The sequence below is a fragment of the Paenibacillus sp. NFR01 genome (assembly GCF_900111565.1).
Classification (GTDB): domain Bacteria; phylum Bacillota; class Bacilli; order Paenibacillales; family Paenibacillaceae; genus Paenibacillus_AQ.
On the sequence record NZ_FOIK01000004.1, the window covers coordinates 230687 to 284626 of the forward strand.

Genomic DNA, 53940 nt, shown 5'->3' on the forward strand with positions numbered 1-53940 from the left:
TCTCCTTCACTTCGGCAATATAATCGAATATTTTATTGACGGCAGTGACCCGGCGAGGATCCTTGCCCATAATATCAATTTCATCGTATCCGCCGTTCAGCACCCGCTCGTCCACATAAAAGCTGCGGATGCGCCGCTTGATGTTATCCTGCATTTCCTTGGCAACTTGCAGGTTGCACGGCGTCTTTCGTTCGTACAAATCGGTTTTGCCGTTGACGGTCTCGACCGCCAGCTTGCTGTAGTGGCCGGGAAAATTGTTCGGACAGTTCTCCAGCCCCGGGCAGTTCGCGCAATTGCGGCTCTCCCCCACGTACTGGTACAGCTCGCTAAGGTGGAGCCGCAGCCGGCTCTCATCCAGCTCGGGATGCTCTGCCTGCAGCTGCTTGACCAGCGGATCGCCGAACAGCTGCTGCTCCAGATCGCGGGACCGCCGGCGCAATGCCGGATTGTTCATCGAGCGCAGCACTTCGCCCATCGATTCCATCGCCGCACCTCGCTTTCTTTACGGCGTCCCGGGGACGCCTTTCTTCTTGCTGGCCTTGATTTCGGCCGCCTTCTTCATCATCGCCGCGAACTCTTCTTCCGATACGGCGCCGCTCGCGCCGTCGTCCAGAACAATCGGAATCTCCGGCTTCGCCGCGCGAGCCTGATTTTTCCCGTAGGCGCGCGGTCTGCCGGCCGCAGGCGCGGAGCGCGAACCCGCCGCATCCTTGCCCCTGCCTTTGACTTTGGCCTGATCGCGGATGTACTTGACGGCCTTTTCGTACGTCGTGACCTGCTTCATCAGCATGTTGGAGGCGATCGCCTCAACGAAATTCGCGTTCATCCGCTGTTCGCCATCGGATGCCATCATCGTCATCAAATAATGGATCAGCACGTTGATAACTTCCCCGTTCAGCTTATAATTCAAATCCAGGTTCACGAAAATGTCCATCGTCTGCGGAGGGACCGTTCCCGGGAAAAAGGTTTGCAGCAGCCGGGTATAAGGTTCGTTGCGCAACATCATATTATATTGGTGGATATCGCATTTGGAGATAAACTGCGGCGGCACGTCCACATAATATTCCATTTCTACCGGCTGTTCCGGCACGGTGATCGGTTCTCCGCTCTCGTCGGCGGCGGAGCGCAGCGCGACCACCTTGGCGGCAGCGATTTCCCGGCGCTCCTGGCGCTTCTGGTCCTGGCGGAAATGCTGGCTCGCTTTATGCTGCAGCGTATCGAGAATAATCTCGCCGTCCGGTGCAAACATCCCGTCCTCATCCAGCAGGCGGCATAAATCCTGCGGGCCGAGGCCGTATTTGCGGGCCACATAATTGATTACGCCCATCTGCGCATGATCGAAGCGCAGCTTCTCCACATGGGCACGGTTCACCGATTCTCGGGGAAAACGGAGAATGAGATCACTGTACCCGATGGCCGAGGCTTCGGTTTCACGGGTTCCGGATTGGCGCACCGTAGCAACCTCCGCCAGCGCCTGCTCCAGCTCGTAATCAATGACATGCGTATTTAACTCGAAAATATCATAAAAGGGCAGCGATATATTTTCTTTTTGAACCGAGCGGCGGCTCCATTCCTCCGGCTGGGGCGTCCAGAACTGCTCGCGCAGCGACAGAACGGCGAATTTGCCGATCTTGTCGCGCAGCAGCAGGGTCAAATGCTGGGTTGCGAAAAAATCCGCCGGCGAGAGCGGCGCCAGCAGCTCGTATTCGTACAGATAGTCATCGGTTTCCGGCACATAGATGCGCGAGGTCTGCAGCAGCCCCACCGCTTCCAGCCGGGAGGCCTGGTCTACAAGGTATTTGCGGCCTTTTTCATTCGGCTCGACGCCCAGCGTCAAAAAAAGCCTGCGCTGCTGCTCCACCGGGGAGAAGCCGATGCTTTCCGCAGGGATATGTTCAAACAGCAATCGGTACAGACTGATGGCGAACGCGCCGACCATGGGCTGGTAAACCAGGCCCAGCATGCGTCCGTCTACTTGGCTAAGTCCGAATTCGCGGGAAACGCAGTACCGGTGATGTTCGGTAAAATGATGTAAATGGCTCATACGCATCTGCGGAAATCTCCCCTTCTAGCACGAATTCATATAGAGTTCTATTCTATCATAAAACCAGCGGCCGGAAATGTTAAATAATAACCAAACCAAAAATAACCCCACATAGCGGGGTCTCTGGTTTTGGTGGAAGCGGACTCCTTGCGAAGTCCTTCGGGCGACAAAATCCCACTAATTGATCCGTCCGAAGACTACTGACAAATTAGTGGGATGCTTACGCTTTTTCGCTTATTCGCTTCTAGAACATCTTGTATCCGCCAAGCCGCAGCTTCTGGATCGTCCAGCCGCTTAACACCGCTCCCGCAAGCCCGGCGACGCCGGTCAAATAATCGACGAAATGGAAGGTGGTTAAATGCTCCCAGAGCGTCATCGCGCTGCGGTCCCAGATGGAATAGACCACGACAGGCAGAATAACAAGCACAAACAAGTATGCGGGAAACCAGGTTGTCTTCATCAGCATATTCAGGATAAAGCCAATACCGAACATCATCACAAAGAACAAAACGGCCAACACAAATACAGGAATAAAGCCCACTGTCCGCCATCCCCTCTCTCTATAAAGAACCGCACAAATATACTGTTATATCCGTAAGTTTACTTCAAAAAATGTAACGAAGCAATGAACTTTCCTGCGTGAATCGGTGCACAATCAGGCAAATGGGTACGGAGGAAGTTTGCTCTTGCCGGCCCGCTTGCGATACAATGCTTATAGATTGCCGAAAAGGCCGTACATAAAATGATTTTAAGGAGGATCACCATGAACGAAGCTGCATTGACGCTGGAAGGCTGGTATGCGCTGCATGATTTCCGTTCCATCAACTGGACCGCCTGGACAGAGGCCGACGACGAGGAGCGCGCAGTGGCCCTGGAGGAGCTGCATGCTTTTATGGAAGAATGGGGGCCGGTTGAGGAAGCGAAGCAGGGCAGCACCGCCGTATACGCCATCGTCGGCCAGAAAGCCGATTTTGTCATGATGTTTTTGCGGGAAAGTCTGGAAGCGCTGAATGCGCTGGAGACGGCATTCAATAAAACCGCCTTCGCCCACTTCACGACCAAATCTTACTCTTACGTCAGCATCGTTGAGCTAAGCAATTATAACGGAGGCAACGGCGACGGCGGCGACCCGATGCTGAACCCGCATATCGCGGCCCGTTTAAAACCGATCCTGCCGCAGGCGAAGCATATCTGCTTTTACCCGATGAACAAAAAACGCGAGCTGGCCGACAACTGGTACATGCTCGACATGGAGAAGCGGCGTGAACTGATGCATTCCCACGGCCTGATCGGGCGCGGCTACGCCGGCAAGGTGAAGCAGATCATTACCGGCTCCGTCGGCTTTGACGACTGGGAATGGGGCGTCACGCTGTTCGCGGAGGATGCGCTGCAATTCAAGAAACTGGTCTACGAAATGCGCTTTGACGAGGTCAGCGCGCGTTACGGGGAATTTGGACCGTTCTACGTCGGCAATCTGCTGACACCGGAAAGCTTCGAGGATATGCTGAAGCTGTAAATGTTAATGGCAAGGTATACACAGAAGGGTGAGCTTCCAGACCGGAAGCTCACCCTTTTTATATGATAATAAAATTTATTGATCCTCGTCGTCATCCTCCGCCAGGCGGAGACTCTCCAAATATTCCTCGGTCGCCCGGTCGCGTGCCCGGCTTTTCTCTTTCAGGCGCTCAATCGCCGGCAGGATCAGAATATCAATTTCTTTCTGCACATGATAAGCCAGATCGTACTTGTTCTGATCTTCGAGGTACGTTCCGGCTTCAATCAGCCCGTTATAACGGTCAAGCTCTTCCCGCGTCAACAATCCGCGGACCTGTACGCTGCAATGACGCATCTTAGAAGAATCTTCCCTTCTTCAGCACGAGCGTAATGCCGCCGATGATGAACAGGTACCGCAAATCCACCAGCTTCTTCAGCTGCGCTGCCGACCAGCCTTTGTATTTCTTGTCGCCTACTGCGGCAATGCCTTGACCCTTGCCCAACGAAGCGACGGTGCCCTTGTGGCTGAATACGAATTTCTTCGGCTGCTGGCCGCGGATCGCCGCCACCAGGTTAAACGCGCAGCATTCGCCTTGCTGCATGGCGATTTGCGCCGTCGGCGGATACGGGCGTCCCTCCGGGCTGATCATCAGCGATCCGTCGCCGATAATGAAGATGTTCTCATGTCCCGGAGCATGCAGGTATTCGTCGACCTTGACGCGGCCGCGCATCGCCTCGAAGCCAGCCGCTTCGATCAGACGGTTGCCGCGGATGCCGCCGGTCCACACGATCGTGGACGCTTTGATCTCTTCCCCGGTAGCAAGGATAACGCCGCCCGGCAGGCATTCCTTGATCGCCACGCCCATCTTGAAGGTGACGCCCTTCTTCGAGAGGACCGTCATCGCATGTTCCACAAGTTCTGGAGCGAAGCCCGGCAGCGCGGTCGGTGCTGCTTCGATGTTGTAGATGTTGACCAGATTCGGATCAACATCATATTCCTTGCAGAGCGCCGGAATCCGGTCGGCTAGCTCAGCAACGAACTCGATGCCGCTGAAGCCCGCGCCGCCCACCACGAAGTTAATGTACTCCTGCGCATTGTTTTCGTTTTTGTATTTGGCAAACTGGTATTCGATATGCTCGCGGATCAGGCGCACCGAGTTGATGCTGCGGATCGTCAGCGCATATTTGTCCAGTCCCGGAATGCCGAACGTTTCCGGCTCGCCGCCGAGCGCAATCACCAGATAATCGTAGGACAGCGTGCCGTCCTCCAGAATGACTTTTTTCTGCTGGGTCCGGATCTCCTGCACCGAAGATTTCACCAAATCAATCTTAAATTCATCGATCAGCTTGGAAATCGACACGCGCGTATGCTCGATGCTGTCCGTTCCCGCAGCAGGCATATGTAAATGGGTCGTAAAATAATGATATTCATGGCGGTTTACGAGCGTAACGTCCGCTTCATTATAATTCAGGGCTTTTTGCAGCCGCTGGGCGGTTAAAATACCTCCATATCCCGCACCCAGAATAACTATTTTGGGAATACTGCTCATGTTCCGGCTCCTTCCAACAGGTAAATCTGTCTATGTGTTATTTTTTTTGGAAAAATATCAGCAGATCATCAATTGTTTTTGTGAATTTATACACTTAAATTCAGAAGAAATTCCAATAAAACTTAAAGTAATTCTAAAATAACCATATCTATTGTAAACCTTAGTATCGTTTTAATCAAACACATTCATTCCAAAAAAAACGCGCGTTTTTCAGCATAATTGCTATCTTTGCAGGCCGCCTTCACATTGCTTATAATAAGAAAGGATGTAAAGTGGCAAATTGAATATATCAACTCGGAGGTGTAATATTCGTGACAGGAGAACAATCCGGCGCTCCCATCAGCGACCTTATCATTATAGGCGGAGGCCCCGCCGGCATGTTTGCAGCCTTTTACGGCGGAATGCGCCAGGCATCGGTTACATTGATTGAAAGTATGCCCCAATTGGGAGGGCAGCTTGCTGCTCTTTATCCCGAAAAATATATTTACGACGTAGCCGGCTTCCCGAAGATTACCGGCCAAGAGCTTGTGGACAATCTGTCCCGTCAGATGGAGCTGTTCCAATCCGACATCCGTCTTGAGGAGAAAGTTCAGTCCGTGCAAAAACGGGATGAGCGGCATTTCGTCGTAACCACCGATAAAGCGGAATACCACAGCAAAGCCGTCATCATTACGGCCGGCGTCGGCGCTTTTGAACCCCGCCGTCTGGAGCTGCCGGAGGCAGCCCGCTTCGAGAAGGCGAACCTGCATTATTTTGTAAGCGATTTGAATGCCTTTGCGGGTAAAAAAGTGCTGATCAGCGGCGGCGGCGACTCCGCGGTGGACTGGGCTCTGATGCTGGAGCCGATCGCCGAAGAAGTGACGCTGATCCACCGCCGCGACAAGTTCCGCGCGCATGAGCACAGCGTGGAAAACCTGATGAACTCCAAAGTAAAGGTCATCACGCCAACCGAAATCACCGCGCTGCACGGAGACCAGTTCATCACCAAGGTGACCTTGTCCGACGTCAAAACCAAAGCGACCCAAGATATTGAAGTCGACAGCGTCATCGTGAACTTCGGCTTTGTCTCCTCGCTGGGACCGATCGCCGAGTGGGGGATTGAAATCGACAGCAATTCCATCGTCGTGGACTCGCGCATGGAGACCAGCATTCCGGGTATTTTCGCCGCCGGCGACATTACGACCTATCCGGGCAAGCTGAAGCTGATTGCGGTCGGGTTCGGCGAAGCGCCTACGGCTGTCAATAATGCCAAGGTATATATTGACCCCGATGCCAAGCTGTCCCCGGGACACAGCAGCAGCCTGAAGCTTTAATCTTTGAACCGCAGCAGCATCTCTGAAAAATAAAAGGGTATCTGATCAGGCTGACGAGAATCGGCAATCTGACAGATACCCTATTTTTGTGCTGCGTGCGGCTTGTTTTTTGGGCGGCTAGTGCAAAGTAAAATGCTTTGCGTTTCAGTGAAGAACCGCATGTTCTGGAGAGTGTAAGTTCCGTTTGCGAATTTCAGCGAGCAATAGAGCTATGAAGTCATGCTCCAACTGCAGCTCAATCGCCCTAAAATAGGAATCAAGCAACATCTCATCTGACAATTCAACCATAACGTTCACCTACCTTTCCTTTTTTTGAATCTGAATCTATCATATCAAACTAGCATTTTTCGAACAAGCGTTCCCACTATCCACAAGCGACTGTGGAAATCCTGTGCATAAAATGTGTGTAAGGTTCATAAAGCTCGATACTTCGCGGTGGACGATGGGGATAAAAGTTATACACAGCCTAAAAGCTACACTATGCGACGTAAAAAAACTTTTTATTTGTTCATAAATTAGAAAATTTTCCCTCATAAAATGACAACAGCCAAACGCAATTCTATCGCATTCCCGGGCGGGTCGTCAATTCTTTTTGTTATTGTGGACGCGTGTTTACTTCCAGAATCCAGATGTGCCCGTTATGGTCGACGGCATAGTCGAACCCAAGCTCCCCGATCCCCGGAAAATGGCGTTCCATGCTCTCGATGCACACCAGCGTCAGCCGGCGCATTTCCGCTTTTTTGGCGGATGTCCGGACGCGCGGCAAGGATCTGCGCAGGCCCGACCGGCAGCTCATCATGGTACCGCCCTTGCATAGATTGGTGACAAATAACCCCGGGCGCGCCAGCCGTCCGACCATGGAGCGGAACTCCCAATGTGCCCCGTTCTTGACGACTTTGACCCGATAATCGATCGGCCGCCCGGCGATCCGGGCCAGCGAGATGCCCTGCTGCATCAAATATCGTCTTCTTAACTTTACGCGTTCCAACGCTCTCCGCATGGTGCCAAAATCGCTGTAAACGCGTGTGGACGACATGTAGGTGAATCCATACCCGCGCGCATCCCGAAACACTTTGATGACCCCGTGCCCGCCGCCGCCTACGACAGGTTTGATCACCACATTTCCGTATGTTCTCAGCATTTGCAGCAGCCCTGCCGGGCTGTATCCCTTCGTTTTTGGAATGTAACCGGCAATCCGCGGATCGCTGAGCAACGCCTCGGTTTTCAGCCATTTGCTGGCCAGCTGTCTTCCCGCCATTGTCCTCCCTCTCCTTTCGCCTCCTAGCCTACCCTATACTGTACTCAGAAAAGCGCCGTGCTTCCTGTATGATTGTCCGTGTAAGAAGGCGCTCACAGCAAAAAAGGGCATATGGCGTACTGCCTTATGCCCCGGGAGTTCGGCCGGGCGGTCTATGAAGCGGAAATCCATAGCCTATTTAATCATCAATCTTTCGGCTGCAGTTCAGGTCTTAACCCTCTCTGCCTCTTTTTTCAGCAGAGGATGACATGCTCTTCGGCCATCCCATCCTCATACCGGTCCATATGCGTCTCGAAGCAGCCTTCTCCCAGCAGCAAAGGAATTCTCCGCCGGAAGTTCGCCTGCATTGGAATATGCTCCAGCTCGGAGAGCGGAATCCAGCTTGGCTTGCCTTCCCGGCTCTCCGTCTTTAACTCTCCCGAATATTCATACGTTATGTAATTAAAAATCATATACCGTTCGTCGCCCGGATTCATATATTCGGCAATTCCCTTAAATTGCAAATGGGATACGTCCAGCCCCGTCTCTTCCTTCACTTCCCGGATGGCGCACTGGATCGGACTCTCCCGGAACTCGACGCGGCCGCCTGGAGCAATGAACCCCCGGAAGTCGCCATGCTGCCGGTCGAGCAACAGGAGCCCGTCTTTTCCAATAATCAAACAAACCGTATACAGCTTAATGTTCTCCGCCATGTTCATTCCCTCTCGCTGCACCGCCTTCGCCGATCTTCGGACCTGAGCTAATACTCACCTGGGTTCCCATCCTTTCTAACTTCAAGCATGCCGCTCGTCCTCGATATCGTAGCCATGCTTCACCGTTCCAAGGACAGGAAAACGCTTGATTAACGCCTCCACTACCGGCTTGACCGGCGGGCTGATCTCCGCAGGAAGTTCCGCAATATCGAAAAAGCGGTATTCCTGACTCTCCTCGTCCATCTTTAATTTGCCGGAATAGCGGGTACAAACATATACGACATCCAGGTTATGCACCTCATCGCCATTCGGGTAGATGTAATGCAGCCGTTCTCCTGAGAAAATATCAAAGATACTCAGCGCGTCCGCCGTCAACCCGGTCTCTTCCCGCAGCTCCCTGCGCGCTGTCTCTTCCGTGCTTTCCCCCAGGTCCATGCCGCCGCCGGGAAAACACCAGCAGCTGTTATCCGTCCTTCTCAGCATCAGCACCTGTCGCTGACCATTCAGCACGATGACGCTCGCACCGCATAGCAATAACGGTTTGTGCCCGATAAGTTTGCGCATTTCCTGCACGTAACCGCCCAAAGTTCACCCCTCCTTTTCGCCGTTCGTTATCCTTTTAGTACAGGCGTTTGGTGTAGCTTTCCTGCTGGCTGGCCCGGATGGCTTCCTCAGTGAACTTCTCCGACTTGACATGCGCAGCCAGAATCGCCGGCACGGACGGCAATTCTTCCGTCGCCATCCAAGACGAAGGCTCCCATAGATGGGAACGCATAAAAGCCTTCGCGCAGTGGATAAAACATTCCTCCACCTGGACGCCGATCCCGAGCAGCGGCCGCTTCTCCTTGGCTTCCATCCGCGCCAGAATGTCCTCATCGCGGATAATAAACGCCCTGCCGTTGATCCGCAGCGTCTCCTTCAAGCCGGGAATTACGAATACCATTCCAACCTGCGGATTCTCCAAAATATTGCGCAGGGAATCGATTCTGCGGTTGCCCTGCCGTTCAGGAATGACCAGATGATGATCGTCCACTACCAGCACGGATCCCGGCGCATCGCCCCGCGGCGACACATCGCAGAAGCCAGCGGCATCGGAGGTCGCCAGGAAAAACAGCGGCGACAGCCCGATAAAATTCCGGCAATGCTCATCGAGATGCCCGATGACCTTTTTCTGCACAAGTTCACTCGGATACCCCAAAAGCGCACGAATTTCTTCCTCGGACGTGATGATCTCTTGAAATGGATGATTCATAAGCTGTTCCTCGATTCTTGGTTAGTTATACCGGTCATGCCCCGGTAGGCATCCAGCGACTTCGAGACCAGCTCCTGTTCCTGAATGCCGTAATGCGTATAAAGTTTGACCGGGAAAAAAATGCCCTCCATGATGGCCGTGCGGACATCTGCCGCAAACTGGGCATCATCGTAAATCTCTCTTATGTGTTGGTTGAGAGCTTGGTAGTACTGATCGAAAATACGGAACGTCGCTTCCGGGCCATGAAACAGGTCATGCACAAACAACATCATTAAATCCTCGGTGCATAAGCCAAGCTTTACCGCTTCCAGATCAATGAGGCACAACTTGCCCTGCGTGCTTAACGGATATAATAGATTGCCGACGTTCAAATCGCCATGGATCAGCGTCGTATTGCGGAATGCCGCAACCCGCTCCATATGGGCCGGGGCTTGTTCACGCAAACCGCTTAGGCTTTCCTCATAAAGGCCAAACTGTTCATCGCCAAAAGAGTAGGGATTCCGCTTTTTAAACTCCTGGTAATCCCGCTCCAGATATCCAAGATGCCGGAGGTATTCTTCGAGATTGGCCAAATGCTGCGGCGGAGCTATTTCGCGGCTGCCCCATGAAACCGCATGGAACTGTGCAATGCTTTCGATTATAGCTGCCCGCTTAACCGGATCGACAGGTACCTCCCAGTCAGCCAGGCTGCGGTGCGTTTCAGCCAAGTGATCCATCAGCAAAATGCTTTCTTGCGCGGACGGATCATAATCGTTGTAATAGACTTTCGGAAGCGGTACGTCCTTACCGGCGTAATGCTTGTACATTTTATTCTCATAGGTTAGCGCTTCCGATGCTGTGCATTTCTCAACAAGCGCAAGGGAGCCATGCGACTGTTTCCGCACATCAAAGCGGGTGAGCGCGGCGCGGTCCCGCCGGTCATGTCCGGTAGCTTGGATATTTTGAATGCCGGAAACGCCGCTTAATTGCAATGCCTCACGAATCTGCTCTTCCTGCAAAGGCATATGGTCTGCTCCCCTCCCTTCTAAAAGTCGATCATCGCTCCGTACTCGTTAAACACCCCGGTCGGATTCCAGGCGACTTCCCACAGGTTATTTTCCGGGTCCATAAAATGTCCCGTCCGGCCGCCCCAGACCGCATCATGCGGTTCCTTGAGGATTTTGCCGCCTTTGTCCCGGATCTGGCTCATCACATTATCGACCTGGGCAGCTTCGGTTACGTTCAGCGACAACGTTACGCCTTTAAACGTTCCCGGAGTCTCGCTCAACTCAAGACCCGCGTCCTCCAGCATCGACTTCAGCGGATAAATGGACAGCAACACGCCGGCCGTCTTGAATACGGCGTAATCATCCGAGCTGATTTCCGTTTCCGCCCAGCCCAGACCCAGATAAAATCTGCGCAGTACCGCCACATCGTAAGCACCGATCGTCAACAAGCTGATTTTTGCCGGTATCATGATTGGATTCCTTCTTTCGAGTAATGTTAGGCTCCGTCTAGTCCAAGCTCCATGGGTATGAAGCGGATGCCATGGACCGCCTGTTCTTCCTGAACGGGAATGAACCCGTTGCCGCGGTAAAAACCGACGGAATTGGGCGATGAATTCACCGTTACCGTCTTGGCTCCCAATTGTTCCAGATACCCCGCCGCATGCCGAAGCAAACTTGTCCCAATGCCCGCCCCGCGGAAATCATTATGGATAAAAAGCATGGAGATATGCTGAACGTTCCTCACTTCGATCATACCGGCGAGCCGCCCGTCACAGTAGGCAACAAACATCTGATGATCCTTGCCGAATCTCTCTTGAACGGCCCTCGCGTCGATAAACTTGTAAAACTGTTGAATGCCTTCGGGGGTGTACCATGGAGCAATCTGCTCGTCAAACGATTCATGGACCAATTGCAGGATCGGCGCCAATTCGGTAATCCCCGGCGTACGGATATCCGTATTCATTACTATTTTACACCCCCCGTTTCCGCTCGCTGCACGATAATATAGCTATTCCGGTTAAAGGGCAGCCAGGTCTGCCATAGTGCCTGGAGCTCGCCAATGGAGATTTTACGGTTATACAGCGTCTCCTTGCAGTTGGCCCTATACGCCAGCGAATCCGCCAAGTAAAAAAACACTTCATCATAGCCCACGACCGGCACAAAATGCAGATAGCGTTTGCCAGGAACTTCGCGGATAAAAGTCCCGAAGTGTCTCAGAACATAAGCGCTGGAGAATGCGGCGCATTTAACATGCTGCTGCAGGTCAACCCGGTTGGCGGAGGGAATGAGATGAGCAGGAGGAACGGTGCGGGAGAGGCCGGAGTCTTTTTTCGGAAAAGGATAATAGTAGAGCAAAATCAACGCCGTAGCTGCAACCCATATTAATAGAAGGGAAATGGCTAACATTGCTATTGCCTCCTCTCACGAACCCATTTCGTTTGGCCGGCTTGGCAGATGCCGTACCCGATCGCAGCCCCGGCAGTATTCAAAATCACGTCGTCGACGTCAAAAGTGCCCCGCAGCGACAACATCTGCACCAGCTCCAGCAAGAACAGCGCAAAAATGAAGCCTGCAATGAACCGGCCCCAAGACACTCGGACAATCATCGGCACGGCCAATCCAAACGGAATAAACACGCCGATGTTACCAAGCAAATTGATTGCCGATGCCCGCAGATTGAAATCGTTCACGTTCAAATACTGCTTCATGGTATGAAACGGAATCAGGTTGTACGTATATTCTTCAAGCCGATGCGAGCTTCGGCCGAACCCCCAGAACATCCAGTACAGCAGCAACAGCAGGTATGCGGTGATGAGCACAACAATGATTTTTCTAAGCATGGTATTCACTGCGATTAATCTCCTGGTTGAAAAGGGAATGTTTTCTACTTATTATATTCTTATTCTATGAGAGGGGGAAACGTAGATGAAGAAGAAACTCATCGTAATATGCGGCATCCTGTTGCTGGCATTAAATGCTTCTTCGGTAAATGCGGCAACAAAAGCCGAGAAATTTAAAAACTGTACGGAACTGAATGGGGTATACAAAGGCGGCGTCGCCCAATCTTCGGACGTCAAAAACCAAGGCGGCAAAACCAAATACAAACCTTATGTATCCAAAGAGCTTTATGATCTAAACCGCAAGATGGATCGGGATAAAGATTTGATTGCCTGTGAAAAATAACCGGGCCAAACATCAGTCCTCCAGCTTATACCCGTATTTATCCATCAACTTATGGGATAATCCCAGCGCTTCCTGCCGGTTCTGCGCGGGTGCGGCAATCATAAAGCCGTCGGACGGCGACCAGGTTTTGGCGTCCCCGTTCTTGAGCACGTTGATGCTGAATTGTGTAAGGTCATCATTGGCGAAAAACATGCCATAAATGTATCCGTCGGCGGTTACCGCCCCCTGATCATTGATGGTACGAAAGCCGGAATAAACTGGACTGGCGTTCTCTCCATCGTACATAATCTCCAGTGCGCTCCGGTCATTCGGCACTTTGGGAACACTGTTTCCGGTAAAGTCGATCGTTCCCCGAAATGATTTTTTACCGGTTACATGACTTCGCAGCTTACCGTCGATATGCACTTTAACCTTCTCCGCCATCTGCTCGTTGCCCAGTTGATAGTAAACTCCTTCCAGCGTGACTTCGTAGTGCTTGGGCGTGAAATACCAGATTCCAAAAGCAGCCACGATCAGGGCCAGTACGGCGAGCATCTTGGATTTCATGCTTCCTCCTTCATGCTTTTCGTCATTACGGCTTCTGTTGTTACTGCGTAACCGGCTTTGCTATAGGCTTTTTGAGCTTGCCCGTTGCTTGCACTCGTCAGGATTTTGACCGAATCCGCCCCCCGTTTGGCGAGTTCTTCTTCCAGGCACCGGATTAACCCCTGCGCATAGCCGTTTCCGCGTGCTTCTTCCCGGACATACATTTCCGTAATTTCGCCTTGCAGCTCCGAATAGCAAAAGGATTGGAAGAACTGGGCGCACGCAAAGCCGACAACAGTATTGCCATCGACCGCCACAGCCACGAGTTCATTCGAGTGCCGCAGGCTATTGATCACACCGGGAGGGTCCCGCTCTACGCCGTTGAACAAAACATTCAGTTCGCTTAGTGCCGCCGCATCTTCTTCCGTCGCCATCCGGATCGTCGTCATCGGCTCGCTTCCTTCAAGTAGAACAGAATGCCCGCCCGGTCCACATCCGAAAATTGCAGCGGATCCTCCGCCATTAACACAGCCAGTTCATCGACGGCAATCCAGCGGATTCCCGTAGTTTCATCACCAGCTCCGAGCAGTTCTCCTTCCGCTCTGCAGCGGAAATAATACCCGGTCGAATCCACCGGCCCGCGGACCGTCTGGTACACGGCAAAAGGGCGCAGGCATTCCACCTCAAAATGGGGATTCAGGCCGCAGGTGTCGATCCGGCTCTCGCTGCCTTCAACAGTCACCACCGTCAGTCCCGTTTCTTCATACACCTCGCGCTTTAAGGCTTCGAGAATAGGTTCATACATGTCCAGTCTCCCGCCGGGCAGCTCCAGCGCCTGTTCATTCTTTTTATTGCGGGTCTGAATCACAATTTCCGTGGTCCCGTTTATGCAGCGTTCAATAAAAGCTCTGGCATTTACATAGAACATCTACAAATTCCCCCCTACTTTCACTGTCGCCCACTCGTCCGCCAATATCGCGTACTGATAGGCATCATGCCATATCGGCCGGCCATCGTCGGTGCTCCGGAAAAAAGCTTCCTGCAAGAGATGTCCCTCGCGGCGCATCCCTAAACGCTCCAGCAGCTTCCACGACGAAGCGTTGTCAGGATTACACATGGCAATGATCCGGTGCGCGCCCAGTTCCTCAAAGGCATGCTGCATCACACGCCGGCTGGCTTCCGTGGCATATCCGTGGCCATAATAAACCGGGTTAAAAATATACCCCAGTTCCCATGTTCTGAACTCCTGCGGCCCCGTTTGGTTGAAGTAGATGTGGCCGATCATTTTTCCAGTATCCTTTAACACCGCCGCCAGAAAAATGTCGCCGCCCGACCGCTCCGCCGCCATTTCCTTGCACTCTTCCGGACTGCTCACCGAACCCGGTTCAAATCGCAGGACTTCTTCTATCGATAAATACTCGTGCAGATCCTGCCAATCCTCCGGCCGGAAATTCCGCACTACCAATCGTTCTGTCTCCAGATTAATCATAGGATTCTTGTCTCCTTATGTACTGAATCATTCCCGCACTGTACGCTTCACTCGGTCTCTCCATAAACCCGAAGCGGGTGTAGAACTCTTCCTTGCCTTTGGCTGACATCAGCCCGACCATGCCTCCAGGCGGACAAATTCCGGTGACATACGCCATGAGTTCCGTCATGATTTTACTGCCGAGTCCCATTCTCTGATAAGCGGGCAACACGATAAGATCCTGGATATAAAACGTAAACCCGCCGTCTCCGATAACTCTTCCATATCCAACAATTAGTCCTTCATGCTCTAAACAAACGGCAAATAACGTATGATCGAGTCCAGCCTGAATAGCCGCTTCATCTTTAGGGCTGCCCCAGCCCACCATCTCTCTTAACCGGATATAATCCGCTGCAGGAATTTGCTGCTTAAGCACTTTTATACTCATGAGTTCACGATCCTTTTGGCTTCAAAAGGTAGGCACGCGGATAAAAACCGTATTTCGCATAAAAACGAAAAACCTGTTCATTGCCGAACAATACCGAAATGCCGATGTTATGCACGCCTTGCCCGCCGAGCCAGCGCAGCATCCGATCCATCAGTTCGTGTCCAAGACCGCAGCCTCTATATTCATCCAAAACATACAAGGAGTCGATCTCGCCTTGGCCTTGCTGATCTATCGAAGCGATGCCGTACCCTACAAGCGTATCAGCCGCCCCCTCTTGCACAAGAATGACCTTTAGAGAACCTAATTCCGCCCGTTCCCGCAGGGCTTTGACTCGATCATCATATGTATTTTTTGCTATCTGCTCTGCAAAATGAACGGATAACGCAGCGTGATGATCCCTTAGCCGCTCCCATAAGGGCCGGACCTGTTCCAGCGATGTATGATCGGTGTCCACATATCTGATGCCCAATACGCTTCCCTCCTCAATTCATCACAGATTGCTTATTTATTGGCTTCGACCTTATCAAATAAAAGCTGGTAATATGCATCGTCATTCGGCGTGAAATCTTCCAGAGCCATCGTCCGGATTTCATTCTCATACGTTCCGCTCGCTTCTTCAATTCTGAAGCCCTCCGCGGATACGGATGCCCGGATACCGCCGATCAGCTCCTTGAACTCCCGGTAATCGACGAAGTACAGCCCGGACACCTCCGACTCCTGAACCCGGTAATCCTCCAGAGGCAAATCGCATTTGTACAGGAAGACGTGGTTGAACTCCCGGTCGATCAAATCCTCTGCCAAAACATACTCTTGCGCCACTCTGCCGCAGTAGATCAGATCCTTGAAATCAACGGATAAACCCAGTTCTTCTTCCATCTCGCGCACGCCGTCTTCCGCGCTTTCGCCCGCCTGCAAATGACCCGCACACGAGATATCCAGCAGCGACGGAAAAATATCCTTGTCTTTATGCCGAAGCTGAAATAGCAGCCGAAGCCCATCGCCGGCGTGATTCAGAATCCAGCAGTGGAAGGTCTGATGCCATAGCCCTTTGGCGTGCACCTGGTTGCGGCTCTCTTGCCCGATCTTGCGCATTGTTTCGTCAAAAACATCAAAAATCTCCGTTTGCATCGCCCGATTCTCCTGTCTCTATTTCACCCGCCGCATCAGTGGATGATCTTCATTCAGCTGCAATAAATCCCACAGGTTTCCGTAAAGATCTTTGAATACGGCGACCATTCCGTAGGGCTGCTCTTTAGGCTCTCTTACAAATTCGATGCCGCGCGTTACCATCTCGTTGTAATCCCGCCAGAAATCATCTGTGTTCAGAAAAAGGAATACCCGTCCGCCGGACTGATTGCCGATAAAGTCTTCCTGCTCCGGGTTGGAGGCTCTCGCCAGCAAAATCGTCGTTCCCACGGAACCCGGCGGCGAGACGACCACCCACCGTTTATCCTGCTCCGGCTGATAGGTATCCTCGACCAGGGTAAAATGCAGCTTTTTCGTATAAAAATCGATCGCCTCATCATAATCCTTCACAACAAGTGCAATATGTACAATAGATTGAATCATGGTTGTTCCTCCTGTTATCGTCTCGTGTATTCCTGTCGCTGCCCGGTGGATTCTTTGATCCATTCGCCCAGTGCATCGCGGCTGACCAAAATTTCGTTATTGATTTTGAGGTACGGAAACATCATGCCTGAGTAAGAATGAGAAACCTCAAGAATATAATTTTCATGAAGGATAATCGTTTTGACCTGCTCTTCTGTAAGGTTCAGATAGTCGGCCGTTTCCTGCAGCGTCATCAGCGGTTTGGGAGATTCCAGGGTCTCTTGGACAGGTTCTGGCTCCCTGGCTTCTTTGCCGTTTGCGGCTTGGTTATTTGTAATTAGTATACACCCTACGATAATTGAAACGCCCAGCACAACTGAGCTTAGAAAAAGACTGAGATTAAAAGGTTTCATTTCTGCCCTCCTTAAAATTCAAATCCCGGACAATCGTTACTTACTTCATGTCTTGATTCCGTTTACGCTCTTTCATGGACCAGCCAAGTTTTTGCTGCTTCAGGATCTTTGAAAAAGGATACCGGGTAACGAGGATTCAGCCGTTTCAATCTTTGTTTAAGCCGCCATTGGCCGATGCCGGATAAACCGACGAACGAGATTTTGGAGATATGGTCCTTGAGGTTCTCCACGTTCCGGACCAGCTCCTGAAGCGCCTGATTGGTCATCGCGGTTTTATAGGTAGTTGCCGTATTTCAGACAATGGATTTCTCCGCCTTTATAGTAATACGGATATTCCGATCCTCCAGGGGATTTCATGGCATCAGCCTCCTACCGAGTCAAAGGGAACTCCTTTGCCGTTCTTCGTAACCTCAATGGATTCGATATTCGCACTGTCGTTGATTTTAAAAACTCTCAGCTTGCCCAACCGCTTATCTGTATAGTCCATTGTAGAATCTTCTTTCAGTTCAATCTGCAGCTTCTTATCCAGTACCTCGGCAGATACAGAGCTGTAATAGCCGGCGGCTTCATCCTGATAAACAACTCCGTTATTGAGAATTAAATACGGAGTCTCCCCGACTCTGGAAAATAAATAAATGCCGTTATTCGGCTCAATCTTCATAATAAAGGCCTTGATATCCGAATTCATGTCTTTGGGATCTTTTTCGGATAACAGCTCCGTATCCTTTTGACAGCCAACCATCGCCAGTAGGAGCAACACAACCAAGCCTATTTTTCTCATCTTACATCTCCCCCCACTCCTGCAGCTCTGATTTTATGGAATATCGATTCGTTCGTAATCGACCCTGTTTCCGAGAAAAGAGGCCTCCACCTCTGACGGCAACCGGTCCAGATGCAGCTTGGCGATCAGGTTTTCCTTGGTGTCCTCCGGCCCTGGATTACTTTTGCTCGTGATATCTACGATCAATTTCTTGCCCTTCGTTTGGATCTCCGCCTGCGGATAGGTGTACATGCCTGATTTCCCCAGCGTGGAGTAGAGTATAACAGCATCATCATTGGTAATCAGATAAATATTCGGCTCCTTAATCTGTGCTATCTGGTCTTGAACTTCTTCCTGCAAATCCTCCACCTTAACTTGTTCATATCCGATGCTGCAGGCAGGTTTGTAGAGCTGGATGACCGTAAAGACGACTAAGGCGAAAAGCACTCCGGCGATGAGTCTGCGCTTCATGGCTCATCCTCCTTTTTATACCAAATAATAACAAACTATCGTTTACATATCCATATTTTAGTGCTACTCTAAGTTTATTACATAATATGCCTTTTAAGGAGAATAATATGATAAAAATTAGTAGAGCGTCATGTGTAATGTGCATTACTTTTTTATTATCAATGTCTTTGGCATCGAACGGTTTTGCAAGTTCGCCCCAAGATGAACTAAGCGGTGAAGTAAAGGCATTCTACGAGAAATATGCTATCGACGAAGACGTTCCACTTTACACGGGTCCTCAAACAAGATCATTCGTTCAAGCAACACCCAACATCGAAAGAACCATTACAGCCCCAGTGTTCGACGAAAAAGGAAATGTTATTGATCAAGTGACGATAGAAAAAAATGTACAACCATCGAATGCAAAATCAACGGCGGCTGCGATCGGAGGAAAAGTCTGTACCGTTCTAGTTGCAGTAGACGAAGAATACCGAGCAAAGCATAGCGATTGGCAAACCCTCACTGCGCAGATTGTTGAGGCTGCAGACGATGCGTTTAATTCACAGTTCGAAATTGACTTAACAGTTACTGCATATAGATATTGGTTTTCAGAAGGCAGCAATTCAGAACAGATCAGAGACAACCTAAGAGGTGCCGGTACCGACAACTATGACTTTGTAATAGGATTTACGGCTGAGCCGGATTTCACGACAAACGGTACGGTTGTTGGTGGAAAAGCATACATATACACCTCTGCTCCGACATATGCTGCTTACAGTGTAGTCAATGACCAAGATTATGCCGCCAACTGGCATGTTGCTCAGCATGAGCTATCTCATAACTATTCCCTTGAGCATGATAGTGAAGGACCAACGCCAATTTGCATCATGAATTATGGTACGATGTACAGTACAACGCTTTGGGATGCTGCTCATAAAACTCAACTTGCTGCTCATAAAACTTGGTACGGAACAAACACGAACTAAAATTATTTGCGCCATGAAACTGGGTTTTGTGGCGCATCTTCTAGGAGATGCCACTTTATGAGGATTTTCATTATTTTGGCATTCATTATTTTAAGCGGGTGCAATTCAAACCTGTCACATAACAGTCCCTCCAGTGAAATATCTGTTGATGAGCCAGTAACTTGGATAAATTTTGATGGGGTGAAGTATTATTTTGTTTCCTCAATAGCAATACCACAGGAAAGCACTCTTCATGACACTGGCCAACTTACAGATTCAGATGATAGTGTCGAGAAAGGGAAAGAAATTTACCGTAGCGACGATTTCAAAGACAGCCTGTTTATTAAGGATGCATCTGCAGAATACTGGCTAGAATATAAGCTCAGAGAGAAATAGCCCTGGCAATCAAGGGGTTTCTCTCTTTTTTATGGCCTTTGTTACACCAACTCCGCCAGTTCTGGAGGCAACACAAATGTCCCGTCTTCCCCGGGCTCAAACGCTACGGTTTTGACTACGGAATCGAGATTCAGTTCCCCGTAAATATGCGGATACTCGGCTCCCTCATTGTACAAATCCTCCCACCGGACCTCCGGCTTTACCTTCGCCTCATCGATGCACAGCAAAATCAGCCCGTTAACGCCTTTATAGTTATAGTCAGCGACAGCCGCCATTTTCTCAATCGGAGAGCAATGAATAAAACCTTCCCTCGCCAGCGAATCGCCGCGATACACTCCCACTGTCTTTGCTGCTTCCCATTCCGTACGTAAAAGCGCATGGACGATGATCATAGTTACCCCTCCTTGAACGAACCTTCGCTTTATTTACGAAAGTTTGTCACTCTTTAATTTATTGATTATTTCTTTATAACGAGCATCCTCGAAAAAGAAATCGATCTGGTTCATGTTCATCATGCCTTTCAGTTCCTCAAACTTTCGGACGAGCTCTTCCGAGAAAGCAATGATCTGCTCCCATGAGAAAATAAACGTGTTGGTGCTTATCACTGAGGGATCTGCAAAAGGAGACTGTTCCGTTATCCAGACGACATGCTTATCCTCATGAATGACTTCGACCTCATATCCTCCGCAACCGAATATCCCGCAAGTACAAGTGAACATCGGGTATTTCCCCGGAGCCCGCAAGGAGTCGAAAAATTCTTCCGGTACAAAAACCTCATCTTCTTCCAGCTTAATCCCATTGATAAATAGAGTGATTTTCCAATCAATGATAGGAACCATGCGGCCCTTCACTTTTGAGATATTTTTATATACTCTTCGGGTTTCCGTTTCCATATCGATGGACAGGATGTCCGGTTTTCCTGTGGCATCACTATTAGTCAAGGTATTCCTCCCGCAAAAGGCCATAATGAATGATATCCTCGAAGTTGCCCCACTTTTTCACATGCTGCCGCAGCCGTCCTTCGTATTTCATCCCAAGCTTCTCCATGACCTTCCCCGACGCCGGGTTCTTGTCCAGATACCGTGCATATACCCGATTTAATTTCATCTCTGTAAAGGCGTAATGGACCATTGCCCGGGCCGCCTCGGTGCAATACCCATTGTTTTTGTACGTCTTGCCGATCCAGTACCCCAGCTCGCCAAGCTCAAAGTCCGAATTGCAGGCCAAACTGATGGCACCGATCAAATATTGCTCTTCTTTATGTACAATGGCTAATTCAAGCGACTGTCCTTCGTTAAAATTCTTCAAGTGTGTTTTGATCCAGCCTTCCGCCATTCCATCCGCATAGGGGTGGGGAATGTAAAGCGTCGTCTCGGCAACATAGCGGTCTCCCGCAAGCTCCTGTACGGCCGGTGCATCCTCCAGATTAAACGGTCTTAAGATTAAACGTTCCAATTCAAGGGTGGGTAATGATTTCATAGGGTTTCTCCTTTGGAAAAAACATTGATAATAACAGATTAATCTCCGGGTAAATTTCCTTTCCATTATATATATTGTAATTCATATCCGTTTGGAAAAGATACCCATAAGAGCACACGGCAAAAAAGGCGCCCAAGCAGCCGTTTCCGGCTACAGGACACCTCGTAGGATTGCTAATGCATGAGCTTCATTTTCACCCTTGGACCTCTGATCCATAAACGCTCTTTCCGCGTATCCAAACCTCACGGATCGATAACGTATCGGAAATCTTCGTAGTCGGATCCCCGTCGACCAGTACTAAGTCGGCTCTGACGCCTTCCGCGATTCTTCCGCGATCGTTCAGATTGAAGCGGCGTGCCGTTTTGGCTGTCGCAGACTGGAGCGCTTCTACCGGCGTAAACCCGGCCTCGACCAAAAGCTGCATTTCGTGATGTACACTCACCCCATGTGCAAGTCCGCCCAACGTGGGAACGGGTACGGAAACATCCGTCCCTACAAGGATATCAACGCCTGCACGGTGAAGGTCCATCACATTCCGGAAGTTATCTTCCATGCTTCCTTGCGGATAGGTGTTAAAGCTGGATTTGAGCGTGTCGATCCATTCCTCGCTCAGTTTCTCTTTAACGCGCGGGTCATCCGCCATTTCCGATGCCGTATTCCCGATAATCGAAGAATTCAAGACTAGACAAGGCGTTACGAATGCCCCTGAGCCTGCGATTTGATCAACCAGTTCCGGAGTGGACGCAGGGCGGTCAATGAATAAGTGCGCAAGTCCGTCCACCCCAATCTCAATGGCCTCTCGGGAGGAGTCCGCCGTCAATACATGGGCAAGCACTAATTTACCTTGGTTATGCGCTTCTTCCACCGCCGCTCTTAAAATCTCTTCGCTTAAGACTGGCAAGCCGGGGGCGGCGAGTACCGAACCTTCTTCAATCATAATTTTAATATAATCGGCGCCTTGTCTGACCTGCTCCGCAACAAATGACCGGGCTTCATTCGCATTCGTTAATTCCGGCAGCTCTTCATGGTCATGTGCATGGGCGGCTAACATGGCATTTCGGTCTTCCTCGCTCATATTTGCAAGTTCTTTAAGAACAAACTCCGGAATCTCCCCATCACCGGGCATGAGTTCATCGGGATGCCCGCCGGATGCAGTAACGCCCATACCTGCTGAAAATACGTCCGCAATGTCCTCCATCCCACTCAACTGCTTCTCGCGGCCGGCTTTTGTGAACCCGCCCATCATCTCCAATTCTGTCGTTACTCCGAACTTCAAAGCATCGCGAAGACCTTCTACCGAAGTATGAACGTGGGCATCGATCAAACCAGGCAGAAGCATACCGCCTTCTGCATCCCTGATAACGGCATCGTCAGGCACTTCACCGCCGATCGAAACAATCGTTTCACCATCGATCAGGACCGTCTTCACTCCGATACTCTGTTTACCGTCAAAAATCCGGGCGTTAATTATTGCGGTTTTCATTCATTTGTTCGCTCCTTCAACAAAAGATTTGATTAATGATTGAAATATAACAGTTTGAATTCTAACTGTCAATAATCAATCAATAAGTATCCTAAAAGTTCGCCCTTTGACAATTCGAGCCGCTAAAAGTATGATTTTGATAACCTATACTAACGAATGAGGAGTCGGATTTATTTTGGATAAAACCCCTTTATACACTCCCTACTCAGACTTGTTCCGGGATATCGGAATGGAGATCAGGAACCTTGCCAATCAAAGATTGTCCGAGCTAGGGCTTAATGTCCAGCAAGGACAGATGATCGATTATATTTTTCATAACGAAGAGAAGGGCGTCATCCAAAAGGATTTAGCCGAACGTTTTAGCCGGACCGGCGCCACCATTACGAGCATGCTGCAGGGATTAGAGAAAAAGGGATATTTGAAGCGTGTCATTCCCGAAAATAATGAGCGGCAGAAAAGAATACACCTGCTTCCAAAAGGAGCTGATCTCGTGGGGGAATTTAATGAGATCTTTTCAGGCGTCGAGAACCGTATCGTACAGGGCCTAACCGAATCGGAAGCCCGTGTTCTAAAGGAACTGTTAATGAAAGTAAAAGGAACCTTGCGGGGAGAAAATCGCTAAACTAAACAAGTCAGACGTTCTGGAAGCGGATGCCGTCCTTCATGACGGCACCCTTCCAGCGGCAGGCACACTCACATCAATGAATGGCCGTCAACAGATCATTTAAAACCTCGGACATGGACGGATGGGTAAAAATCATGTCCCGGAGCGCCGTATAGGGCTGCCCCGTTTTCATGAATACGGAGACAATGTTCACCACTTCGCTTGAATCGGCGGCATACATGGTAAACCCAAGCAGCATGTTGGTCTGCGCATCAACAACGGCTTTTAATATACCATCGGTCTGCTTGAGCAGACGGGCCCGGGGTGAGGCTGCCGCTGCAAGTTTGGCTACCTTTATGTCGTATCCTTTTCTTAATGCTTCCTCTTCCGTCAAGCCGACATGGGATAATGGCGGATCCAGAAAAACGGAATAAGGAATATCACTACGGTCCTTGGTGGTACGTTGATCTCTTCCAAAAAGATGATCACTGATGATGCGGTAATCATCCAGCGAAATATACGTAAATTGAGGTCCTCCGTTGACATCCCCGATCGCCCAGATCTGCGGGTTTGTCGTTCTCAGCTTATCGTCGACTTGGATGAAACCTCTATCCGTGACCTCAACGCCTGCCGCTTCAAGATTCAAATCTGCCACGTTGGCCGTCCGTCCGGCAGCCACAAGAACGGCGTCCGTTATCAGCTCCTCTGTTGCTCCGTCCGGAGATTCGAGGAACAGCTTCGCCGTATTTGCCTCCTCTTCAATCCGGCTCACCCCCGTCTCCAATTTGATGCGAATGCCCCTGCGTTCAAGCGTGCGCTGCACTTCTTGGGCAATATCAGCATCTTCCTTGGGCAAAAAACGGTTACCTCTTTCAATAATTGTCACTTCGGAACCAAATCCCGCATAAATGGAGGCGAACTCCATACCGATATATCCTCCTCCGATAATTGCCAGTCTGGAAGGCAGGCGGTCCAGCTCCATCAGTTTCTCGCTTGTATAAATGAGCTTCCCCGTCATTCCGGGAATGTTTGGGAGTACGGCTTTGGATCCTGTATTGATAAAAATCTTATCGGCCTCTACAATCACGTTCTCCTCTTCGGTTGCAACATTCACTTCCTTCGGAGACAAAAACGAAGCGGTTCCCGTCAATACCGTTACGCCAGGCTGCCCATTCACGTTATCGAAATTTTTCGCGCGCAGGAAGGATACCAGCTCATCTTTTTCTTTTATCGCCTGAACATACTTGTTCTTCTTCTCTTGGATGGAGAGCTCTTCATTCTGCGAGAGTAGATAGGCCTGATGGGCCAGCGCTTTCGTGGGGATGCAGCCCACATTAATGCAGGTACCCCCATACATGAGCGGTGACTTTTCCACCATGACTACTTTTAATCCTTGGGCCGCCAAGAAAGGGGCCAACGTTTTTCCGCCTTTGCCAAACCCGATGATTAATGCATCCACTTTCACTCTGGATTTCCCCATATCTTTCACCTCATCTATAGTGGTAGTTGCTTATTCCTTTTGTTATACCTTGAAATTTGTTATACCTTGAAATTATGAAGCAATTCCTGAAAGTCGCCCACCATCTTGCTAAGCAGATTGGACACGGCATTGATCTCCTGTAAGGTTACCAACTGGCCCTGAGTCGCAGAACGTACGTCATTGACGTTGTCGGAAGTCTTGTGGGACATTTCCGTCAATTGCTCCACCGTTGCCGCAACCTGCTCCGTACCCGCCGACATTTGCTCAACGGCAGCCGAAATTTCTTCAACCTGTCCGGTTACCGATTGTACCGAGAATCGGATGGAATGGAACAATTCCCCTACGTGGTCCATTAATGTAACGCCTGAATCCACTTCACGGGCGCCGTTCCCCAAGGCTCTGCTCACGCTTGTTGTACTTTGTTGGATCATTGCAACCAAACGCGTGATCTGATCGGCTGAGTCTTTCGACTGCTCGGCAAGCTTACGTACCTCGCCTGCGACTACAGCGAATCCGCGTCCATGTTCTCCGGCACGAGCCGCCTCAATCGAGGCATTTAAGGCCAACAATTGGGTTTGTTCCGTGATCTCCCGAATCACACTTGTTATTTGGCCGATTTCCTTAGATTGCAGAAGCATTTGATTCATGGCTTCTACAGAATGGGCAACCTCCTGTTTAATAACCTTCATTTGCTTAACGGCGGAATCCAGGGTATGCGTTCCCGCTTCAGCCTCTTTGAAGGTATTCCCTGCGTTCTCCGAAACGATCTGCACGGACTCTGCAATGCGTTGAATGCCGACAGCCGACTCCTGCATGGCACGGGACGAATCCGAGCTGGCTTGAAATACCGCAGCCGCATACTTCGAATTTTCCTGAATGTGTTTTGTAATTTCTCCGGCTGTTTTGCTGACGTCCTCCGTGCTGGCGTTCAATTCTTCCACTGAAACCGCCAACTGATTCGCGCCTTGACCGATTCCGGAGATTAATTGCACCAGATTGTTTTTCATCATATGGAAGGATTGCCCCAGTTCTTCGATCTCGTCCCCTTCCTTCACCTCGACATCCTTAGCGGTCAAATCACCGCGTGCAATCGAATTAGCGCTCTGAGAGAGACGAATGACGCGGGTGGATATCGTACGGCTGATCAGAACAGCCATGGAGATGCCTATGACAATTGCGGCTACGCTGATCCAAATCACAATCTGAATCGTTCTATGTATCGATGCATCCGTTCGCTCTCGCATCTTGTCCAGCAGCTTTTGCTGAATATCAATAATTTCATTGGCTTTCGCAAAATAATTGGCGCTAATCTCATTCCCTTTCGTGGAAATGAGCTGACTAAGCTCACTGCTTTTGTTCTGCTGTTATAATTTCTGCACGTCTGCAACGTATTTCAAATATTGTTCATCAAGACTTTTTAAATCCTGCAGATCGGTTTTTACGGCCGTTGTATTCTCCATTGCGCTTAGAGCATTAAACCATTCATCATAGGTTTCTTTTGCTTTACGCCAATTATCCATATTCGTAGCGCTGCCTGACAGCACGTAACCGCGCATTTCCTTAAATTGCTCCCGCAGTTCCGAGATCATATCCTTGACCAAAAAAATCTTCTGTACACGATCGTCAAAAAGGGACCGGTAGTTGTCATTGACGGATTGAATTTGTACAATGCTGGTCGCCGAAATGGCAAGAAGAAGCAGAAGCAAAAGACCAAACGAAGAATTGAGTTTTTTGGCAATGGTTAATTTCATAATCGTTATTCCTTTCGAATACAGGATTTCCACAAAGTCACTTTATCATACTTAGTTATTTTTTTCAACTCACTACTCCCAAAAAAACCGGACCATCTCAGCCCGGTTATTCGGCTTCCGAAGCACAGCCGCCTGCAATCGGTTCAATCGCGACATTATCCGCCAAAGCCTCGCAATGAGGACAGTAGTAGCGGAGCTCCACCTCATGGCCGCAGGTTGCATGCTTCATCACTTTAAAACTCTTATCTAAATGCTTTCTTCCCCATAGGAGATAGGCATTTAACACCATTTCCAAGTCATGTCCGCGTTCCGTTAATTCATATTCATAGCGCGGCGGATGTGCGGTATAGAGGTTGGAGGTGATAAATCCGTCTTCCTCCAGTTGTTTCAATCGTTCGGACAAAATATTCGCCGATATGGTCTTCAGCCCTTGCTTCACTTCGTTAAACGTCTTTTTGCCGACCATGATCTCGTGAATGATCAGCAGGGTCCAACGGTCCCCGATCATATTCAGTGTCTGCGCAATATTGCAGTCCAGCTGGTATAGTCCCTTCGGCATTGTTCTTTCTTCCTCCCTCCGGTTGTGGTCGGTACTCATTGTAACAGATTTAAATAATAAATTAAATCCTATAATTGAATCGAGTTAATTTAATTAACTTTATAGATACACTCTAATCTATTCCAACAAAAAACCTCCTGAATGTATATAGATCATACACCATTCAAGAGGTTCTGAACATTAAGGTTCCCAATCACACACTGTAACCAAATCTGCTTTTAGCAAGGCTCCGCGCTTGGATTGCCCGCTTCTTCTTTCGTACGGAAGCTCGAACCGCATCCGCATGTGGCGATAGCGTTCGGATTATTGATGGTGAACCCGCCCGTCATGCCGGATTCTTCAAAATCGATCTCCAGCCCGTTCAGAAAGCGTACATCGTCTTTGGAGACGACAACCTTCAAGCCTTCAACCTCCAGGTATACGTCCTGATCACTTTCGTTATCGTCAAAGCCCATGGCGTACGAGAAGCCGCTGCATCCGCCCGGTGTCACACCCAGGCGCAGGAACATGTTTGGCACCTCTTGCTCGGCCAGCATCGTTTTCAGTTGTTCTGCCGCCGTTTCGCTGATGGTAATCATTCGTTTCAGCCTCCTTTAAGACTCTATAGTCAATGCTGCTTTAAATTGAATCCATGCAAACAGCATTACCGCAAGTTTTAGTTATAATTTTAGTATACTCTCATCCCAAGGCGCTCTCAAGTTATAAAAGTCTGGGTAAATATTAAGCAGCGCTTGGTCTGGTACTTCCTTCCCGCGCGGTTGCTCCTACGCCAGTGTGAGGTTTATAATAGAAAAAGCGATAGGCGGAAAGTTTCGGAAAATTGTCACGGAGGCCGGGGCCCCCGCTAAGTATCTGAGTAAGCATCGGCCAAAGCCCCACTTTGTGGGGTTATTTACTGCCGGGATGCGCCTTACGGACGCCATACGTTTGATTCTGCCGGTGTAATTGCACCGCAACCTTCAGGAGGAATTATATGTCTACTCTTATTACCCCACACACAGATGCCAGAATGGCGAACATCATTGAGAAGGTTCGCGGCGGCGAAAGGCTCAGCCTGGAAGATGGCGTATATTTGTACGAAAGCGACGATCTCTTGACCATCGGGCAGCTGGCCAATGAGGTCAATCTGCGCAAAAACGGAAACAAGGTTTATTTTATCGAAAATATGAGCCTTTATTTTACCAATGTCTGTGAATCCCGCTGCGCCTTCTGCAACTTCCGCAAGGATGAAGGCGAAGAGGGCGCCTATACGTTGTCCGGCCCGGAAATGGTGCAATATGTGGAACAGCATATTCATCCCGGCGTGCGCGAGTTCCACATCGTCGGCGGCCACAATGCGGGCGTTCCATTCCAGTATTACGTCGATTCGCTTAAAGCGCTGAACGAACGGTTCCCCGAGGTTACGCTCAAAGCTTACACTGCCGCGGAAATCGATTTCTTCACCCGGATCAGCGGGCTAAGCATCCGCGAAGTGCTGGAAGAACTGCGGGCGGCCGGCCTCAAGACGCTAACGGGCGGCGGAGCGGAGATCCTGTCCGATCATTACCGGCAAAAGATGCGCGTCGACAAAGCCAACGTCGAGGAATATCTGCAGGTGCACCGCACCGCTCATCAGCTCGGCATGAAGACGCACACGACGATGCTGTACGGCTCGATCGAATCCCGCGAGGACCGCATCAAGCATATGCTGCAAATCCGCGAGCTGCAGGACGAAACGAACGGCTTTATGGTATTCATTCCGTTGTCCATGCAGCCGAAGAGCAAAAATGCCGGCATCATGCGCCGCAACTCGGCGTACGAGGATCTCAAGACGATTGCGATCAGCCGCCTGATGCTCGACAACTTCGATCATATCAAAGCTTACTTCATTAATATCGGTCCGCAATTGACGCAAGTCGCGCTCAGCTTCGGCGCCTCCGACGTGCACGGGACCATCTTGAAAGAGCGCATCAGCCACGCCGCCGGCGCGCTTACGCCGGAAGGCATGACCCGCGAAGAGCTGATCTGGCTGGTCAAAGGCGCAGGACGCATTCCAGTGGAACGCGATACATTCTACAATGAAATCAAGGTGTACGAATAACCCTTAATTCCAATCCCCGTCGAAAGGAAGATCGGTTACATGAGAACACTTCTAGTCTTGGGGGGCGGCTACGGCGGCCTGGCCCTGATCCAAAAACTGCTGGACAACAACCATCTCCCCCACGATGTTGAGATCGTCCTGGTCGACCGCATGCCTTTTCAAGGCATCAAAACGGAATATTATGCACTGGCGGCAGGCACTACTACCGATATCCATGTGCGTATCCAGTTCCCTGTACATCCCAGACTGAGAATCGTGTACGGCGAAGTGAGCTCCATTGATCTGCCCGGCAGACAGGTGCTGCTCGAATCCGGGGAAAGCCTCCATTACGAACAGCTGGCCATCGCCCTCGGCTGTACCGACAATTATCATGGCATTGCCGGCGCCGAAGCCTACTCCTGCAGCATCCAGAGTATGGCGGCTACGCGGGAAACGTATCGCCGGCTGAACAATGTGAAGCCTTACGGAACGGTGAATATCGTCGGCGGAGGCCTGAGCGGCGTGGAAATGGCTGCGGAATTGCGCGAAAGCCGGCCGGATCTGAACATTGCGATTCTGGACCGGGGCGAACGGGTGCTGTCGGCTTTCCCCGCCAAACTCTCGCGATATGTAGAAGAATGGTTCAGCGAACATCAGGTCGTGACGCGCGGGGGCATTCATGTGTCCCATGTGGAAAAAGACGCGATTTTTAACGGAGACGAAGCCATCGAAGGGGATGTGACGGTCTGGACCGCCGGCATCCAGCCGGTCAAAGCCGTGCAGCAGCTTGAGCTGGCGAAGGATCGCGGCGGTCGGCTGATCGTCGGCGAATATTACCAGCTTCCGGATTATCCGGAAGTATACGTGCTCGGCGACTGCGCGAGCCTGCCGTTTGCGCCCAGTGCACAGGCTGCCGGGGCACAGGGCGAGCAAGTCGCCCAGGTTCTGCAGGCGCTGTGGCGGAACGAAACGCCGAAGCTGCACCCGATCAAGCTGAAGGGCACGCTGGGCTCCCTCGGCAAAAATGCCGGCTTCGGCTTGATGGGCCGCCGCTCGGTCATGGGCCGCGTGCCGCGGCTCCTGAAGAGCGGCGTGCTCTGGATGTCGAAGCGCCATTTCGGATAAGCTACGGTTAGTCCAGTTCGAGGTTATCCCAGGCTTCCTGTTCTTTAATGGCGGCAGCGATAATCGCTTCCAGTTCTTCGGGGGTATCCGCTTCAAGGATATCCCCATTGACCATTGCAAAGGGGCGAAGATAACATTCGCCGCAATTGTTCAGGCAGCCGTATTCGATAACATCGTATTCCGGATTGCTTTCCAGCTTTAGCTTCAGCGCTTCGGTCCCGTGGCCGATATTGCTGGCACAAAATTCAATAATTGGTCTCATGTTGTTCTCCTTATTGTGATCAAACCATTTTATTTTTTAACTTTTTGTACTATAATGAACCTACGAAAGGAGTGATTGAGAAATGACTGAGAATACACAAAGCACCACCATGTATGATGAGGTTTTGGAAGTGCTCGATAAACTTCGTCCGTTCCTGCAACGCGATGGCGGCGACGTGGAATTGGTTGACGTCGAAGACGGTATCGTGAAGCTGAAACTGATGGGCGCCTGCGGCAGCTGCCCAAGCTCCACCATCACGCTGAAAGCCGGGATCGAACGCGCACTTTTCGAAGAAGTGGAAGGCGTCGAAGAAGTTATTCAAGTATTCTAATCCCGTATTATAGATGATTTCGCAAATGCGAACAACCCTGACAGCAAAAACCTCCGCAAGCCTTTCGGCTCAGCGGAGGTTTATTTTTGTTGCAGCAGCGGCTGCGCTTATCGGTTCAACTTAAAATGCAGGGATAATCGAACCTTGGTAAGTGTCTTCAATGAACTTCTTCGCTTCCGGAGAGTTCAGGGCAGCAGCCAGCTTCTGGATCGCGTCGGAATCTTTATTGTCCGGACGGGCAACGAGAATATTGGCATACGGCGAATCGGTTCCTTCAATGAACAACGCGTCTTTCGTCGGTACCAGTTTGGCTTCCAGCGCAAAGTTCGTGTTGATCAGCGCCAGATCGACTTCGTCCAGCTGGCGAGGCAGCATGGCTGCATCCAGTTCGATGATGTCGAGTTTCTTAGGATTTTCAGTAATGTCGGCTTTGGTCGATGCAATGTTGGTGTCATCCTTCAGCTTGATCAGGCCGTTTTTAGCCAGCAGGATCAGTGCGCGTCCGCCGTTGGTAGCATCATTTGGAATCGCAACCTTTGCGCCGTCTTTTAGCTCGTCGATCGATTTGATCTTTTTGGAGTAAGCGCCGAAAGGTTCAACGTGAACGGCGGTTACAGAAACCAGATCCGTACCGTTCTTTTGGTTTTGGTCGTCGAGATATGGTTGGTGCTGGAAGAAGTTCGCATCAAGCGCTTTTTCGGCCAGCTGTACGTTCGGTTGGATGTAATCGGAAAATTCCTTGATTTCGAGCTTGATGCCCTCTTTCTCCAGCAGCGGAGCGATGGCTTTCAGGATTTCGGCATGCGGTACAGGCGAAGCGCCTACGACCAGGGTCACCGGATCGGCAGCCGGAGCATCCGTTGCTGCAGCATCGTTAGCTGCCGGAGCGTTCGTCGCCGCAGCGTTGCCCGCGTTGTTATTGTTGTTGCCGCAAGCCGCCAGCGCAAAAATCAAGGTCAAGCTGAAAATGACGAGCAGTGCTTTTTTCATCTGTAAATCCCCCTCAATCCTATATTGTGTATGAATAAGGCTTGTAAATAAAATGCCCTACTTCCGGGTAAAATATTGGACCAGTCGGTCCCCGGCCATCTGCAGCAGCTGCACCAGAATGACCATGACAATAACCGAGATAATCATGACTTCTTTCTCGTAGCGGTAGTATCCATAGCGGATGGCCAAATCGCCGAGACCGCCGCCGCCGACCATGCCGGACATCGCCGTGTACGATACGAGCGTAACGATCGTGATCGTTACGCCGGCCAGAAGGCCCGGCCTTGCTTCCGGAAGAAGCACGCGCCGTACAATCTGTGACGTCGATGCGCCCATGCCTTGCGCCGCTTCGATCACGCCCCGGTCCACCTCGCGCAGCGCCGTCTCCACGAGACGGGCAAAGAACGGAGCCGCGCCGATCACCAGCGCAGGAATCGTGCCGAGCACGCCGATCGAGGTGCCGACAATCGCTTTGCTGACCGGAATCAGCGCGACCATCAGGATAATGAAGGGAACCGAACGCAGGATGTTGACGACGAAGGATAATACCGAGTATGCCACCCTCAAAACTACGTTATTTGATCTTCCCCATAAATATAACACAATTCCGAGTGGTAAACCAAGGATTATTGTGAAAATTCCTGAATAAAGTATCATTTTCAATGTTGCAACCGTTGCGTCCCCCATTTCGGACCAGTCGATTGCGCTAAAATTAAGGTTCCCCATCAGCCGATTACCTCCACATCAAGCCCTTGACCGGCCAGTTTGGCCAATGTCGCAGCGACGGCTTCTTCGTTGCCCTCAAACCGGACGATAAGCTGCCCGTACGGCACATCCTTGATCGTCGAAATCGTTCCCTGCAGAATGGCGAAATCCACACCGGTAGCGCGGACCGTGGCCGATAGCGTCGATTCGTATGTTTTTTGCCCCAGGAACGTAATCTTCACTGCTTTTCCCGGCTTCCTGTCGACAGCTTCCAGCGCCGCCTGCAGCGGACCTTCGTTCTGCGTTTCCGTGCGGATGAATTCCTTCGTCACTTCATGCTTGGGCTTGAGGAACACCTCAGCCACTTTGCCCTGTTCGACGATTCCGCCCCCGTGAATAACCGCCACCCGGTCGCAGATGCTCTGAATGACATGCATCTCGTGGGTAATCAGCACGATCGTCAGATGGAATTTGCGGTTAATGTCCAGCAGCAGCCGAAGAATCGAGTCCGTCGTCTGCGGATCGAGCGCCGACGTTGCTTCATCGCACAGCAGCACATCCGGATCGCTGGCCAATGCCCGGGCGATGCCGACCCGCTGTTTCTGTCCGCCGGAGAGTTGTGCCGGGTATTTGCTGCGGTGCTCTTCCAGGCCGACCAGCGTCAGCAATTCCTTCACCTTGGCGTCGATCTCTTTGCGCGGCATGCCGCTTAAGCGAAGCGGAAATGCAATATTGTCGTAGACCGTCGCAGAGGACAGCAGATTGAAATGCTGGTAAATCATCCCGATTTTGCGGCGCCGCTGCTGCAGCGGCCCCTGGCGCAATGCGGTCAGCTCGACGCCGTCGACCCAAACTTCGCCGTCCGTCGGCCGTTCAAGCAGATTGATACAGCGGATCAGCGTGCTTTTTCCCGCGCCGGAATGGCCGATGACGCCGAAAATTTCGCCTTTATTCACCGACAGATTAACGCGGGAAAGTGCGGTCGCGGACTTGGCGCCTTTGCCGTACACCTTCGTTAAGTTTTTTAACTCGATCAAGCAGGGTATGCCTCCTTCAAACTCTATTCCGTAAACAAAAAAACCTCCGGCGATCGATGCAGATCGCAAGAGGCTTGTACTCGGGTTGAACACTACTGCCTTCTCATCTGCCAAAGACCGCAACCATGCGGCATTGCAGGATTTAGCACCATGACACTGGCCCAAAAACGCTGCAAAACGTTCTTCGCCAATCGGTTGCCGGGCTTCATAGGGCCTGTCCCTCCGCCGCTCTCGATAAGATGAAATATGAAGTTGTTAACAGATAGTGTTAAGTATATTGAGTTTCGGTTTTTTTGTCAAAGAGAAGTTTATGGAAGCATTATCCTTGTTTCTGTGCCGCATTATGATGCCACTGTTCGTTGCTGTAGCGGAAGGCGGCGCAGAGCGATTTGCACACCATTTCCAAGCCCTGGCGCAAATCTTCCAGATGGCTGTCCAGGTCCTCAAGGCGGATGCGGTCGCGCAGTCCCTGATGGCGCTGCCACAGATCATCCGTCATTTCGGCATTCATATAATGAATCTCGGCGTTCCGGCGCTTGCGCAGATTTTGCAGCGGTTCCTTATAGGCATCTTTGATCTTGTCCAATTCATCCGCCAAAGGCACATGCAGCTTCAGCAGCTTAAACTGCCGGAGTACCGTGAAATAGGAAAAATGGGCCTTCGTCTCCGTCGTGTTCAGATCATACAGGCTGTTCAGCACGGTACCGAGCTTGTCGAGCAGCGAGAATACGCGAATAAAGCCGTCTTTGTAAAAATACACATAACGCGCATACTCCCCCTGTTCCTCCACGGACATCTCCTCCATGTAGCCGGCGACCACCGATTTGCGGAAATGGGCGGCGGCGAACAGGCTTTGCTCCAGCTCATCCAGCGAAGAGATCAGACCGCGGGTCCAGATTTCCAGTTTGCGGTATTCATGGTTGCGGTCCTCGTGCGCGTCCATCTCCTTGCGCAGCATGACTGCAACTTTCGCCATGTTGTCCATGGCTTCCGCGAGTATGCCGCTGTTCTCGCGCGGCGGCTCGCCCAGCAATATCCGCAGCATGTTACTCCTCCTGTCTTTTCAGATCAACCGGAAAAGTACTGTTTCCAGTTGCGGTCCACCAGCCGGACGGTCTCCCCGCAGGCGGCCACTTCCTTGGGATAGCCCGGCTTCATGCGGGCATCGATGACTAGCGGCAGCCGGTAAACCAACCGATGGCCGTTAACGGAATAATCGGCATGAATGTCGCCGGCCGGATTAAAGCGGGTAAACACGGTCCACAAGAACGACGTCTGCGAGCGGACCGTCTCCTCCGCGTCGTCTACGATAAAGATGAGCGGCCATTCGGTCTGGCGCTCGCGGAGCGCGGCGACCAGCCGTTGCCCGAGATCAGGATCGGCGTCATACGCGGTTCCGGAGACGACGAGGCACCCCCGCGTGAACGGTTTGATTTGCCGGATACCCGGCAAATCGCCTTCCGAATAGGCTTCCGGCAGATCCCGCACCGGATCCCCGACGCCCAGCAGCACGGCTTTGCTGCCGTGATTGAGCCTCTCTCCGGTATAATCCAGCGTATCGTGTGACGTATTGGACAGGATCAGGAGATCCGATTCCGGCCGGAACCGTTCCAGCACAGTTTCCAGCACCTTCGACACATCGGACAGCTCGGTCAGCTCGCTGGTAAGCAGCAGGCATTTCGTCAGCGAGAGCTGGCCTTCCCCCAGAATACGGAAGGCCGAAACCAGCGCTTCGCGCGAATAGCTTTCGCGGACGACAGCCGCCGTAAGCGCCTGCGAGCCGGACTCCGAGTAGGTCCACAGCGCTTTGACCGACGGCATAAACAGCGGATAAGCCGGGGACAGCAGGCGCTGCAGGTAATCGCGCAGGTAGAAGTCCTCCTGCCGCGGCTTCCCGAGAATAGTCGCCGGGAAAATGGCGTCCTTGCGGTGCCACATCCGCTGGACATGCATCAGCGGAAAATCATGCTGGCGGGTGTAATAGCCGTAACGGTCGCCGAACGGCCCTTCGGCCCGGCGCTCCAGCGGCGGCACCAGCCCGCGGATGGCAAATTCCGCTTCGGCGGGAATCCGGTGGCCGCCAAGCGGATCTTTTACGAGCGGCAGCCGGCTGTTCATGATCAGCGAAGCGAGCATCAGCTCCGGCAGCCGTTCCGGCACCGGCGCCGCGGCCGCGGCGATCAGGGCCGGCGGGCCGCCGAGAAAGACGGAGACCGGCAGCGTTTCGCCCAGCAGTTCGGCTTCGCGGTGGTGGAAGCCTCCGCCTTTCTGGATCTGCCAATGCATCCCGGAGGTACTGTCGTCAAAGATCTGCATCCGGTACATGCCCAGATTATGATCCTTCGGACGGAGAATGCTTTCGGTGTACACGAGCGGCAGCGTAATGAACGGTCCGCCGTCCTCCGCCCAGCTCGTAATCCGCGGCAGCTCCTTCAGCGGTTCGCTGCTGCGGCAGATGCCAAGCACCGGCGCTTCGCCTTCCGGAACGTTTTTATAGCCGACTTTTAGCAGATTAAACAGCAGGTTCTTTTCCTTCCATGCCCCGCCGAACGTAGGCGGCAACAGCTGCTCCGCCGCATCCAGAAGCGATTTGACCAGCTGCTCCGGCCGGGTTCCGAACGCTTTGTTGACCCGGCGGACGCTGCCGAACAGATTGGTGGCTACCGGAAAAGGCGTTCCTTTGACTTGCGTAAACAATAGCGCAGGCCCTTCCTCCTGCACAACCCGGCGGTGAATCTCCGCCAGCTCCAAGTAGGGATCGACCGGTGTCTCTATAATTGCCAAATCTTTGTCTTTGCGCAGCTCCTCGATCCATTGCCGCAAATTATCGTATCCCACAGTAGTGTTCCTCCTCCAAGCCGGCCCTATCCCATGTCTACCTTATTCTGTTGCCCGAAGCCGTCGCCGACCGGCCTACCTGCCGCATCCGCACCGTTACGGCGTCTGTTCGAAAGCTGGCCTACCCGGACGCTCATATAGCACAATACGCCGAACAGTCCCGAAATCAGGACAATATGCGCCAAAGCGGCAAATATGTATACCTGATCGTTGCCGAGCGAGCTGACTACCGCCGCCCCGCTAAATACCTGGAGCAGACAGAGCAGCACGGCGGCGATGCCGAGCGCGCGCAGCTCCGGCAGTTCCTTATGCTTCCAGAAAGCGATGTGACCCAGCAACGCAGTCATTATAAAGAGTAGCGCAGCGGCAACCCGGTGCATAAATACAATGCCGACGCCGCCGGACAATTCCGGTATCCACGCCCCATTGCACAGCGGCCAGCCCGAGCAGCCGCCCTGCGAATCCGTATGGGAGACATAGGCGCCGAGATAAACCACGATATACGAATATAACGCCGTAAACCACGTGAAGTTGCGGAAAGCCTTGCTTACGGAAGGGACCAAACGTCCAGAAGAGGCTTCCGGAATCTGCCGCCGAGCCCCGAGCGCCAGCATCAGGGAACTGGCGAAGGCAATCAGCGAAAAGCCCAAATGCAGCGCCATCACCGGCGCAGACTGCGAATGAATGACTGCAAGCGCTCCCATGGCGCCTTGAACGATAACGAAAACCAGTGTTAACAGGGCATACACCGTAAGATCTCTGCGTTCTCGGGCATACCGCCAAAAAGCCCACATTGAAGCCAAAGACATCAAACCTGCCAACCCACTGAACAAACGGTGCGTGTATTCAATCAGGGAACCGATCGTATAGGCCGGCACCAGCTTCCCGTTGCAGAGCGGCCAATCCTGCCCGCATTCCAGACCCGATCCGGTTTTGGACACAACCGCGCCGCCGAGCAAAGCAAAAAACATGACGAGGCAGGTGAACCCGCCGAGCCATTTCAACTGTTTCGCTGTCATATGCAGTCACCCCCGCTTTTGAAAAAACACCGCTTCGGCTTGGCTACAGCGAAAGCGGTGTACTTCGTTCAGGATTACTTGTGAATGCTTTGGTAAACATCCAGTGCCGTGTTCAGGAACTGCTCGATCTCGGCGCGGGATTTACGCAGCTTATTGACGAAACGGGCCAGCTCGCGGCCGTCGGAATAAGCGACAAAGCTCGGAATGCCCAGGATGTTCTGCTCCTGGCTGACTTCGCCGACCTTGTCGACATCGACTTCGACGAGCGTTAGCCGGTCTTTATATTGCAATTCCACTTCAGGCATAAACGGATCGATAAACCGGCAATCGGAGCACCAGTCCGCTTTGAATACGGCAATGGTCAGCCGCGGCGATTGAATCGCCACCTGAAACTCCGCAGGGGATGTGACTTTATCCATGGATGATCCAGTCCTTTCTCTGGCTTGCTGCACAGCGTTATACTTCCTTTTTAGTGTAAGCAAATTGTGCCAAATAAGTCAAATAAAAATGCGCAGAACAAGACAATAATCACAGCGTCAGGCATTGCCCCGCACACGTTCCGGCTGCAGCTTCATCAGCGGCGCAAGCAGCTTCTGCACGGAGCGCGGATAACCGGACATTTCCTGCCGGGTCAGCACGCCCAGAACGATCAGGAGCACCAGATAGATGATCACTACGGCCACCCCGACCACCAGGCAGGTGATCAGAAAAGCGATACGCCCAGGCATGTAGTGGGTCAGCAGCTTGCCTGCTTCATTCAGCCCGTAGCCGATGCCGCCGGAAGCCAGCAGCGCCACCAGGTATCCGCCCCAACGTTTGCCCATGATTTGGAACGGCACGATGGTCTTGAGCATCCGCAGGTTGAGCACCGTGATTACAATGAAGCAAAGCGCGGTTGCCCCGATAATGCCATAGATGCCGAACAGCTTGCTGAACAGGTAGCTGGTGACCAGCTTGACGGCGATGCCCGCAAATACGTAATACATCGAGATACGCGATTTGCCCATGCCCAGCAGTATGGAGTTCGTGGTCATCATCGTAATTTGGAAAATCGTCCCCAGCGTCAGCATCGCGATGATTCCGCTGCCGTCCAGGCTGCTGAAGAGCAGGCCGTTAACGGAATAGGAGGCCACGACAAGCGATACGACGATCGGCGTACCGGTCAGGATGGAAATGCGCAGCGCCAGCGTTACCTGCCGCTGCAGATGCTGCTCGTCCTTCCGCGCATATGCCGCGGAAATAATCGGGATCAACGAAGTGCTGAGCGCAATGGACAACACCGGCGGAATCCCCGCCACGCTCAGCGCCCGGCTGCCGTAGATGCCGAGTGCCCGCGTCGCTTCGTCGAGGCCGATCTGGCCGCTCAGCAGCGGCACGATCCATGAAGTATCAATGAAGTTGACGACCGGCACGGTCACGGAAGACAGCACGATCGGAATGGATAACATGAAAATATCCTTATACACGCCTAGCAGCGGAATCCGGGCCTCGCGGGCCGGATTCCGCGTCGTCTTCTCCTCCGTACGGCGCAGCTTGAACGTATAATACAACATCACGCCGAACGCGCCGATACTGCCGAGCACGCTGCCGAACGAAGCGCCGGCCGCCATCCATGTATTGCTGTAGTCATTGGCCAATAAGATATAGGCCAGCAGAATCGCCGTCGAAACCCGGGCAATCTGCTCGATAATCTGCGAGATGCCGCCGGCCATCATGTTGTTCCGGCCCTGAAAATAGCCGCGCATCATGGCGATGGTCGGGAAGAGCAAGAGCGCCGGGGCAATCGCCCGGATCGCCGGAGTGCTCTCCGGCACCTTGATATAATCGGCGTAATAAGGGGCGCCGATAAACAGCGCCGCGCTCATCAGCACGCCGACGACGGCGGCAAAGATCAACGCGGCACGGTATACCTGCTGCGCTTCCTGCGGCCGGTTGAGCGCATAACGCTCGGAGACCATTTTACTTAAGGTACTCGGAATTCCCGCCGTCGCCAGCGGCAGCAGCATAAGGTATACCGTATTCGCAGCGGTGAACGAGGCATTGCCGATATCATTGAATAAGTGCTCCAGCGGAACCCGCTGGGCCAAGCCCAGCACGCGGGCCACCAGTGCAGCAGCGGCCAGAATCAGCGTGCCTTTAACAAAAGATTCTTTCTTGGACAATCGTTTCGCCCTCTTCGCAGTGATTTTAATGCAGGCCTATCCAAATGAAGAAGAGGACGACCATTGCAATCTGCAGCAGCAGCTTGACTACTGTGCTTGTAAACAGGCCGAGCAGCGAGCCGAAGCTCACTTTCAGCGCTTTGCCGGGATTGGCCCCGGCGATAAGTTCGCCTACAAAGGCTCCGATAAACGGGCCCAGAATGAGGCCAAACGCCGGAATCACAAACGGACCGAAAATAATGCCGATCGTACTGCCGATGACCGATGCGCGGGAGCCGCCGAATTTTTTCACGCCCCAGGCGCCGACGACATAATCCGCGACGAACAGCACAACGACGATGAGCGTCTGGATAATCCAGAACCACGCGCCGAATGGATCAAACGAGAAAAACCAGCCATACACGAAAAATGCAAGATAGATCGCCAGCGCACCCGGCAATATCGGGTAGACCGCGCCGGCCAAACCCACCGCAAACAACGCGATAATCAGGACCCAGCCCAAAATGGCCATTACGTTCAGCTCCCCAAAATATACTTTTGAATCACTTCTGCAATCCCATCTTCGTTGTTCGACGCCGTAACGGCGTCCGCTGCCTCTTTCACCGCGTCCTGGGCATTGCCCATGGCAACGCCAAGACCCGCCTCTGTAATCGCGGCAATATCATTCAGGCTGTCGCCGACGGCGATAACCTCGGACATCTTCACGCCGAGCAGGCCGCAGACCTCGCGGATGCCGGAGGCTTTGTTGATGCCCAGAGGATTGATCTCCAGGTTGATCGGCGTGGAATTGGTGATCTCCAGCCCGCCCATGTTTTGCAGCTCCATCAGCAGTTTATGGCGGATTTCAGCGTCTTCCGAGGAATAGCCGAATTTCAGCCACTCCCGTCCTTCCACATTGCCGTCCCAATTGGTCCGGTTGTGCACCATCTCGGTGGAATAGGCCCAGTGCCAGACGCCATACTCCTGGGCGAGGGTATACAACCGTTTAATCAATTGCGGGTCCATCAGGGACCTGCGGTACAGCTCATGCGGCGCGCGCCACACTTCGCTGCCGTTTACAGTAATCATCGGCGTTTCGAGTCCAAGCTGCTCGGCATAAGGCATTGCGCTGCGCAAGGCCCGGCCTGTGGAAAAACAGACGTGAACGCCTGCATCCACCGCTTTACGAATCCATTCCACAGTCTTCGGGGTAATCAATTGTTCGTCATTCAGTAGGGTACCATCCATATCCAGTGCCAGCAGGCGGTATTTGGCGGTCATGCCACTCCTCCTTTGTGTGTAAGCAGTCAGCAAAGCCGAGTCGCCACTGCGGTGAATGTTTGGACTTCCGGCCGCAGTTGTTTTCGGATTTGCTGAATGCTTTTTTTATCTTTATATAGTTTTACTCTGTTTTTGTACCCGTGTCAGTGCCGTTTGCCGCATTATTCGTTGTATTCGCACCTGTCGCGCCATTGGTACCTGCGGCGGTTCCTGCTGCAGAGTTACCGGATTGCAGGCTTTTCTTCGGCACACCGTCAAGGCCGTACTCCCAGTCGTACGCATCAAAGATTTTGCGTGCGACCGGTGCGGCGCTGTTCGAACCGAAGCCGCCTTCCGGAATAACCACGGCGACGGCCAGCTTCGGATGGTCTCGTGGCGCGAAGGCGATAAATACCCCGTTATCGCGGTTGTTCCCGGAGCTGTCCGTTTGCTGGGAGGTCCCCGTTTTACGGGCAAAATCATACGGGAAGTCCGCAAAGGCAGTCACTTCACTGTTCATGCCTTTTTTGATTTCCTTCCAGAAGGATTTGTCGAACGTCGTGACCTGATCCAGCACCTCGCGTTTGAATGCCTTCACGACAGTGCCGTTTGCATCGGTAATTTTACTCACCAGCTGCGGTTTGATCCGCACGCCTTCGTTGGCCAGCGTAGATGCGTATTGGGCGAGCTGCAGGGCCGTGTATTTGCCTTGTTGCCCAAACGACGCGTACACGAGCGCGGCCTGGGCACTGCCCGCCGCTTCGATATTGTTATAGTTGATTTGGCCTTTGTATTCGCCCGGAAGCCCGCTTTCGGTCGATACGCCGAGGCCGAATTCCTTCATATATTTGTCCCAGACATCAATGCCCTTGCTGCCGTATTTTTCATACAGCTTTTTGCCGACCATGTCGACCATGAAGACGTTGGACGATTTTTCGATTGCCCGCGCCGGATCCATGGAGCCGTAGACGTGTCCGGACGCGTTGCGTACTCTCGTCTCATGCCCTTCTTTCCCGAAATAGGCTACACCCTTATCCTGATAAACAGTCGAGGTGGTGAAAAAGCCTTCGTTCAGCCCGATCAGTACGCTGAGCGGCTTGATGGTCGAACCCATCAGCACCGTCGATTCGAATTTATGACCCGACATCCCGGAGTTGTACGGAAAAATCGTCCCGTTCCGGTAGTTGTTCATAATCTGGTTCCACACATCAGAGCCGAGCTTTTCGCTCGTCCATACATTAGTATCGTAATCCGGCATGCTGGCCATCGCCACGATGTTCCCGGTGTCGACTTCCATCGCCACAGCATACCCGGTCAGCGCATCCGGGTGCAATTGGCCAAGCACGGGATGGGTATGCAGCCACTGCAGCTGATCCGTGATGGCCTGTTCGGTTTTCATCTGGACATTTTTATTGATTGTCATCCAGATATCGTCGCCCTTGACCGGCGGCACCACTTCCTCCACGGCTTCGGCCATGTTTTGCGGATTGACGGAAATAACCTCGTAGCCGTTTTTACCGCGCAGCTCTTCCTGATACTGCAGCTCAAGGCCGTCGAACCCGACAAATTCGTCGTCTTTGTAGCTGAGGCCGGGATCGGCGTCGATCGCCTTCATCGAATCCTGAATCTGCTGATACAAATCCAAGCTATTGGAATACTTGAAAGGTTTGATGTAGCCAACCGTTTGGACGGCAACGGTATCCTTGTCGTAATGGCGCGAGCTTTCCTCGACGATCGCCAGACCCGGATAATCCGCTTTATGCTCCATAAAATAAGCAACCTCACGGGTAGATAACCCTGCTTTAATGCGCCGGGCCGTATACCCGGAATATTTTTTGAAATATAAGTCCATGGAATCAATGACATCCTGCTGGGTCAGCTGCTGCGCGCCTGCATCTCCATACAGCTTGAAGTTCTCCACCAGCTTCGCCGCCAGCGCGTTGGCTTTGGCCGAGGCTTCCGGCGTCAGCGTAGTCTGTCCGGTTGCCTTATCGGTCTGCTTGGCCGTGTACTCTTTCGTCAGCGTAATGTAGAGCGACTGGACGGAGGTGGAATAGGCGATCGGTTCGCCGCCCGCGGCTTTAATCTCGCCTCTGACCGAAGCGAGCGGAACATTTTTGGTATCGCGACTGGTTTCGACCTCCGTTAACGTCGGCCCCTCTACGAATTGCACGACGGCGAGACGGATAATGATAACGCAAAAAATGACAAACGTCCCGAAGAAAAACACATTGATGCGCAAGCCTAGCGAGCCTTTGCCGGCATTGTCCTCCGGAGGCGGCTGCTTACGAAAAAAACTCACGTCGGTCACTCCTTTATTCTGCAAATGTTTCTTTATAATACATCCTCTTTGACATGCGTGGCCGCAAAGTCCGGCGGATTAAACCAATTGCCGCTCCGTGCCCAGGTCGCATCCAGCGGCACCCAGGCTTGGCGTTCGCTCAGGTATACCTCGTTCCAAGCATGCGGGCCGGAGCCGCCGTTACCGTCATAGCCCCGGCCGGTTACGACGCGCACCTCGAGTCCCTGGGACCGGGCCATCACCGCATACAGTCTTGCGTAATCAATGCAGACGCCCAGCTTCGTATCGAAGGTATCCTGGGGCGTCTGCTCATGCCAAATCCGGTTTTGTTCATAATTCTCCGCTTTATCATAGTCATAGGAAATCCGCGAGCCTACCCAATCATAAAGCAGCTTGGCTTTCTCTTCGTCATTGCCGGCCTTCTGCGTAATGTCGGCGGCAGCCCCCACGATATCGGGCGAAACGTCGTGATCGATAACCTCGTATTTGCGGCGGAGAATATCGTTCATCTCCGCGGCAACCGCTTTGCTCAATACCGGAAGCTTATCCCGCATGCTCTGCCCGGCCAACGGCTCGAACACGGCGGCCGCGCTCTGGCTGTAAATCGGCGAGGATTCCACGTAACGGCTGAACGCGCTGTCCGGACTGAGGCCGATGCCGATATACAGCAGGAAGACAAGCACCAGCCCGCGCACCAGCCCGACGGCGAACCCGATGGCTGCGCCAAGCAGGCGGCTGAGCGGGGAAGGCTTGCGGTCCGTAGACCGGCTTGTCCGGCGCGGCGGCGAGAAGGGCAACAGCGGGACGAGCAGCCCGAAAATAAAGCGGATAACGGTATAGGACAGCAAAAGCAGCAATACAAAACGCATCACCGGCGATCCGCCGAGAACGGATACCGCCGTATAATATATCTGCTGGTACAGGCGCAGCTGACCGTCCGGCAGCGTGACGCCGGAAGCCCAAACCTCGGCCTTGGGTGATAAATAAAGCGCGGCAGGAATGGCGAGCGCAAGCGACGCCAAGGCCAGCAGTCCGGTCCCGAGCAGCCCAAACAGCCCGCCGGCTGCCCGCAGCATCCCCCGTCTCCAGCCTTGCCACAGCGAAAATAATACGATAACCAGCAGCAGAATCGAGACGGCATTTGCGCTCTTCAGGCTGTCCATCCAGTTGTCCGGCATTGTCCGTCTCTCCTTTCGGCTGCTTCGCGAGGACTATCCGTTCCCGTTTTTGCGCGCCTCGTCGATAAATGTTTTGGTCGTATCGGTAATACTCCATTTGCCCAGGCTGACGCCGCGGAAGATCACTTCCACCTTGTCCTCTCCGGCTGCGCCTTTCACTTCCAGGTTAGGCGTTGTAATCGTAAAAGTGCCGTCGCCGCCGGAAGCATATTTTGCATCCTTGGCTTCCTTCAGCATAACCTCCTGGGCTTCGCTTTTCAGCGTACTGACCGTTCCGTCCGCCACTTTATTAACAGCGTTGCCGATTTGATCCATTGTAACCCCACTGTAAATAAACAAAGCGGCGAGAATAATGATGACGATCGCCCATTTCACTACGGTTTTGACGACATTGATCACCGCAAAGAGCAGCACCAGCGCGATGACGATGACCACCCAGTTCTCGCGAAAAAACTGCGACCATACATCCGGATCCGTCAAGTTCACAACAACACCCCTATCATTCTTTTTGCATTAATCATTATTATACATGAATGTTCTTGATAATTCATTGTTCCGCCCGCCGATCCGGCCTTGCGGAATTAAATGGTATAAGCCCTCCCCTGCGAACGTAAAGTACAAGTAGACCATTGTCCCTCTGCCGTATTCTGCGTATCAGGCTTTAGCCGGAGGTGTATTCCGTGAAAACCGCATTATGGCTGTATTTGTTTCTGTTTCTCGCTTTCTTCGATCTGCATGCCCAGTACCCGATTCTCACGCCGTTCGCCCTGTCGCTCGGAGCCGGACCGGCCTTTATCGGCTGGATGATGGGCATGTACTCCCTGACCCACCTTCCCGGCAACCTGCTGGCCGGCGTACTGGTCGATCGAAACGGCAGCAGGCGGTATATCGTGTTCAGCCTGATCGCTGCCGGACTCGTCCTTCTGGTTCAAGCCCATGTCCAGCTTCCGTGGCATCTGCTGCTGCTGCGCGCGATCAGCGGCTTTGTGCTGGCGTTCCTCTCTCCGGCCTGCATGACCCTGCTTGCCTCCCTGTCTTCCGATCCCGGCACCCAGGGCAAATACATGTCAGGCCACGGCATCATCCATACGCTGGCTTCCGTTGTCTCTCCGGCTGCCGGTGCGTTTATCGTCCGCGAAGCCGGCTACTCGGGCACCTTCAGCACGCTTGGCTGGCTGCTGATCGCCACCGGGGCAATGGCCTTTCTCAGCGTGCCGCGCCGCGCTCCCAAGCCGGCTCCGCTGCCGGCGGTGCAAGCGGCGCACAATGGCGGGCAATCTGCCGCCCATGTGCCGGCATGGACTCAAACGCCGGTCTCGAAACGATATTACCTGCTTCCGTTTTTCGTCTCCTGCGCACAGGGCGTGCTGTTCTTCGAACTGCCCCTGTCCAAAGGGGCCGAAGGGATGGTGTCCACAGGCATCCTCTTTTCCTTGCTTAGCCTGGGGGCCCTGCTGACGCTCAGCCTGATGTTCCTGAACCGCCGCTCACCGGGTGCCCGCATTGCCGCTGCGCTGCTGGGGATGTCGCTTTGTTTCTTTGCACTGGCTTCATTCCCCGTTATCCCGGCAGGCGTAGTGCTGTTCCTGATGGGCGCCGCCAAAGGCGTGCTTTTCCCGGCCATGGCCTCGCTCTTCATTAAGCTTGGGAACGGCGGCCACATGGGCCGCACCTTCTCGCTGCAGTCCATTGCGATGTCGATCGGCTCTTTTGCCGGCCCGGTCGCAGCAGGGCAACTGCGGGGCTTCGTTTCACCGTATTTCATAGCCTTTATCCTGCTGATGGCGGCGCTGTTGATGTTCCCGCCGTTTGGCTCCGGTAAACGCTCTGTCTACCGGCCGGATTGGAATAATCCTGCAGCCTAGGACGATGCCCTCTGATCAGCATGCCTTTCCCTCTCATCCGCCGCGCATCCGCTCGAAGCATGCGGAAATTTCCCGGGGAATGATGGCATCCGAGACTCCGTTTGCTGTTAAAACGGGCGGTACTAAGGTAAAATACAGATGGCGGTGCCTGTAAGCAATGCCATCTGCCGACAACCTTTGTACCGGAGGCTGAGCGCATATGACTGTTACGATCATTGTCGAAGGCAAAAACGACCGCAGCCGGCTGCGCCGGCTCTTGTCGCCGGAGGTTGATATTCTCTGCACCTTCGGAACGTTGAGCACGCTGAAGCTGGAGTCTCTGCGAAAAAAAATCGGCGACGGTGAGGTTTACCTTTACATGGACAACGACAGTATGGGCAAAAAAATACGCGGCGTTCTGCGCGACGCCTTTCCTGACGCCGTTCATATCTATACCCGCAAGGGTTATGCCGGCGTCGAGGGCACGCCCGATGAATACAATATTGTCCAATTGGAGAAGGCCGGACTGGAGGAATATATCATCTATCCGCTGCCTTCGCCGTTTTAGGAACACCAAACATGCCGTCCCTCCCGGGACGGCATGTTTTTATATACGGGATACGTACGGAAAACCCGTTTGGATTTACCCTTTTTCAGTCTCCGGAAAAATTACTTTGACAGCAAGAGTAATCCATGATAAATTTACTCCATCAGATAGAACTCTATGAGATAGAGCACTATGAGACAGAGCACTTATTTTGAGCGAAAGGAGGACCTCTGTTGATTCGGAGCGATATAATACGCGGGCATCTGGATGCGATCATCCTCCGGCTGATTTACGAGCAGGACCGCTACGGCTACGAAATCGCCAAGGAAATCGGCCAGCGCACGAACGAACGTTTTCAGATTAAGGAAGCGACGCTGTATGCCGTCTTCCAGCGGCTTGAACGCAAGGAACTGATCGAATCTTATCTCGGCGATGTTTCGCAAGGCGGCAAACGCCGTTATTACACCATTACTAAGCTGGGCAGAGCCTACCTGAAGGAAACGGCGGACGAATGGAAGGAAATCAAGGACATTATGAACATTTTTATGGAGGGACTGCTATGACCGCTGTCAAAAAGCATGTGGAAGAATGGTTCAAGGACTTGCCGAACACGGAGCAGAGCGAACGGATGAAAGAGGATATCATCCAAAGCCTAGAGGACCGGGTATACGATCTGATCTTGAGCGGCAAAGCCGAAGAGGATGCCGTCAACAAGGCGCTCGTCGAATTCGGCGATCTGGAGGATATCAAAGTCGAACTGGGTGCGCAAACTGTAACCAAACGCAATCCGTTCGCGCTGCATCTGGGGTTCTCGCTGTGGGGCACCGTCCTCATCATCGCGCTTGTGCTGTTCATTAACTTCTATTATACGCCTGACGTGATCTGGTTTGTTTATCCGACCTTCGCCGTGCTCTGGTGGCCGCTGTCCATCTTCTACAAATGGCTTGGGCGCAGATAAGGGGGCGAGCATATGGGTAATCAACGTTTTTCCTTTGCGGTTACCGGCAGCCTGATCAGCATTCTGTTTTTGATCGCGGTCAATCAGTTGACGACGCCCGGCGATCCCTGGTTCGCTTATCCGGCGTTTATGCTGCTGATGTGGCCGCTCAGCATTTACTGTTTCTCCCGGAACCAAAGCCGGCTGTACTCGCTGATCGTGACCGGCCTTCTGATCGCGTATCTGGCCGGGCTGAACTGGAAATATTCCCCTGAAGTCCCTTGGGTGCTGTACGTCATTCCTGCCGTCATCTGGTGGCCGATCGCCATGTACGCCAGAAGCCGGCTGTACCGGCCGCTGGGAGCGATTGCCGGGAGCATTGTTTTTGCGGAAGCATACGTGCTGCTGAACATGTATTTATCGCCGCAGTTTCCGTGGTCCGTCTTTACGGGATTCCTGGCCATCTGGTGGCCGATGAGCGTTATCTTCGCCCGGCTGAAGAAATGGTTTGCTTTTTCGGTATGCGCAACTGCAGTAACCTCGGCATTTTTCATCATTGCAAATCTCATAACAACGAAAGAGGTGTGGGCGGTTTATCCGATCTTTACGATGCTGTGGTGGCCGCTGAGCATGTATTATTTCCGGCGCCGTCCGCATTCCGCCTGATCCCCGGGACATATAAGCACACAAAAACAGGCGTAGCCTCCCGGTTCGGAGTCACGCCTTTTTTTGCATGATACGCTTATTCTCTAGCCAGCTTCGCAGCGGCATCCGCCAGGAATTCCGGCGTCACGTTGGCGCTGTCGCCCGCATCGTAAAGCGCGCGCAGCCGATTGTCGCGGTCGACCAGAGCAATCAGATTGGCATGGGCAAAGTTATCCTTGTTCTTGCCGTAGATCAGGACTTTGAAGGAATCGGCGGCAAACGTCCGGATCTTCTCCTGATCGCCGCGCAGGAAATACCAGCCGGAATAGTCGGCCTGAAACCGGTCGGCGAACGTCCGGATCGCCTCGCGGGTGTCATTCTGCGGGTCAAACGAGACAGATACAAAATCGACGTCCTTGGCGAAGCTGCCGTTCTGCTTCAGCAGGTCTTGGGTCTGCGAGAGCATAAAGGTCGTTACCGGGCAGACATCGGGACACTGGGTGAAGAAAAAATAGAACAACCGCACTTTCCCCGCCGTGTCCGCCAGCGTTACCGGTTTGCCGTCTACATTTTCCAGCGAAAAATCCTGCACCTTGCCGATGACCGGCAGCTTGCCGCCTTTGGCGTTTATGGCATTGACCGTCAAATAGGCGGCCATTGCCAGAGCGACCAGCAGCAGCGCCCAGGTCCATTTATACCGCTTCAGGATTTGCACAGGGCACTCTCCCCTTTACCCGTGGATCGTATTCAGGACCAGCGCAATCAGGCTCAGCGTCAAATAATTAATCGAGAAAAAGAAGTTTTTCTTGGCCCATGTTTCGTCATCCTTTGCCGACAGGCCTTTCAGCGTCAAATATAACCAGGCGACAGAGAGGGCCAATGCAATGACCAGGTAAAAGATACCCGCATAATCATATGCATACAGCAGCACCGGGACCGGCAGCAGCAGCGTGACATAGGGAATCATCTGCAGCTTCGTGCGGCGCACGCCCTTGACGACCGGCAGCAGCGGGAAGCCCGCCGCGCGGTACTCTTCCTTGCGCCGGATGCCCAGCGCCCAGAAATGCGGAGGCTGCCAGAGGAAAAGCATCGCGAACAGCAGCCACGCGCCGAGGTCGACGGTTCCGGTAACGGCGACATAGCCGATGACCGGAGGCATCGCTCCCGAAATAGCCCCTACCGATGTGCTCCAGGTCGAGGTCCGTTTCAGCCACAGCGTATACACGACCACATAAACGAACATGCCGACGAAGCCGAAAATTCCGGCGAGCACCCCGGAAAAAGCAAACAGTACCGCGAGGCCCGCAATCCCCAGCACTATTGCATACACGAGCACCGTAGCCGGCTTCAGACGCCCCGTCGGCAAACCGCGTTCGCGGGTCCGTTCCATTTTCATATCCAGGTCACGGTCGAAATAGTTATTAAACACGCAGGCCGAAGCCATGACGAGCATCGTGCCAAGCAGCGTCAGGATCAGCCTGCCGTACGCCACATCCCAGCCCGAGGCGACCCAATAGCCCGCAAATGCGGCGATCAGATTGGAGCGGATGATTCCGGGTTTGGTTACTGTTACGAAATCGCGCCAGCTCGCCCCTTCCGGCGATTTGGCCGACATGGATGCGGAATCGGAAGAAGCTTGATATCTCAATTGATTGTCCACGTTCGTTGTTCCTCCTTCTAGGGACTTCTAACGCTCCGTTCTTTATTACGAATAAAATCGTTCCGCTGTTAATTTTATCATAACAAACCACGAAACCCTTTGACAATCGTTGGCGATTTTGTTCATCATTTTGACAATTAAGTGAATATAATTGATTTATCGTTTCCTAAATAAGATGGACACAAATTGGGTAATCATTAATAGAGTACTTCCGCACAAAGGAGATCTGACCATGGATACCGCTACACATTTTGTTATGGGCCTCGGTCTTGCCGGCCTATCGTTTGTCGACCCTGCCGTATCCGCGAGCGGGACGTTGGCCGGAGCCGTCATGATTGCTACTGTACTGGCCTCTCAAGCTCCCGACGCCGATACGGTTCTGCGCCTGAAGGATAATGCGCTGTATATCCGCAATCACCGGGGCATCACGCATTCCCTGCCCTTTCTGCTCTTGTGGCCGCTGCTCATTACGCTGGTCATTGGTCCGATCTTTGGCTTTTTAGAGCTCAGGCCGCTCAGTCACATTGCGCTCTGGAGCTTCATCGGGGTAGCCGTGCATGTCTTTACCGACCTCTTCAACACCTATGGGACGCAAGCCGCCCGGCCCTTCACCGAAAAATGGATCGCCTGGAACATCATCCATATCTTCGATCCGTTTATTTTCGGCAGCCACGCTGCGGCGATCATTCTTTGGATCAGCGGAATCTGCCCGCCCGTGCCGCTGTTCATTTCGCTGTATTCCGGCATTATTGCGTACTATGTGTGGCGGACGCTGGTTCATTGGCGCATTACCCGCGGCGTCCGGGTCAAAGATGTACATCATGATGCCGGCGACCGGTATTTCGTCATTCCGACCATCTCCCCAACGCGATGGAACGTGGTCAAAGCAAAGCCGGACGGAACGTATAATGTCGGTCAGCTGAATAATAGTAAACTGGAATGGTTTAAGCACGCCGTCTGCTCCGACCATCCCGCCGTCGAGCATTCCAAAAGCCACCCGGACATCCAGGCCTTCCTGTACTTCACATCCTATGCCGTAGCCGATGTGGAAGAACTGCCTTCCGGTTATATTGTACGCTGGGGCGATGTGCGTTATTTACACCGCAAGCAATTCCCTTTTGTCGCCGTGCTCGTCATGGACCACAATTACCGGGCTTTGAATACGTATGTAGGCTGGCTTAGCAGCGACAAGCTCGACGAACGGTTCGCTATTTACCCGGGAACCTGAATCCATAAATAAAGGGGCCAACTGCAAGCCGTACACCCGGCTTGGGTTGGCCCCTTTGGTTTGCCGCGAAGCCGGCGGCCCGAACCACCTTTTGCTCCGAATCCCTGCTTCCCCTCCGTTTATCGCTTGACGCCTGCGGCAAGTTCGGGCACAATCTCCATAAAGCGTTTACATGGTAACGGAACGCAAAAAGGCCCGCTTCGGCTAAGCCGCGCGGGCGTCATTACTATTTTCAACACGGAAAGGAGGCTGCAATTATGGGAAAAGGCTTATCTCTCTGGTTCGCCTGCTCTTCCATCCTGCTGCTTACGGTTGCCTCTATGCTGATCAGCACCAACATATGGCTCTCTCTGCTGCTCGGTGTGCTGTGCATTCTGAACATCGGCTGGGGCTTTATCCTGAAAGCCCGCATCCGCCGTAAATCCGAGCAGACTTCCTAAGTATCGAGTTATCCCCGGGCCGGTAAAAAGCCCATCCGTTTCTTGACCTCAGCCAGCGTCTGGGATGCCAGCGTCTGCGCCTTTTCCGCCCCTTCGGCGAGAATGCCTGCAAGCTCGCCGGAGCTGCGGATGTCCCGGTAACGTTCCTGAATCGGCTCCAGCGTCGCAACCAGGAGCTCACCCAGATTTTTCTTAAAGCCACCGTACATTTGGCCTTCATATTGATCGGCGATCTGCTGCAGGCTTTGGCCCGAGCATTCGGCGTAGATGCTCATCAGGTTGCTGACCTCCGGTTTGTTCGCAGGATCATAGACGATTTCGCGGCCCGAATCGGTGGTTGCGCGGCTGATCTTCTTGCGGATGACATCCGGCGGGTCCAGGAGAGCAATGTAGCTGCCCGGGTTCGGATTGCTTTTGCTCATCTTTTTGGTTCCGTCATCCAGCGACATGATCCGTGCGCCCACTTCCGGGATATACGGCTCCGGAACGGTAAAGAAATCGCCGAAACGGTGGTTGAAACGTCCCGCCAAATCGCGGGTCAGCTCTAGATGCTGCTTCTGGTCTTCTCCGACCGGAACGAGATCGGCATTGTAGACCAGGATATCCGCCGCCATCAGCGAAGGGTATACGAACAGGCCAGCGCCCACTGAATCCTTACCCGAAGACTTGTCCTTGAACTGCGTCATCCGTTCAAGCTCGCCCATTGCCGTCAGGGTGGTCAGAATCCAGCCCAGCTCGGCATGCTGCGGTACGTGGGACTGCAGGTACACGCTGGCGATTTTCGGGTCGATGCCCGCAGCCAGATATAAAGCCGCCACCGATTCCGAATTCTCGCGAAGCGCCGCCGGTTCCTGGGGAACCGTAATCGCATGCAAATCGACGACCATGAAATAACATTCATGCTCCCGCTGCAGCTTGACGAAATTTTTGATCGCCCCGATATAATTGCCGAGCGTAAGCGATCCGCTGGGCTGAATGCCCGACAGTACTTTTTTTGCCATTGTCTGCTACCTCCATTGGTTTTAAGCTCAGCTGTCCTCCGTCCGTACGCAAAAAGGCCCCACATCCGCAAGGGACGTGAGACCGTGGTGCCACCCTCATTCGTTGTCCGCCTCCATGCGCTGGGCACGCGGCAAACAACCTTGGCTTCCGGTAACGGGGAAGAAACGGCCGGTCTACTGCGGCTGCGTACAGCCGGTTCAAACGCGGCGCTCAAGGGTCCATTCAGGCGAAAGTCGTCCGCCGGTTCGCATCATCCACCGGCTTTCTGAAGGGCATCCCTTCCGCTTACTTGTCCCTGTCATCGCATTGACATCTTTTCATGAATGCCTTCATGATAAAGCGATATAAGGAAGTTGTCAAATCGTATCTCCAGCGTAATATAATTCTGGTATGATAGGTTCAAACAGTCGTTATTTATGTATTTTAAAAGGAGCAGACCGTCCATGAAACAGGTGACCAAAGGAAGCTGGTCCGGCTATGACACCTATATTCTGCATAGCCGCGATTTGGAGATCACGCTGCTGCCCCGTTTGGGGAACAATGTAATCTCGATGTGGGACCGCAAGGAGAACAGGCATATCCTCAGGAGCCCGGAAGAAAGCGAGCTGCCCTTCTACATGCAGAAGCCTTATCATTTCGGCATGCCGCTTCTCGTTCCCCCTGGACGCATCCGCGGCGGCCGGTTTCAATATGACGGTATCTCATACGCCTTTGATCCGAATTCCGCCGGCCATCACATTCACGGACTAAACCGCACGCAGGCCTGGTGCGTCAGCGACATCGAAGAAGACGATGACGGCTGCGCCGTTACAACGGAATTCCATACGGCCGGGGATGCCGACTGGATGCGGCAATATCCCGTGCCGCTGAAGTTCGAGATGGTCTTCCGCCTTCAGGATGCACACTTCTCCCAGACGCTGCGGGTCACCCACGAAGGCGAACGGACCGTGCCGTTCGGCATCGGGTATCATACCTGGTTCAGGCTTGACGGGGAGCCGCAGCGCTGGAGCCTCACGCTGCCCGCAGAGGCCGTATATGAATTGAACGATGAACTGTTGCCCAGCGGGCGCCTACTGCCGCTGGAGAATCTCTCCGCCCTGCCTCAGGGGCTGAATTTGCAAGGAACCAATCTCGATACGGTGCTGCGCGTCGCCCCGCAGGAGGCAGCTTCCGCAGCCACGCTGCTGCGCGATGACGGTTACGGTCTGCGCTATACCGCGGATCAGCCGCATTTCAAGCATTGGGTCGTCTATACGAAGGGGGAAGCCGACCAATATGTCTGCACCGA

At 52.7% G+C, this 53940-nt stretch carries 70 protein-coding genes and 1 riboswitch (2 of these 71 only partly in view); of the genes, 17 read left to right on the top strand and 53 right to left on the bottom strand.

Annotation, left to right across the window (positions count from 1 at the left end):
* The 3 genes from dnaI to BMW84_RS18265 form a co-directional block, all read right to left on the bottom strand.
* Positions 1 to 484, bottom strand: the 5' portion of a protein-coding gene (dnaI, locus tag BMW84_RS18255; protein ID WP_091070869.1) for a primosomal protein DnaI. 473 nt of this gene lie to the left of the window's left edge; only the first 484 of its 957 coding nucleotides appear in the window; it begins with the start codon at positions 482 to 484; its stop codon lies off the left edge, out of view.
* Between the two features lie 18 nt (positions 485 to 502).
* Positions 503 to 2050, bottom strand: coding sequence for a DnaD domain protein (locus tag BMW84_RS18260; protein WP_091070871.1), 1548 nt, complete (start codon positions 2048 to 2050; stop codon positions 503 to 505).
* Positions 2051 to 2288: 238 nt separating this feature from the next.
* Complete coding sequence (locus BMW84_RS18265; protein WP_091070873.1) at positions 2289 to 2585, bottom strand: YuiB family protein; 297 nt, start codon at positions 2583 to 2585, stop codon at positions 2289 to 2291.
* Positions 2586 to 2807: 222 nt separating this feature from the next.
* Here BMW84_RS18265 and hemQ point away from each other — a divergent pair, with 222 nt between their 5' ends.
* A complete protein-coding gene (gene hemQ, locus BMW84_RS18270; RefSeq protein ID WP_091070874.1) occupies positions 2808 to 3560 on the top strand; it encodes a hydrogen peroxide-dependent heme synthase in 753 nt (250 codons plus the stop codon).
* Between the two features lie 75 nt (positions 3561 to 3635).
* Here hemQ and BMW84_RS18275 read toward each other — a convergent pair whose 3' ends face one another.
* Both BMW84_RS18275 and BMW84_RS18280 read right to left on the bottom strand, forming a co-directional pair.
* The gene (locus tag BMW84_RS18275) at positions 3636 to 3893 is read right to left on the bottom strand and encodes a hypothetical protein (RefSeq protein ID WP_091070876.1); all 258 of its coding nucleotides are present in this window, start codon (positions 3891 to 3893) and stop codon (positions 3636 to 3638) included.
* 1 nt (position 3894) lies between these two features.
* A complete protein-coding gene (locus BMW84_RS18280; RefSeq protein WP_091070878.1) occupies positions 3895 to 5088 on the bottom strand; it encodes an NAD(P)/FAD-dependent oxidoreductase in 1194 nt (397 codons plus the stop codon).
* A gap of 311 nt (positions 5089 to 5399) precedes the next feature.
* On the opposite strand from BMW84_RS18280, the gene BMW84_RS18285 reads away from it, so the two are divergent.
* Positions 5400 to 6401 (top strand): NAD(P)/FAD-dependent oxidoreductase, encoded by a 1002-nt coding sequence (locus BMW84_RS18285; RefSeq protein WP_091070879.1) that lies wholly within the window; start codon positions 5400 to 5402, stop codon positions 6399 to 6401.
* A 144-nt stretch (positions 6402 to 6545) separates the two neighbouring features.
* Here BMW84_RS18285 and BMW84_RS18290 read toward each other — a convergent pair whose 3' ends face one another.
* From BMW84_RS18290 to BMW84_RS18335, 10 genes are all read right to left on the bottom strand, one after another.
* Positions 6546 to 6689: a sporulation histidine kinase inhibitor Sda gene (locus tag BMW84_RS18290; RefSeq protein ID WP_091071180.1), complete on the bottom strand. Its 144-nt coding sequence runs from the start codon at positions 6687 to 6689 to the stop codon at positions 6546 to 6548.
* 307 nt (positions 6690 to 6996) lie between these two features.
* Positions 6997 to 7659 (bottom strand): YheC/YheD family protein, encoded by a 663-nt coding sequence (locus BMW84_RS18295; RefSeq protein WP_091070881.1) that lies wholly within the window; start codon positions 7657 to 7659, stop codon positions 6997 to 6999.
* A 233-nt stretch (positions 7660 to 7892) separates the two neighbouring features.
* Entirely contained in the window at positions 7893 to 8351 is a 459-nt protein-coding gene (locus BMW84_RS18300) for an 8-oxo-dGTP diphosphatase (protein WP_368086728.1), read from the bottom strand.
* 81 nt (positions 8352 to 8432) lie between these two features.
* Entirely contained in the window at positions 8433 to 8936 is a 504-nt protein-coding gene (locus BMW84_RS18305) for an NUDIX hydrolase (protein ID WP_091070884.1), read from the bottom strand.
* A 34-nt stretch (positions 8937 to 8970) separates the two neighbouring features.
* Positions 8971 to 9603 carry a pyridoxamine 5'-phosphate oxidase family protein gene (locus tag BMW84_RS18310; protein WP_091070886.1) on the bottom strand — a complete coding sequence of 211 codons (633 nt, stop codon included), beginning with the start codon at positions 9601 to 9603 and terminating at the stop codon, positions 8971 to 8973.
* The gene (locus tag BMW84_RS18315) at positions 9600 to 10607 is read right to left on the bottom strand and encodes a phosphotransferase (protein WP_091070888.1); all 1008 of its coding nucleotides are present in this window, start codon (positions 10605 to 10607) and stop codon (positions 9600 to 9602) included. The genes BMW84_RS18310 and BMW84_RS18315 overlap by 4 nt, the downstream gene beginning before the upstream one ends.
* Positions 10608 to 10627: 20 nt before the next feature.
* On the bottom strand, positions 10628 to 11059 hold the full coding sequence (locus BMW84_RS18320) for a VOC family protein (RefSeq protein ID WP_091070890.1): 432 nt from the start codon (positions 11057 to 11059) through the stop codon (positions 10628 to 10630).
* Between the two features lie 26 nt (positions 11060 to 11085).
* Positions 11086 to 11553 carry a GNAT family N-acetyltransferase gene (locus BMW84_RS18325; RefSeq protein ID WP_091070892.1) on the bottom strand — a complete coding sequence of 156 codons (468 nt, stop codon included), beginning with the start codon at positions 11551 to 11553 and terminating at the stop codon, positions 11086 to 11088.
* A gap of 2 nt (positions 11554 to 11555) precedes the next feature.
* Positions 11556 to 11996, bottom strand: coding sequence for a hypothetical protein (locus BMW84_RS18330; RefSeq protein ID WP_091070894.1), 441 nt, complete (start codon positions 11994 to 11996; stop codon positions 11556 to 11558).
* Between the two features lie 2 nt (positions 11997 to 11998).
* Complete coding sequence (locus tag BMW84_RS18335; protein WP_091071181.1) at positions 11999 to 12430, bottom strand: VanZ family protein; 432 nt, start codon at positions 12428 to 12430, stop codon at positions 11999 to 12001.
* An 85-nt stretch (positions 12431 to 12515) separates the two neighbouring features.
* Between BMW84_RS18335 and BMW84_RS18340 the strand changes: the two genes are divergently transcribed.
* A complete protein-coding gene (locus BMW84_RS18340) occupies positions 12516 to 12773 on the top strand; it encodes an excalibur calcium-binding domain-containing protein (RefSeq protein WP_091070895.1) in 258 nt (85 codons plus the stop codon).
* Between the two features lie 12 nt (positions 12774 to 12785).
* Here BMW84_RS18340 and BMW84_RS18345 read toward each other — a convergent pair whose 3' ends face one another.
* The 12 genes from BMW84_RS18345 to BMW84_RS18400 form a co-directional block, all read right to left on the bottom strand.
* Positions 12786 to 13319: a hypothetical protein gene (locus BMW84_RS18345; RefSeq protein ID WP_091070897.1), complete on the bottom strand. Its 534-nt coding sequence runs from the start codon at positions 13317 to 13319 to the stop codon at positions 12786 to 12788.
* Positions 13316 to 13747: a GNAT family N-acetyltransferase gene (locus BMW84_RS18350; protein ID WP_091070898.1), complete on the bottom strand. Its 432-nt coding sequence runs from the start codon at positions 13745 to 13747 to the stop codon at positions 13316 to 13318. The genes BMW84_RS18345 and BMW84_RS18350 overlap by 4 nt, the downstream gene beginning before the upstream one ends.
* On the bottom strand, positions 13744 to 14226 hold the full coding sequence (locus tag BMW84_RS18355) for an NUDIX hydrolase (RefSeq protein ID WP_091070900.1): 483 nt from the start codon (positions 14224 to 14226) through the stop codon (positions 13744 to 13746). The genes BMW84_RS18350 and BMW84_RS18355 overlap by 4 nt, the downstream gene beginning before the upstream one ends.
* Entirely contained in the window at positions 14227 to 14787 is a 561-nt protein-coding gene (locus tag BMW84_RS18360; RefSeq protein WP_091070901.1) for a GNAT family N-acetyltransferase, read from the bottom strand. It lies immediately after the preceding gene.
* Positions 14780 to 15214 (bottom strand): GNAT family N-acetyltransferase, encoded by a 435-nt coding sequence (locus BMW84_RS18365; RefSeq protein WP_091070903.1) that lies wholly within the window; start codon positions 15212 to 15214, stop codon positions 14780 to 14782. The genes BMW84_RS18360 and BMW84_RS18365 overlap by 8 nt, the downstream gene beginning before the upstream one ends.
* 4 nt (positions 15215 to 15218) lie before the next feature.
* Positions 15219 to 15683: a GNAT family N-acetyltransferase gene (locus BMW84_RS18370; RefSeq protein ID WP_175498887.1), complete on the bottom strand. Its 465-nt coding sequence runs from the start codon at positions 15681 to 15683 to the stop codon at positions 15219 to 15221.
* Between the two features lie 32 nt (positions 15684 to 15715).
* Positions 15716 to 16342, bottom strand: coding sequence for an NUDIX hydrolase (locus tag BMW84_RS18375; RefSeq protein WP_091070906.1), 627 nt, complete (start codon positions 16340 to 16342; stop codon positions 15716 to 15718).
* Positions 16343 to 16360: 18 nt separating this feature from the next.
* Positions 16361 to 16783: a VOC family protein gene (locus tag BMW84_RS18380; protein WP_091070907.1), complete on the bottom strand. Its 423-nt coding sequence runs from the start codon at positions 16781 to 16783 to the stop codon at positions 16361 to 16363.
* Between the two features lie 14 nt (positions 16784 to 16797).
* Positions 16798 to 17175 (bottom strand): hypothetical protein, encoded by a 378-nt coding sequence (locus BMW84_RS18385; RefSeq protein ID WP_091070910.1) that lies wholly within the window; start codon positions 17173 to 17175, stop codon positions 16798 to 16800.
* Between the two features lie 62 nt (positions 17176 to 17237).
* Positions 17238 to 17405 carry a hypothetical protein gene (locus tag BMW84_RS25085; RefSeq protein ID WP_254773038.1) on the bottom strand — a complete coding sequence of 56 codons (168 nt, stop codon included), beginning with the start codon at positions 17403 to 17405 and terminating at the stop codon, positions 17238 to 17240.
* Positions 17406 to 17536: 131 nt separating this feature from the next.
* Positions 17537 to 17956 carry a hypothetical protein gene (locus BMW84_RS18395; RefSeq protein WP_091070912.1) on the bottom strand — a complete coding sequence of 140 codons (420 nt, stop codon included), beginning with the start codon at positions 17954 to 17956 and terminating at the stop codon, positions 17537 to 17539.
* Positions 17957 to 17989: 33 nt separating this feature from the next.
* Positions 17990 to 18406: a hypothetical protein gene (locus tag BMW84_RS18400; protein WP_091070913.1), complete on the bottom strand. Its 417-nt coding sequence runs from the start codon at positions 18404 to 18406 to the stop codon at positions 17990 to 17992.
* A 107-nt stretch (positions 18407 to 18513) separates the two neighbouring features.
* Here BMW84_RS18400 and BMW84_RS18405 point away from each other — a divergent pair, with 107 nt between their 5' ends.
* Both BMW84_RS18405 and BMW84_RS18410 read left to right on the top strand, forming a co-directional pair.
* Entirely contained in the window at positions 18514 to 19371 is an 858-nt protein-coding gene (locus tag BMW84_RS18405; RefSeq protein ID WP_175498889.1) for a M12 family metallo-peptidase, read from the top strand.
* 57 nt (positions 19372 to 19428) lie between these two features.
* Positions 19429 to 19746: a hypothetical protein gene (locus tag BMW84_RS18410; protein ID WP_091070917.1), complete on the top strand. Its 318-nt coding sequence runs from the start codon at positions 19429 to 19431 to the stop codon at positions 19744 to 19746.
* A gap of 41 nt (positions 19747 to 19787) precedes the next feature.
* On the opposite strand, the gene BMW84_RS18415 is transcribed toward BMW84_RS18410, so the two are convergent.
* From BMW84_RS18415 to BMW84_RS18430, 4 genes are all read right to left on the bottom strand, one after another.
* Positions 19788 to 20138, bottom strand: coding sequence for a DUF952 domain-containing protein (locus BMW84_RS18415; protein WP_091070920.1), 351 nt, complete (start codon positions 20136 to 20138; stop codon positions 19788 to 19790).
* Between the two features lie 33 nt (positions 20139 to 20171).
* Positions 20172 to 20687 carry a hypothetical protein gene (locus tag BMW84_RS18420; protein WP_254773039.1) on the bottom strand — a complete coding sequence of 172 codons (516 nt, stop codon included), beginning with the start codon at positions 20685 to 20687 and terminating at the stop codon, positions 20172 to 20174.
* Positions 20680 to 21225 (bottom strand): GNAT family N-acetyltransferase, encoded by a 546-nt coding sequence (locus tag BMW84_RS18425; RefSeq protein WP_091070923.1) that lies wholly within the window; start codon positions 21223 to 21225, stop codon positions 20680 to 20682. Before BMW84_RS18425 ends, BMW84_RS18420 begins: the two co-directional genes overlap by 8 nt.
* 193 nt (positions 21226 to 21418) lie before the next feature.
* Positions 21419 to 22708, bottom strand: coding sequence for an amidohydrolase family protein (locus BMW84_RS18430; RefSeq protein WP_091070925.1), 1290 nt, complete (start codon positions 22706 to 22708; stop codon positions 21419 to 21421).
* A gap of 175 nt (positions 22709 to 22883) precedes the next feature.
* On the opposite strand from BMW84_RS18430, the gene BMW84_RS18435 reads away from it, so the two are divergent.
* Positions 22884 to 23330, top strand: a complete 447-nt coding sequence (locus BMW84_RS18435) for a MarR family winged helix-turn-helix transcriptional regulator (protein ID WP_368086729.1) — start codon at positions 22884 to 22886, stop codon at positions 23328 to 23330.
* A 76-nt stretch (positions 23331 to 23406) separates the two neighbouring features.
* Here the strand turns inward: BMW84_RS18435 and BMW84_RS18440 are convergent, their stop codons facing one another.
* The 5 genes from BMW84_RS18440 to BMW84_RS18460 form a co-directional block, all read right to left on the bottom strand.
* Positions 23407 to 24792, bottom strand: coding sequence for an FAD-dependent oxidoreductase (locus tag BMW84_RS18440; protein ID WP_091070926.1), 1386 nt, complete (start codon positions 24790 to 24792; stop codon positions 23407 to 23409).
* A 59-nt stretch (positions 24793 to 24851) separates the two neighbouring features.
* On the bottom strand, positions 24852 to 25991 hold the full coding sequence (locus tag BMW84_RS18445; RefSeq protein WP_175498892.1) for a methyl-accepting chemotaxis protein: 1140 nt from the start codon (positions 25989 to 25991) through the stop codon (positions 24852 to 24854).
* A 165-nt stretch (positions 25992 to 26156) separates the two neighbouring features.
* Positions 26157 to 26543, bottom strand: coding sequence for a CHASE3 domain-containing protein (locus tag BMW84_RS18450; RefSeq protein WP_091070929.1), 387 nt, complete (start codon positions 26541 to 26543; stop codon positions 26157 to 26159).
* Positions 26544 to 26649: 106 nt separating this feature from the next.
* Entirely contained in the window at positions 26650 to 27102 is a 453-nt protein-coding gene (locus tag BMW84_RS18455) for a winged helix-turn-helix transcriptional regulator (RefSeq protein WP_091070931.1), read from the bottom strand.
* 218 nt (positions 27103 to 27320) lie between these two features.
* Positions 27321 to 27680, bottom strand: coding sequence for a HesB/IscA family protein (locus BMW84_RS18460; RefSeq protein ID WP_091070932.1), 360 nt, complete (start codon positions 27678 to 27680; stop codon positions 27321 to 27323).
* Positions 27681 to 28075: 395 nt separating this feature from the next.
* Here BMW84_RS18460 and mqnE point away from each other — a divergent pair, with 395 nt between their 5' ends.
* Positions 28076 to 29182 (top strand): aminofutalosine synthase MqnE, encoded by a 1107-nt coding sequence (gene mqnE, locus BMW84_RS18465; protein WP_091070934.1) that lies wholly within the window; start codon positions 28076 to 28078, stop codon positions 29180 to 29182.
* 39 nt (positions 29183 to 29221) lie between these two features.
* Positions 29222 to 30286 carry an NAD(P)/FAD-dependent oxidoreductase gene (locus tag BMW84_RS18470; protein ID WP_091070935.1) on the top strand — a complete coding sequence of 355 codons (1065 nt, stop codon included), beginning with the start codon at positions 29222 to 29224 and terminating at the stop codon, positions 30284 to 30286.
* A 7-nt stretch (positions 30287 to 30293) separates the two neighbouring features.
* Here the strand turns inward: BMW84_RS18470 and BMW84_RS18475 are convergent, their stop codons facing one another.
* The gene (locus BMW84_RS18475; protein WP_091070937.1) at positions 30294 to 30548 is read right to left on the bottom strand and encodes a YuzB family protein; all 255 of its coding nucleotides are present in this window, start codon (positions 30546 to 30548) and stop codon (positions 30294 to 30296) included.
* Positions 30549 to 30630: 82 nt separating this feature from the next.
* Between BMW84_RS18475 and BMW84_RS18480 the strand changes: the two genes are divergently transcribed.
* Positions 30631 to 30879, top strand: a complete 249-nt coding sequence (locus BMW84_RS18480; protein WP_091070938.1) for a NifU family protein — start codon at positions 30631 to 30633, stop codon at positions 30877 to 30879.
* Between the two features lie 120 nt (positions 30880 to 30999).
* Here the strand turns inward: BMW84_RS18480 and BMW84_RS18485 are convergent, their stop codons facing one another.
* From BMW84_RS18485 to BMW84_RS18545, 13 genes are all read right to left on the bottom strand, one after another.
* The gene (locus BMW84_RS18485; protein ID WP_091070940.1) at positions 31000 to 31869 is read right to left on the bottom strand and encodes a MetQ/NlpA family ABC transporter substrate-binding protein; all 870 of its coding nucleotides are present in this window, start codon (positions 31867 to 31869) and stop codon (positions 31000 to 31002) included.
* A 57-nt stretch (positions 31870 to 31926) separates the two neighbouring features.
* The gene (locus BMW84_RS18490) at positions 31927 to 32595 is read right to left on the bottom strand and encodes a methionine ABC transporter permease (RefSeq protein ID WP_091070942.1); all 669 of its coding nucleotides are present in this window, start codon (positions 32593 to 32595) and stop codon (positions 31927 to 31929) included.
* Entirely contained in the window at positions 32595 to 33611 is a 1017-nt protein-coding gene (locus BMW84_RS18495; RefSeq protein ID WP_091070943.1) for a methionine ABC transporter ATP-binding protein, read from the bottom strand. The genes BMW84_RS18490 and BMW84_RS18495 overlap by 1 nt, the downstream gene beginning before the upstream one ends.
* A gap of 100 nt (positions 33612 to 33711) precedes the next feature.
* Positions 33712 to 33852, bottom strand: a riboswitch (SAM riboswitch).
* 78 nt (positions 33853 to 33930) lie between these two features.
* Positions 33931 to 34656: a Cthe_2314 family HEPN domain-containing protein gene (locus BMW84_RS18500; RefSeq protein WP_091070945.1), complete on the bottom strand. Its 726-nt coding sequence runs from the start codon at positions 34654 to 34656 to the stop codon at positions 33931 to 33933.
* Between the two features lie 23 nt (positions 34657 to 34679).
* Complete coding sequence (locus tag BMW84_RS18505; protein WP_091070946.1) at positions 34680 to 36449, bottom strand: UbiD family decarboxylase; 1770 nt, start codon at positions 36447 to 36449, stop codon at positions 34680 to 34682.
* 26 nt (positions 36450 to 36475) lie between these two features.
* Positions 36476 to 37468, bottom strand: coding sequence for a COX15/CtaA family protein (locus tag BMW84_RS18510; RefSeq protein WP_091070948.1), 993 nt, complete (start codon positions 37466 to 37468; stop codon positions 36476 to 36478).
* 74 nt (positions 37469 to 37542) lie between these two features.
* Positions 37543 to 37887 (bottom strand): thioredoxin family protein, encoded by a 345-nt coding sequence (locus BMW84_RS18515; protein ID WP_091070950.1) that lies wholly within the window; start codon positions 37885 to 37887, stop codon positions 37543 to 37545.
* A gap of 117 nt (positions 37888 to 38004) precedes the next feature.
* Positions 38005 to 39630 carry a putative polysaccharide biosynthesis protein gene (locus tag BMW84_RS18520; protein ID WP_091070951.1) on the bottom strand — a complete coding sequence of 542 codons (1626 nt, stop codon included), beginning with the start codon at positions 39628 to 39630 and terminating at the stop codon, positions 38005 to 38007.
* 25 nt (positions 39631 to 39655) lie between these two features.
* On the bottom strand, positions 39656 to 40141 hold the full coding sequence (locus BMW84_RS18525; protein WP_091070953.1) for a DUF456 domain-containing protein: 486 nt from the start codon (positions 40139 to 40141) through the stop codon (positions 39656 to 39658).
* A gap of 5 nt (positions 40142 to 40146) precedes the next feature.
* On the bottom strand, positions 40147 to 40890 hold the full coding sequence (locus tag BMW84_RS18530; protein WP_091070954.1) for a Cof-type HAD-IIB family hydrolase: 744 nt from the start codon (positions 40888 to 40890) through the stop codon (positions 40147 to 40149).
* A 121-nt stretch (positions 40891 to 41011) separates the two neighbouring features.
* The gene (locus tag BMW84_RS18535) at positions 41012 to 43171 is read right to left on the bottom strand and encodes a peptidoglycan D,D-transpeptidase FtsI family protein (protein ID WP_091070956.1); all 2160 of its coding nucleotides are present in this window, start codon (positions 43169 to 43171) and stop codon (positions 41012 to 41014) included.
* A gap of 32 nt (positions 43172 to 43203) precedes the next feature.
* Positions 43204 to 44349, bottom strand: coding sequence for a transglutaminase family protein (locus tag BMW84_RS18540; protein WP_091070957.1), 1146 nt, complete (start codon positions 44347 to 44349; stop codon positions 43204 to 43206).
* A gap of 33 nt (positions 44350 to 44382) precedes the next feature.
* A complete protein-coding gene (locus BMW84_RS18545) occupies positions 44383 to 44829 on the bottom strand; it encodes a hypothetical protein (RefSeq protein ID WP_091071185.1) in 447 nt (148 codons plus the stop codon).
* Between the two features lie 200 nt (positions 44830 to 45029).
* Between BMW84_RS18545 and BMW84_RS18550 the strand changes: the two genes are divergently transcribed.
* From BMW84_RS18550 to BMW84_RS18570, 5 genes are all read left to right on the top strand, one after another.
* Positions 45030 to 46214, top strand: a complete 1185-nt coding sequence (locus tag BMW84_RS18550; protein WP_091070959.1) for an MFS transporter — start codon at positions 45030 to 45032, stop codon at positions 46212 to 46214.
* Positions 46215 to 46413: 199 nt separating this feature from the next.
* Positions 46414 to 46761: a toprim domain-containing protein gene (locus BMW84_RS18555; protein ID WP_091070960.1), complete on the top strand. Its 348-nt coding sequence runs from the start codon at positions 46414 to 46416 to the stop codon at positions 46759 to 46761.
* 212 nt (positions 46762 to 46973) lie between these two features.
* Entirely contained in the window at positions 46974 to 47303 is a 330-nt protein-coding gene (locus BMW84_RS18560) for a PadR family transcriptional regulator (RefSeq protein WP_091070962.1), read from the top strand.
* Positions 47300 to 47698: a permease prefix domain 1-containing protein gene (locus tag BMW84_RS18565; protein ID WP_091070964.1), complete on the top strand. Its 399-nt coding sequence runs from the start codon at positions 47300 to 47302 to the stop codon at positions 47696 to 47698. Before BMW84_RS18560 ends, BMW84_RS18565 begins: the two co-directional genes overlap by 4 nt.
* Before the next feature lie 12 nt (positions 47699 to 47710).
* Positions 47711 to 48343, top strand: a complete 633-nt coding sequence (locus tag BMW84_RS18570) for a hypothetical protein (RefSeq protein ID WP_091070965.1) — start codon at positions 47711 to 47713, stop codon at positions 48341 to 48343.
* A 76-nt stretch (positions 48344 to 48419) separates the two neighbouring features.
* Here BMW84_RS18570 and BMW84_RS18575 read toward each other — a convergent pair whose 3' ends face one another.
* Both BMW84_RS18575 and cyoE read right to left on the bottom strand, forming a co-directional pair.
* Positions 48420 to 49037 (bottom strand): SCO family protein, encoded by a 618-nt coding sequence (locus BMW84_RS18575; RefSeq protein ID WP_091070967.1) that lies wholly within the window; start codon positions 49035 to 49037, stop codon positions 48420 to 48422.
* 15 nt (positions 49038 to 49052) lie between these two features.
* Positions 49053 to 49982: a heme o synthase gene (gene cyoE / locus BMW84_RS18580; RefSeq protein WP_091070969.1), complete on the bottom strand. Its 930-nt coding sequence runs from the start codon at positions 49980 to 49982 to the stop codon at positions 49053 to 49055.
* Between the two features lie 232 nt (positions 49983 to 50214).
* Between cyoE and BMW84_RS18585 the strand changes: the two genes are divergently transcribed.
* Complete coding sequence (locus BMW84_RS18585; RefSeq protein WP_091070971.1) at positions 50215 to 51210, top strand: metal-dependent hydrolase; 996 nt, start codon at positions 50215 to 50217, stop codon at positions 51208 to 51210.
* A gap of 257 nt (positions 51211 to 51467) precedes the next feature.
* Positions 51468 to 51650: a hypothetical protein gene (locus tag BMW84_RS18590; RefSeq protein WP_091070972.1), complete on the top strand. Its 183-nt coding sequence runs from the start codon at positions 51468 to 51470 to the stop codon at positions 51648 to 51650.
* A gap of 8 nt (positions 51651 to 51658) precedes the next feature.
* Here the strand turns inward: BMW84_RS18590 and trpS are convergent, their stop codons facing one another.
* Complete coding sequence (gene trpS / locus BMW84_RS18595; RefSeq protein ID WP_091070974.1) at positions 51659 to 52651, bottom strand: tryptophan--tRNA ligase; 993 nt, start codon at positions 52649 to 52651, stop codon at positions 51659 to 51661.
* 444 nt (positions 52652 to 53095) lie between these two features.
* Here trpS and BMW84_RS18600 point away from each other — a divergent pair, with 444 nt between their 5' ends.
* Positions 53096 to 53940, top strand: partial view of an aldose 1-epimerase gene (locus BMW84_RS18600; protein ID WP_091070976.1) — the 5' portion only. It continues 124 nt past the right edge of the window; 845 of the gene's 969 nt are visible here — the first part of the coding sequence; the start codon lies at positions 53096 to 53098; the stop codon falls past the right edge of the window.

Excerpts from the sequence above, each read along its gene's own strand:
- BMW84_RS18260 (WP_091070871.1), bottom strand. The coding sequence starts at position 2,050 with ATGCGTATGAGCCATTTACATCATTTTACCGAACATCACCGGTACTGC.
- hemQ (WP_091070874.1), top strand. The coding sequence starts at position 2,808 with ATGAACGAAGCTGCATTGACGCTGGAAGGCTGGTATGCGCTGCATGAT.
- BMW84_RS18275 (WP_091070876.1), bottom strand. The coding sequence starts at position 3,893 with ATGCGTCATTGCAGCGTACAGGTCCGCGGATTGTTGACGCGGGAAGAG.
- BMW84_RS18280 (WP_091070878.1), bottom strand. The coding sequence starts at position 5,088 with ATGAGCAGTATTCCCAAAATAGTTATTCTGGGTGCGGGATATGGAGGT.
- BMW84_RS18290 (WP_091071180.1), bottom strand. The coding sequence starts at position 6,689 with ATGGTTGAATTGTCAGATGAGATGTTGCTTGATTCCTATTTTAGGGCG.
- BMW84_RS18295 (WP_091070881.1), bottom strand. The coding sequence starts at position 7,659 with ATGGCGGGAAGACAGCTGGCCAGCAAATGGCTGAAAACCGAGGCGTTG.
- BMW84_RS18300 (WP_368086728.1), bottom strand. The coding sequence starts at position 8,351 with ATGGCGGAGAACATTAAGCTGTATACGGTTTGTTTGATTATTGGAAAA.
- BMW84_RS18310 (WP_091070886.1), bottom strand. The coding sequence starts at position 9,603 with ATGAATCATCCATTTCAAGAGATCATCACGTCCGAGGAAGAAATTCGT.
- BMW84_RS18315 (WP_091070888.1), bottom strand. The coding sequence starts at position 10,607 with ATGCCTTTGCAGGAAGAGCAGATTCGTGAGGCATTGCAATTAAGCGGC.
- BMW84_RS18320 (WP_091070890.1), bottom strand. The coding sequence starts at position 11,059 with ATGATACCGGCAAAAATCAGCTTGTTGACGATCGGTGCTTACGATGTG.
- BMW84_RS18325 (WP_091070892.1), bottom strand. The coding sequence starts at position 11,553 with ATGAATACGGATATCCGTACGCCGGGGATTACCGAATTGGCGCCGATC.
- BMW84_RS18330 (WP_091070894.1), bottom strand. The coding sequence starts at position 11,996 with ATGTTAGCCATTTCCCTTCTATTAATATGGGTTGCAGCTACGGCGTTG.
- BMW84_RS18335 (WP_091071181.1), bottom strand. The coding sequence starts at position 12,430 with ATGCTTAGAAAAATCATTGTTGTGCTCATCACCGCATACCTGCTGTTG.
- BMW84_RS18340 (WP_091070895.1), top strand. The coding sequence starts at position 12,516 with ATGAAGAAGAAACTCATCGTAATATGCGGCATCCTGTTGCTGGCATTA.
- BMW84_RS18345 (WP_091070897.1), bottom strand. The coding sequence starts at position 13,319 with ATGAAATCCAAGATGCTCGCCGTACTGGCCCTGATCGTGGCTGCTTTT.
- BMW84_RS18350 (WP_091070898.1), bottom strand. The coding sequence starts at position 13,747 with ATGACGACGATCCGGATGGCGACGGAAGAAGATGCGGCGGCACTAAGC.
- BMW84_RS18355 (WP_091070900.1), bottom strand. The coding sequence starts at position 14,226 with ATGTTCTATGTAAATGCCAGAGCTTTTATTGAACGCTGCATAAACGGG.
- BMW84_RS18360 (WP_091070901.1), bottom strand. The coding sequence starts at position 14,787 with ATGATTAATCTGGAGACAGAACGATTGGTAGTGCGGAATTTCCGGCCG.
- BMW84_RS18365 (WP_091070903.1), bottom strand. The coding sequence starts at position 15,214 with ATGAGTATAAAAGTGCTTAAGCAGCAAATTCCTGCAGCGGATTATATC.
- BMW84_RS18375 (WP_091070906.1), bottom strand. The coding sequence starts at position 16,342 with ATGCAAACGGAGATTTTTGATGTTTTTGACGAAACAATGCGCAAGATC.
- BMW84_RS18380 (WP_091070907.1), bottom strand. The coding sequence starts at position 16,783 with ATGATTCAATCTATTGTACATATTGCACTTGTTGTGAAGGATTATGAT.
- BMW84_RS18385 (WP_091070910.1), bottom strand. The coding sequence starts at position 17,175 with ATGAAACCTTTTAATCTCAGTCTTTTTCTAAGCTCAGTTGTGCTGGGC.
- BMW84_RS18395 (WP_091070912.1), bottom strand. The coding sequence starts at position 17,956 with ATGAGAAAAATAGGCTTGGTTGTGTTGCTCCTACTGGCGATGGTTGGC.
- BMW84_RS18400 (WP_091070913.1), bottom strand. The coding sequence starts at position 18,406 with ATGAAGCGCAGACTCATCGCCGGAGTGCTTTTCGCCTTAGTCGTCTTT.
- BMW84_RS18405 (WP_175498889.1), top strand. The coding sequence starts at position 18,514 with ATGATAAAAATTAGTAGAGCGTCATGTGTAATGTGCATTACTTTTTTA.
- BMW84_RS18410 (WP_091070917.1), top strand. The coding sequence starts at position 19,429 with ATGAGGATTTTCATTATTTTGGCATTCATTATTTTAAGCGGGTGCAAT.
- BMW84_RS18415 (WP_091070920.1), bottom strand. The coding sequence starts at position 20,138 with ATGATCATCGTCCATGCGCTTTTACGTACGGAATGGGAAGCAGCAAAG.
- BMW84_RS18425 (WP_091070923.1), bottom strand. The coding sequence starts at position 21,225 with ATGAAATCATTACCCACCCTTGAATTGGAACGTTTAATCTTAAGACCG.
- BMW84_RS18430 (WP_091070925.1), bottom strand. The coding sequence starts at position 22,708 with ATGAAAACCGCAATAATTAACGCCCGGATTTTTGACGGTAAACAGAGT.
- BMW84_RS18440 (WP_091070926.1), bottom strand. The coding sequence starts at position 24,792 with ATGGGGAAATCCAGAGTGAAAGTGGATGCATTAATCATCGGGTTTGGC.
- BMW84_RS18450 (WP_091070929.1), bottom strand. The coding sequence starts at position 26,543 with ATGAAATTAACCATTGCCAAAAAACTCAATTCTTCGTTTGGTCTTTTG.
- BMW84_RS18455 (WP_091070931.1), bottom strand. The coding sequence starts at position 27,102 with ATGCCGAAGGGACTATACCAGCTGGACTGCAATATTGCGCAGACACTG.
- BMW84_RS18460 (WP_091070932.1), bottom strand. The coding sequence starts at position 27,680 with ATGATTACCATCAGCGAAACGGCGGCAGAACAACTGAAAACGATGCTG.
- mqnE (WP_091070934.1), top strand. The coding sequence starts at position 28,076 with ATGTCTACTCTTATTACCCCACACACAGATGCCAGAATGGCGAACATC.
- BMW84_RS18470 (WP_091070935.1), top strand. The coding sequence starts at position 29,222 with ATGAGAACACTTCTAGTCTTGGGGGGCGGCTACGGCGGCCTGGCCCTG.
- BMW84_RS18475 (WP_091070937.1), bottom strand. The coding sequence starts at position 30,548 with ATGAGACCAATTATTGAATTTTGTGCCAGCAATATCGGCCACGGGACC.
- BMW84_RS18480 (WP_091070938.1), top strand. The coding sequence starts at position 30,631 with ATGACTGAGAATACACAAAGCACCACCATGTATGATGAGGTTTTGGAA.
- BMW84_RS18485 (WP_091070940.1), bottom strand. The coding sequence starts at position 31,869 with ATGAAAAAAGCACTGCTCGTCATTTTCAGCTTGACCTTGATTTTTGCG.
- BMW84_RS18490 (WP_091070942.1), bottom strand. The coding sequence starts at position 32,595 with ATGGGGAACCTTAATTTTAGCGCAATCGACTGGTCCGAAATGGGGGAC.
- BMW84_RS18500 (WP_091070945.1), bottom strand. The coding sequence starts at position 34,656 with ATGCTGCGGATATTGCTGGGCGAGCCGCCGCGCGAGAACAGCGGCATA.
- BMW84_RS18510 (WP_091070948.1), bottom strand. The coding sequence starts at position 37,468 with ATGACAGCGAAACAGTTGAAATGGCTCGGCGGGTTCACCTGCCTCGTC.
- BMW84_RS18515 (WP_091070950.1), bottom strand. The coding sequence starts at position 37,887 with ATGGATAAAGTCACATCCCCTGCGGAGTTTCAGGTGGCGATTCAATCG.
- BMW84_RS18525 (WP_091070953.1), bottom strand. The coding sequence starts at position 40,141 with ATGGCCATTTTGGGCTGGGTCCTGATTATCGCGTTGTTTGCGGTGGGT.
- BMW84_RS18530 (WP_091070954.1), bottom strand. The coding sequence starts at position 40,890 with ATGACCGCCAAATACCGCCTGCTGGCACTGGATATGGATGGTACCCTA.
- BMW84_RS18540 (WP_091070957.1), bottom strand. The coding sequence starts at position 44,349 with ATGCCGGACAACTGGATGGACAGCCTGAAGAGCGCAAATGCCGTCTCG.
- BMW84_RS18555 (WP_091070960.1), top strand. The coding sequence starts at position 46,414 with ATGACTGTTACGATCATTGTCGAAGGCAAAAACGACCGCAGCCGGCTG.
- BMW84_RS18565 (WP_091070964.1), top strand. The coding sequence starts at position 47,300 with ATGACCGCTGTCAAAAAGCATGTGGAAGAATGGTTCAAGGACTTGCCG.
- BMW84_RS18570 (WP_091070965.1), top strand. The coding sequence starts at position 47,711 with ATGGGTAATCAACGTTTTTCCTTTGCGGTTACCGGCAGCCTGATCAGC.
- BMW84_RS18585 (WP_091070971.1), top strand. The coding sequence starts at position 50,215 with ATGGATACCGCTACACATTTTGTTATGGGCCTCGGTCTTGCCGGCCTA.
- BMW84_RS18590 (WP_091070972.1), top strand. The coding sequence starts at position 51,468 with ATGGGAAAAGGCTTATCTCTCTGGTTCGCCTGCTCTTCCATCCTGCTG.
- trpS (WP_091070974.1), bottom strand. The coding sequence starts at position 52,651 with ATGGCAAAAAAAGTACTGTCGGGCATTCAGCCCAGCGGATCGCTTACG.